Here is a 57,671-nt window from a genome sequence, read left to right as displayed (position 1 = left end):
GTTCAGCTGCTTGAAATGCACCCTCAAACTGACCATGTGCTGCGAGCGCTGGGGTTTAAGCCCAAGCATTCCAATCCTCTGATTTACTGGAAAAGCTGATGTTTAAGTCGATTTGGAGCAAGTTCAAGGCGGTCGATGTACAAGTCGATGGGGGGGAGTCTGCCTTGGTCGCTCCCGCTTATGACGAGCATGGTTTGTCTTACGCCATTGACCAATTGGAGAGTAACGCACCCTGGCAACAAACATCTTATTTGGAGCAGCTTGAAGAAGAGGACTTTGTTACCCGACTGAATGAATGCTGGCTATTGCCATGGGATTCCCTCTATCAATTGCAGTCAGACGAGGAACACGCGGCAAGTGTGGGTTTGCTGGGAGTGATGCCTTTTGCCAGTCTTCAACCTCAGTTAGCAAGCCATGGAAGCCTGGCTGAGGATTCATTTCGCATTTTCATTAAAAGCTGGTTGCAAGAAGATGGGCGTGAACTGCATCAGCTGGATAGGCGTGGACCTGTCGTAGAGTTGGATAAAGGCGCCAAGCTATTGCAGCAGGAGACTTGGCAGCTGTTATGCGCCTTGAAAGATTTGGCGAGGGAGCAGCACGAATCTCCTGGTATGGCGACCAATCAGCTCGGTTGGGCCAAGGTGCGCAAGCTGGCGAAAAAGTGCAATGCAGGAATGGATGAATTCCTGGAGAAGACAGTCGTTTTAAAGCCAGAGCGCTTGAAGCTGGGGCTGTCGAAGCGCTTGGTTGGTGGTACGCCTGTGATTGAGCTGCATCCAACCTTTGAGGAGGAGCCAACGGGGTGGACTGATCACTTTGATGGCTATCAGGCTGTGCAAAACACCTACCGCATTGCGGGTGATGATGGTTCGATCACGCATGTGGTGATCCCGCCAGAGGTCAAGGAAGTGCTGGAGCGGGTCAGACTCTTGCCAGGGCGTCGTGTGGCTGCAGATGATGCTCTGTCCTTTATACGTAACCCCTATACAGTGATTGGTGAGGCCGCAGATCAGGTGGTTGACGAAGTGGAGTATCAGCAAGAGCGAGAAAAGGCTGGCATTTACTTTCATCGCTTTCAAGTCATTCCACAACTTGCAGGCGAGGGGGCTTTGTTGACAGCCGTTCGTCTTGTGCTGGAGCCTATCTCCCCTGTGCCTATGGAGGCAGTTGAGATTCTGCTGACGCATGCAGGGGAGCTTGCTGGCTTTGTGCGAGAGCTGGAAGTGAAGCTGGCAGCGGGGCTGCCAGCAGGTTTGTGGCAGGGGTATGAGCTGGAGTTGAGTGATTTTGACTTGCACCAGTTTCAAGGCCTTAAGGAGTTACTTGACTGCTGGAAAGCGGCGGAGGCCGGCCAGCAGTTCAAGCAGGTTTTGGACCTTTCTGCCTACGGGGCGCGTGTCATAGGCATTGGTGAGGCGGAGCGCATTACCTCTCCCTTTTTGGTGAAAGATCAAACGGAAAATTGGCTCCCCGAGGCTATCAATCCAGACAAAGGTGGGCAGTCTATGGAGGCTTCAGGCTGGGAGCCTCGAAGCCAGGAGCAGTTCGATGCGTTTGAGCATGTTCTGGACCAAGCGCAAGCGGCGGCGGAGCCAACGGTTGTGCTGCCCTGGTCTGGTGAGATGCTGTCTATTGCGCAAGCGCAGGAGCTTTACAACTCTTGGAAAAAGCGCCTGAAGCAGACGAAAGAGGTTACCGATGCTGGTGACGGCAAAGATGCCGCTGGCAAGGATAAGCGGGCTGTATTGCAGATTGAGCTCAATATTGATGATGCCAACTATGCGACGGCGCGAAATTCAGCACTTTTAGGTGCTCATAAGGCGAAAGCGGATCTGCCCATTTTGCTGAGGCCAGAGATTGAGTTGCGTGAACATCAGCTCAAGGGTGTGAGTTGGATGCAGCACCTGTTTCAACTTTCACCACAACATGTGGGTGGCTGCTTGCTGGCTGACGACATGGGGCTGGGGAAGACGATTCAGCTTTTGACTTTCATGGTTCGGTACTTAGAGCTAAACCCTGATGGCCCACCGGTGCTGGTGGTAGCTCCGGTGTCGTTGCTGGACAACTGGGAGCGTGAACTTCAGAGATTTTTCTACGCCGATGAGCTCAAGGTGCTGAAGCTGTATGGGACTGCGCTTGCTGCGGTGAAATACCGTAAAGAGGAAATTCCGCAGGATGTGCGTGCCCAGGGCATTAGCAACTTGCTGCGGCCTGACTGGATTGGGCAAAACCGTGTTGTGTTGACGACCTATGAAACGCTGCGCGATCAGGAGTTTTCATTGGCCCGTAAACAATGGGCCATCATGGTTTGTGACGAGGCACAGAAAATCAAGAATCCCGCCGCCATGATTACGCAGGCCGCGAAGGCGATTCCTACGCGTTTTCGGGTTGCTTGTACGGGAACCCCCGTAGAAAACACGCTCATGGATTTATGGAGTCTTTTTGACTTCATTCAGCCGGGGCTCTTGGGGGCGCTGAATCACTTTGGGAAAACCTACCAGCGTCCCATTGAGGCTCACGAGAAGCGTGACGACAAGGCTTTAAGTCAATTGAGAAGACTGATTGAGCCCCAGACATTGCGCAGAACGAAGCAGGATGTCGCGAAGGACTTGCCTCAAAAACTGGAAGATCAGGGTTGCAGATCTTTAAAAATGGAGAGTTTGCAGCGTAGTTTGTATGTCGCATCCATCAATGAATACCGAGAGCGTTGCCAGATTCAGGCTCAGATGGAGCAGCGTGAAAATGGCATGCTGACGTTGCTGCATCGCCTGAAGATGCTGTGCGCGCATCCGTATGGTGTGCAGCCAGATATTCGCTTGAAAGACAGCTCCCCCAAAATGATTTGGCTCTTGGAGCAGTTGCAAAAAATAAGTACGCATGGTGACAAAGTGATTGTGTTCACTGAGCTGAGGGAGGTGCAGCGTGAAATTCAACATTCCATTGAACAGCGCTTCGGATTTAAGCCGACAGTGATCAATGGCGACACGAGCACCAATGGCCAAAGTGCAAATAGTCGTCAGCGCTTGATTGATCGCTTTCAAGAAGCTTCTGGCTTTTCCGTGATCATTCTTTCCACAGTCGCGGTGGGGTTTGGGGTGAATGTGCAGGCCGCTAACCATGTGATTCATTTCACACGCTGCTGGAACCCAGCCAAAGAAGATCAGGCTACAGACCGGGCGTATCGAATTGGGCAGGAAAAGGACGTCTACGTGTACTACCCGACCATTCGGGATGCAGAAATGGTCACCTTTGAATCGACCCTTGATGATCTCTTGTCCAAGCGTCGATCTTTGGCTAGAGACATGTTGCATGGCTCGTCAGACATATCAGCTTCGGACTTTGCATCGATGACGAGGTCGGCGGGATAGGTAGTTCAGTCGGCTGGCCTGTTAAGTTCAGAACCTAAAAAAACCTCACCTTGCGATCCGTAGCACTGATGTATTCCGTCCCGTGCCACCCATTGCGTGGGAGGCGCCATCACCGTAGTAGCACCATTTTCCATTGCAATGGTCATTCTGGTTGGCGGCTCTGCCGCGCTGGCCACCAGTAGCGTGACCTAATAAAACCTTAACCACAACCGCCCAACTCAGGCGGCTTTTTTATGCCTTATGCGGCCTGACCTGTTCATAAAAGCTAACCTGCGCGCCTGATAAAACCTGAGATATAAACCTCACAAAACCTCATATGCGACTAGATTAATTTGATATGGCGGAGGCTGCAAAAGCTGGTCAGATCGCACACGACCGCTTAGCGAAACTTAGCCTGAGTGGCTTGCTGGGCGCGGACTTTCGGAACAGTACGTACATGCGAGACTGGAATTGCGGGGGGATTGCCAAATGATGTCACGAATACGCGCGTGTGAGCGAGGCAGAGCTGATGTAATGTCGAGCACTTCAGAAAACTTCAGGGCTGGCGCCCCAGAGCTTCTGTTATCAAAAGTTATGGCTTGTGGAGGTTGTATGGCTTCAGAAATTCCAAGTAGATGGCACGACGGGGCATTAGGCGAGCTATTTGAGCCAATGGAACCCAAGTTCATGATTGAAGACTTGGATCCTCAGCCTTCTGATCTGGTGAGGGCCAGTCCGCATCTCATGAGTTGTCTGACATATGGGATGAAGGTTGAAGAGGCTGAACGGCAGGCCCAACGTGCATTTGCGCTTGGTGAAGCATTCGCGTTTATCCCTTGGCATGCAGAGCGAGCGGCTAAGGATCCCGACGATTGGATTCACCTGTACGGCAGTCGGATCAATTGGTAGGGGTCTAATTTGGCTGTCGCTCGCTTGCGAAGTTGCGTTCTAGAAGTTGCTGGAGCGGTACGCGCGCGTGCGCGAGACCTTGATGCCTGCACGGCATCTGTCTATCTCTATTTTCGGGTTCTGAAACCTGTGACATTTGATGATGTCTCGCCGCAAACGCACCTGAAATACAGCTGTGACACCAAAAGCAGCAGGAGCCGAAAGTGAAACGAGGACGGCAGCGCCAGCAGGTGCACAAAGCGCGAAAACTATGTACTGGTGGCTACGCAGTGGCTACACGGTGCAAAAAAGAAGAAAGCCCGCTATCTTTTGAATAGCGGGCTTTCCTTTGTTTACTTGGTGCCGGAGAGATGAATCGAACACCCGACCTTCTCATTACGAATGAGCTGCTCTACCGACTGAGCTACACCGGCATTAAGCTATAGATTATAGCGCTTTTTCATCGGCCTCGAGGTGGTAGCTGGTCACGCGTTCCACTTCGTTCTTGGAGCCGAGGACGACGCTCACGCGCTCGTGCAATTGCGTTGGCTGAATGTCCAGGATGCGCTGACGGCCGTTGGTGGCCATGCCGCCGGCCTGCTCGACCAGCCAGCTCATGGGATTGGCTTCGTACATCAGGCGCAGCTTGCCGGCCTTTTGTGGCTCGCGCTTGTCCCAGGGGTACATGAAGATGCCGCCGCGGCACAGAATGCGGTGGACGTCGGCCACCATGGCCGCGACCCAGCGCATGTTGAAATTCTTGCCGCGCGGGCCGTCTGCACCAGCCAGACATTCGTCCACGTAGCGCTGCACGGGGGCATCCCAGTGGCGCATATTGGACATGTTGATGGCGAACTCCTTGGTGTCTTCGGGGATCTTGACGTTTTCCTCGATGAGCACGAACGAGCCTTGCTCGCGGTCCAGCGTGAACATGGAGACGCCGTCGCCCACGGTCAGCACCAGGGTGGTCTGGGGGCCGTAGATGCAGTAGCCGGCAGCCACTTGCTGGGTGCCGGGCTGCATGAAGTCGCTGTCGTGCACGCCAGGGTGGCCTTCGGGCTTCTTGAGCACGCTGAAGATGGTGCCGATGGACATGTTGATGTCGATGTTGGACGAGCCATCCAGGGGGTCGAACATCAGCAGGTACTCGCCCTGGGGATAGCGGTTGGGCACCACATAGATGCCTTCCATTTCTTCCGAAGCCATGGCCGCCAAGTGGCCGCCCCACTCATTGGCTTCGATCAGGGTTTCGTTGGCGATGATGTCCAGCTTCTTTTGCACTTCGCCCTGCACGTTCTCGCTGCCGGCTGTGCCCATGACGTCGCCGAGCTCGCCCTTGTTCACGGCAAAGCTGATGCGCTTGCAGGCGCGGGCCACCACTTCCAGCAGCAGGCGCAGCTGGCCGGGGATGAGCCCGTCCACACGTTGCTGCTCGACTAGATAGCGGGTCAGGCTGATGTTTTTCTTCATGTTTCAACTCCTTGAAATTCGATGCAAATCTGAAATGGACAGAGAGCAGGGCTGGGCACGATCACTTGCCAGGACGCCCTGCATTGCGTTGTTCCAGTTCTGTCAGCAGCTCCCTGGCGCGGGTTTGCTGCTGGCTGTCTTTCTGGTTCAGCGCGTATTGTTCATAGCGGGCCAGCCATTGGCGGGCCTGCGGTTCCTGCTTTTGCTCATGGGCAAGGACCATGAGCTGGAAATAGCTGTCGTAGACGGTGGCATGGTCTTGCGCCGCCTGCGCAATCTGCAGACGCTCCTGAAGATAGGCGCCAGCCTGCTTCAGGTCGCCCAGCTCATAGCAATTTTGCGCAATATTGGTGAGCACACCGCGTATTTGCTGCAGCTTGCCCATGGCTTTGAGGCGCTCACGTGCCACGGGCAGCAGCCGCTCGTTGGCCTGTCTGGCCTCGCGAAATCGCCCCAGCTCATGCAGCAGATAGCCTTCGTCCTCATAGACGCCGAGAATCTGCATCTGGCTCGGAAAATCCAGAGCCCGTACAGGCTTCACGCTTTCATCCCAGCGCATCTCGGCGGGCAGGCCGGCAATCTGCGGCAACGGGTATTGAGCCTGAAAGGCTTTGACCCGCTTGAGTGCCGCTTCATGCTGCCCTGCCTCCGCCAGCCAGCGGATGCTTGAGTAGCGCAGGAAAAAATGAGCGTATGACAGCTCCGGCTCCTGGGTGCCGGACAAAGCCGTCAGTGCCGTCTGCGTTGCTTCGGCTGCCTCTTTGGGCATGCTGCGGCGGGCGTAGACGCTGGCCTGTGTGTAGTAGAGCCGGAAGATGTCGCGTGCAGCGAACCCCGGCTTTTTCAACAGCGGCTCCAGCGCCTGCAGATCGGCACTCATGGCGCGTCCGCTGAAGCTGCCGCCTTCGCTGAAGACAGTGGCATAGAGGGGTGCAAAACGGGCTTCGAATCCCACATCAGGCTTTGCAGCCTGAGTGCTCAGCGACATGCTTGCCGCAGCGACGGCAAGGGCCTTCACGCCCCGAGCCGCGTGTCGGGCAAGCATGCTCAGGCCCATCAGTCCGCCAGGGCGCGGGTGATGACCTCGCGCACGTCGTTGGACAGATCGGGCTTGGCAGCCACACGGGCGATGGCTTCGCGGGCTGCAGAGCGGTAGGGCTCGGCCAGCTTTTTCCAGCGATCCATCACCCGGGCCAGACGGGATGCCACCTGAGGGTTGATGCCGTCGATCTCGATCACGCGATCGGCCCAGAACACATAGCCCGCCGCATCGGCGCGGTGGAAGGCGCCGGCATTGTTGCAGTAGCTGAAGATCAGGCTGCGTGCGCGGTTGGGGTTCTTGATCTGGAAGTCGGCATGCTTCATCAGCGCCTTGACGGCGGGCAGCACGTCACCGCCGCGGTCGCTGGCGGCAGCCTGCAGCGCAAACCATTTGTCCAGCACCAGCGCATCTTGCTTGAACAGCGCGTGAAAGCGCTGCAGTGCCTGCTCGGCCAGGGGGCTGGCGCTGTAGATCAGGGCGGAGAGGGCGGCCATGCGGTCCGTCATATTGCCTGCGTCCTTGCAGCGCTGGTAGGCCTTGCCGGGCCAGACCGTGTCGCCAGTTTGAGCGGCATGCAGGCACAGCATGGACAGGGCGCGGCCGGCCAGCGCGCGGCGGCCGGCGCTGACATGGTCGGGGCGATAGGCGCCGGTGTCGCGGTTGGCCTCCCAGGCGGCTTCCCACTCGGGCTGCAGGGCGGTCGCCAGTTGCAAGATCATGGCTTCGCGCACGGCATGAACGCGCTGCGGATCGACCTCGGCCAACTGCTCGGCGATATAGCTCTCGGACGGCAGTGTGAGCACCAGGTCCTTGAACGCCGCGTCCAGCTTGTCGTCGCGCAGCACGCGGCGCATGGCTTCGATGAAGTCCGCCGGCAGGATTTCGGCACTGGCTTCGCCGCTGGCAGCGATCGCCTTCAGTGCGTAACGCAGCCCCAGACGCTGGCTGGCTTCCCATTGGTTGAACGGGTCGCTGTCATGGGCCAGCAGGGTCAGCAGATCGGTATCGCTGAATTCATGCTCCAGCACCACGGGCGCGCTGAAGGTGCGCAGCAGCGAAGGCACGGGGGCTTCGCTCACATTGCTGAAGACAAAGCTCTGCTCGGCTTCGGTCAGCACCAGCATGCGGCTGGTGACTGCCTGGGCCGTCTCTTCACCTTGCAGTTGCAGGGCGATGGGCTGGCCGCTGGCGGTGAGCAGACCCATTTGCACGGGAATGACGAACGGCAGTTTTTCGGCCTGACCCACGGTGGGCGCGCAGCTTTGCGACAGCGTCAGCGTATAGGTCCGGGCGTCGGCATCGTACTGGCCCACGGCCTTGAGCACAGGCGTGCCGGCCTGGCTGTACCAGCGGCGGAATTGCTGCAGATGCTGGGCCAGAGCAGAGCCCGGGTTGGCGTCGGCAATGGCTTGCGAGAAGTCATCGCAGGTCACGGCCTGACCGTCATGACGCTCGAAGTACAGCTTCATGCCCTTGGCAAAGCCTTCGCGGCCGACCAGGTTGTGCTGCATGCGTACGACTTCCGCGCCTTTTTCGTAGATCGTGACCGTGTAGAAGTTGTTGATCTCGATATAGCTGTCGGGGCGCACGGGGTGAGCCATGGGGCCGGCATCCTCGGGAAACTGCACGGTGCGCAGCACGCGCACATCGTCGATGCGCTTGACGGCACGGGCCGAAGCCGTGCCCGCCATGTCCATGCTGAACTCCTGATCGCGGAACACCGTCAGGCCTTCCTTGAGGCTGAGCTGGAACCAGTCACGGCATGTGACGCGGTCACCCGTCCAGTTATGGAAGTATTCGTGTCCGACGACGGACTCGATATTGGCGTAATCGGTGTCGGTGGCCGTGGCCTGGCTGGCCAGAACATACTTGGTATTGAAGATGTTCAGGCCCTTGTTCTCCATGGCGCCCATGTTGAAGTCGCTGGTGGCGACGATCATGAAGCGGTCCAGGTCCAGGCTCAGGCCAAAGCGTGCCTCGTCCCATGCAACGGAGTGCATGAGGGAGTTCATGGCGTGCTCGGTCTTTTCGAGGTCGCCGGGGCGCACAAAGACCTGCAGCAGGTGGTCGCGGCCGGCACGGCTCTTGATCTTCTGCTCGCGGGCCACCAGATTGCCGGCCACCAGCGCAAACAGATAGCTGGGCTTTTTGTGCGGATCGACCCACTTGGCAAAGTGGCGGCCGTCTTCTAGGTCACCGGACTCCACCAGATTGCCGTTGGACAGCAGCACCGGATACTGGGCCTTGCTGGCGCGCAGCGTGACGGTGTACATGGCCATCACGTCGGGGCGGTCCAGGAAGTAGGTGATGCGGCGGAAACCTTCTGCCTCGCACTGCGTGAAGAATGTGTCCTCGCTCACATACAAGCCCATGAGCTTGGTGTTCTTGATGGGGGCGCAGGTGGTGAAGATCTCCAGCTCCACGGGCTCGTTGCCCTCGGGCAGGTTCTCCAGCACCAGCTGGTCGCCGTCCATCTTGAAGGAGGTACCTCCGCCGTTGACCATCACCCGCGCCAGATTCAGCTCGTCGCCGTCCAGGCGCAGCGCCTGTGCCGGCACCTCGGGGTTGCGGCGCACGCGCATCTTGCTGAGTACGCGCGTCTTGGCCGGGTCCAGATCAAAAGTCAGATCCACCGTGTCGATCCACCAGGCCGGAGCCTCGTAGTCGGCACGGTAAATGGCGGCGGCCGGGGCTTGCCCGTCACGCAGTTGCAGCATATCGATTCCTTTCTAGGATCAGAGGCCTTGCTTGAGCGAGGCTTCGATAAACACATCCAGATCGCCGTCCAGCACCTTCTGGGTGGCCGAGACTTCGACGTTGGTGCGCAAGTCCTTGATGCGGCTGTTGTCCAGCACATAGGAGCGGATCTGGTGACCCCAGCCCACATCGGTCTTGGTGTCCTCGAGCTTTTGCTGTTCTTCCATGCGCTTGCGCATCTCGAAGTCGTACAGCCTGGAGCGCAGGCGCTGCCATGCCACGTCACGGTTGCTATGCTGCGAGCGACCGTCCTGGCACTGCACCACGATGCCCGTGGGGATGTGGGTCAGGCGCACGGCAGAGTCGGTCTTGTTGATGTGCTGACCACCCGCGCCGGAAGCGCGATAGGTGTCCGTACGCACGTCGGACGGATTGATGTTGATCTCGATGGAGTCATCGATCTCGGGGTAGACGAATAGCGAGGAAAAGCTGGTGTGACGGCCGCCCGAGCTGTCGAAGGGCGACTTGCGCACCAGGCGGTGCACGCCGGTTTCGGTGCGCAGCAGGCCATAGGCATACTCGCCTTCGACCTTGATGGTTGCGCTCTTGATGCCGGCTACGTCGCCCGGAGTCTCTTCTTCCACGGTGGCCTTGAAGCCCTTGCGTTCGGCGTACTTCAGGTACTGGCGCAGCAGCATGCTGGCCCAGTCGCAGGCTTCGGTGCCGCCGGCGCCGGCCTGGATGTCGATGAAGCAGTTGAGCGGATCGGCTTCGCCGCCGAACATGCGGCGGAACTCGAGCTCCTCGATCAGCGGCTTGAGCTTGGCGGTTTCGGCTTCGATGGTTTCAAGGCCGGCATCATCGCCTTCTTCCTTGCTCATCTCGAACAGCTCGGAGTTGTCGGCCAGCTCGGTGGTGAGCTTCTCCAGAGTCAGCACGACAGAGTCGAGCGACTTCTTTTCCTTGCCCAGCTCCTGTGCCTTCTTGGGGTCGTTCCAGACGGCAGGGTCTTCCAGCGAGGCGTTTACCGTGCGCAGGCGTTCGTACTTGGCATCGTAGTCAAAGATACCTCCGGAGATCTGCCGTGCGCTCGGCCAGATCTTGGAGGGTGTTGCCGATAGAGTTGACGCGTTCTGCTTCCATGGTGAATCCGTTTGTTCTTGCTGATAAATAAGGGCTGATTTTCTCATGCCGGACGGCCGTAAGGATGCAATGGCCTTCGACAGGGTTTTTGAGTGCTTCATCAGGGTGTCTTTTTGAGCCCAGCTATGCCCCTGATGCCCCCATCGGTTTTATTCATGGATGCCGTTACTCGAAGTAACAAATACTGCATAGAATTCGCAGGCGCGCGCAGTGTGTACGCGCTTTTCAGGCTGTTTCCCCTATCCCCCATCTCGCAGGTGCCAGACCTTGCAGGTCGCCCAGGCGCCCAATTCCCCCATGAACTTCTTTCGCAACCTCAAGCTGGCTAACAAGCTGCTGGTGTCTTTTGTGCTGATCCTGCTGATCAGTGCGGTATCGGGCCTGTACGGCCTGGTCCAGATGGAGCGTGTCAATGCCACGGCCACCGATCTGGCGCGCCAGTGGCTGCCGGCGGCCCGAAACCTGCAGGACATGCGTTACCAGCTGCAGCGCTATCGCTCGCAGACCATGCAGCATGTGATGGCCCAGTCGTCCGAGGAAATGGCGGTCTATGACAAGAGCATGCCCAAGCTCTGGGACGAGCTGGTCCAGAACCAGCAGTCGTATGCCAAGTACGTGAGAACCGACAAGGAACGAGCCATGCTGGCAGAAATCGGCGAGGAGCTCAAGGCCTATGCCGTGCAGACGGCCAAGGTGGTGGATCTGTCGCACCAGCTGCTCAACGATGACGCCAGCGAAATCTTGCGCGGCGACTCTCTCAAGATCAGCCGCAGCATCAACACACGTCTGGATGCGCTCAGCGAGATCAACCATCAGGCAACCGAGGAAACCAACCAGGCCGGCGACGACCTGTATGCCGCTGCCCGCTGGTGGGTGATGGCGCTGCTGCTGGGCTCCATCGTCATCGGCGTGGCGCTGGCGGTGCTGATCGCACGCTCCATCTCGCGTCCTTTGCAGTCGGCCGTTCAACTGGCGCAGTCCGTGGCTGCTGGCGATCTGAGTGCCAGCATCACCGTGCAAAGCCGTGATGAGGTGGGCCAGCTGCTGCAGGCGCTCAGGGACATGAACACAAGCTTGCAGCGCATCGTGGGTCAGGTGCGCCAGGGCACGGACTCGATTGCCTCGGCCAGCAGCCAGATTGCCAGCGGCAACCAGGATCTGTCCTCGCGCACCGAAGAGCAGGCCAGCTCGCTGGAACAAACGGCAGCCTCCATGGAGGAGCTGACGGCCACCGTGCAGCAGAACGCCGGCAATGCCCAACAGGCCAATCAGATGGCCTCTGCCGCGTCTCAGGTAGCCGTGCGCGGTGGTGCCACGGTGGCCCAGGTGGTGCAGACCATGTCGGCCATCAACGAGTCCTCGCGCAAGATCGTGGACATCATCGGCGTGATCGACTCCATCGCCTTCCAGACCAATATTCTGGCCCTCAACGCGGCGGTGGAAGCGGCCCGTGCGGGCGACCAAGGCCGTGGCTTTGCCGTGGTGGCCTCCGAAGTGCGCACCCTGGCCCAGCGCTCGGCCGAGGCGGCCAAGCAGATCAAGCAGCTGATCGACGACTCCGTGAGCAAGGTGCAGGAAGGCAGCACCCAGGTCGATGAGGCCGGCAAGACCATGGAAGAGATCGTGATGAGCGTGCGCCGCGTCACCGACATCATGGGCGAGATCTCGGTGGCCAGCCACCAGCAGACATCGGGCATCGAGCAGGTCACACAGGCCGTGACGCAGATGGATCAGATGACCCAGCAGAACGCGGCTCTGGTGGAGGAGGCCGCAGCGGCGACCGACGCGCTGCGCGGCCAGGCCGCTGCGCTGGCCGAGACGGTGAGCTTCTTCAAGCTTGCCGCCCAGTCCGGCCTGCAGGCCGCGCCGGCCCTGGCGCCAGCCACGTTCAAGCCCGCGCCTGCCAGGGCCGCCATCAAGGTCTCGGCTCCGGTCAGGGCCCAGTCGACTGCGCTCAAGCGCCCCGCAATGTCGGCTGCGGGCAAGCATCCGGTGCTGAGCCCGGCGAAAAGCGCAGCAGCGCCCCAGCCGCAAAAGGCCGCGACGGCAGACGATGGCGAGTGGGAGAGTTTCTAAGCCCGGTACGGGCGCGCGGTGCCGGGCCCGGTGCCGCTAGCCATGATGCTATTGATTGGGAAGCGCTTATCGCTTGTATTCATTGAATTTCAATATGTTTTGTATCTGAAATCGTTTTATATAGGGCGTTATAAGCTTCTTTTTTAATAGTAGATAATAAATCTGCCTTCGAAGCAAAAACACCCCGCAGCCGTGGCTGACGGGGTGTTTTTGTTTCCGGGCAGCAGCAGCGGCGCGATGTGCTACCGCTGACCCACATCAGCCGCCGCGCGTGATGGGCACTTCGGCGTTCTTGCCGTAGCTGCCGTATTTGCCCAGCTCCCACTTGGCAATCGCGTTGCGGTGCACCTCGTCGGGGCCGTCGGCAAAGCGCAGCGTGCGTGCTGCGGCATAGGCATAGGCCAGCGGGAAGTCATCGCACATGCCGCCGCCGCCATGCACCTGCATGGCCCAGTCGATGACCTGACAGGCCATGCTGGGGGCCACGACCTTGATCATTGCGATCTCGGTCCTGGCCACCTTGTTGCCGGCCACGTCCATCAGCCAGGCGGCCTTGAGCGTGAGCAGGCGCGCCATGTCGATCTTGCAGCGCGCTTCGGCAATGCGCTCCTGCGTCACGGTCTGCTGGGCCACGCTCTTGCCGAAGGCCACGCGGCTGCTGGCGCGCTTGCACATCAGCTCCAACGCACGCTCGGCTAGGCCGATCAGGCGCATGCAGTGGTGAATGCGGCCCGGGCCGAGGCGGCCCTGGGCGATCTCGAAGCCGCGCCCTTCGCCCAGCAAGATATTGCCGACGGGAACGCGCACGTTCTCGAAATACATCTCCATATGGCCGTGGGGTGCATCGTCATAGCCCATCACATTCAGCGGACGCGCGATGCGGATGCCCTTGGCATCGGCCGGGATGATGATCATGCTCTGCTGCGAATGCTTGGCCGCTTCCGGGTCGGTCTTGCCCATGGTGATGAAGACCTGGCAGCGAGGATCGCCTGCACCCGAGATCCACCACTTGTGGCCGTTGATCACGTATTCGTCGCCCTGGCGCTCGATACGGGTGCAGATATTGGTGGCGTCGGAGGAGGCGACTTCGGGCTCGGTCATGGCGAAGGCCGAGCGGATCTTGCCTTCCAGCAGGGGTTTGAGCCAGCGCTGCTTGAGCTCGGCACTGCCGTAGCGGGCAATGGTCTCCATATTGCCGGTATCCGGCGCGGAGCAGTTGAAGACTTCGGAAGCCCATGGCACGCGGCCCATGATCTCGGCCAGCGGTGCGTATTCCTGATTGGTTAGGCCCGCGCCGTGGTAGCCCGAGGCTTCGGCGCTGTCCACGGGCAGGAACAGATTCCACAGGCCCGCGGCCTGGGCCTTGGGCTTGAGCTTTTCAATGGTTTGCAGCGGCGTCCAGCGCTTGCCGGCGGCCGTGTTGGCCTGCATCTCCTCGGCATATTCTTTTTCTGCCGGGTAGATGTGTTCGTCCATGAACTTGAGCAGGCGTTGCTGCAGGTCCTTGGTTTTGGGCGAGTAGTCGAAGTCCATGAGTGCTCCTTTTGTTGTGGGACGGTCTGATTGCGTGGTGGTGGATGAAAGTCAGGCGCGCTGAGCGAAGGACCAGGCCAGCTCGGCCATGGGGCGGGCGGTGTCGCCCGAGGCCTTGGCCTGGGCGCTGGAGGCCGTGCCGGCCTCGACACGCTTGGCAATGCCTTGCAGGATGGCCGCGATGCGGAACATGTTGTAGGCCAGGTAGAAGTTCCAGTCGCGCTGCAGCGTGGCCACATCGGCAATGCCGGTGCGCTGGCAGTAGCGCTGCATGTAATCGTGCTCGGCAGGGATGCCCAGGCCTGCGATGTCCAGGCCCGCAATGCCGCGGCCCAGCTCGGCCGGGATATGCCAGCTCATGCAGTGGTAGCTGAAGTCGGCCAGCGGGTGGCCCAGCGTGGACAGCTCCCAGTCCAGCACGGCAATCACGCGCGGCTCGGTGGGGTGGAACATCAGGTTGTCCAGGCGGTAGTCGCCATGCACGATGGAGACACGTCCCTCGTCGCGTGCACTGGCCGGCATATGGGCGGGAAGCCACTCCATCAGCCGGTCCATCTCGGGGATGGGCTGGGTCACGGAGGCCACATACTGCTTGCTCCAGCGGCCGATCTGGCGCTCGAAGTAATTGCCGCTCTTGCCGTAGTCGGCCAGGCCGCGTTCGGCAAACTTCACGCTGTGCAGAGCTGCGATCACGCGGTTCATCTCGTCGTAGATCTGGCCGCGCTCGGCGGGCGTCATGCCGGGCAGGGACTGGTCCCAGAGCACGCGGCCTTCCATGAACTCCATGATGTAGAAAGCGCGGCCGATGACGGATTCATCCTCGCAAAGCGCATACATATGCGGCACGGGCACATCGGTGCCGGCCAGGCCCTTCATGACGCGGTACTCGCGCTCGATCGCATGGGCCGAAGGCAGCAGCTTGGCCACAGGGCCGGGCTTGGCGCGCATCACATAGCTTTTGCCGGGCGTGATCAGCTTGTAGGTGGGGTTGGACTGGCCGCCCTTGAACATCTCCACCTGCAGCGGACCTTCAAAGCCCTGGACATGCCGGCCCATCCAGTCGGTCATGGCATCGATATCAAACGCATGCTGATCGGAAACCGCGCGGGTGCCGACGAAATGCTCATAAGTGCTCATACTGTCTCAGTCCTGTGTTCGATTTGTGATGGGCAAGGCGCAGCCCGCCGCACCACACCAGAGGTGCGGCAAGCGAATGCGTGAAATGGGGGAGCTGCCGCAGAACGCGGCGAAGATGCAAGAAAGCGTGAACGCTGAGGGCGGCCAAAGCTAGCCGCCTCGAAAACAGGCACAGCCCAAGAGTGAGACATCAAGCAAGGGCCGCCCCGCAGCGAAGATGTCGTCCCCCCTTGGGGGGAAGCCGCAAAGCGGCCCAGGGGGGTTAATGGTCGGTGTCTGCAATGCGCAGCAGCGTCACCCGGTCGCGCACGATGAGGCCACCCGGCTCGATGCGAATGACTTCCTCGCGCTCCATGGACTTGAGTTCCTGGTTCACACGCTGGCGCGAGGCGCCCAGCAATTGCGCCAGCTCTTCCTGCGCCAGATGCAGGCCGATGCGGATCTCGTTGCTGTCCGACAGACTCATCACGCCATAGCTGCGCGTCAGGTGCAGCAGCTGCTTGGCCAGGCGCGCTCGCAGCGGCAAGGTGTTGAGGTCTTCCACCAGACCGTAGAGCTGACGTACTCGGCGTGCGTTGAGGCGCAAGATCGCTTCGGAAAACTCCACATGCTCTGCCAGAATGCGCTTGAAGTCCGCCTTGGATACGCACAGCAGCGTGGTCTCGCCATGTGCATAGGCGTCGTGCGTGCGCTTGTCGCCATCCAGAATCGCGACATCCCCGAACCAGATGCCCGGCTCCACGTAGGTCAGCGTGATCTGCTTGCCGGTGATGGAGGTGGAGCTGACTCGCACCGCGCCACGTGCACAGGCAATCCACTCCTCGGGCGGTTCGCCGCGAGCGCAGATGAGCATGCCATCTTTGTATCGTTTGACGTAAGCGCATCGAAGAATGTCGTGCCGCAAAGAGGGCGAAAGGGATGAAAACCAGCGACCAGAGTTGATCGCCTCACGTTCTTCCATACTAAGAATTGGCTCGTCCATGTTCTGTCTTATGCGTGACTGGTAACCGCCCCATTGTCGCGTGTGGGACCGGCTGTGCCGCAACTGCGGGACTCAGGGTTGTCACCTGTGTGTCCGCTTTTACCGCGAAGAGGGCTTGCGCCAATCAAGAAAACCCAGTGGCCATGCGGCCTGCGCAGCGGCGCTCCATAAAAAATGCCCGCTGGCTGCGGGCATTCGAGCTTGTTATTTCCGGTGTTTCCTGTGCCAGGCAGACCTGGCTCGGTTGGCGTCTTGAATCTCTCAATGAAAATAGCCGCCGGCGCCTGTGTATCAAGCGCTGGCGGCCATTGAATGGGAAGTCGATGCGCTTCGAGGCGCTCAAGCAGCAGCCTGCATGCGCTGCAGCAGATGCTGGGCGGCGGCTTCCGGATCGGGTGCATTGACCAGGGCGCGCACCACGGCAACCGAGCCCACGCCCGTGGCACGCACGGCGGGGAACAGGTCCTCGGAAATGCCGCCAATCGCCACCAGCGGGTACTGCTGCATCAGCCGCACATAGGCCGCCAGACGCGCCAGTCCTTGCGGAGCTGTCGCCATCTTCTTGAGCGTGGTGGGAAAGACCGCGCCCAGGGCGATATAGCTGGGCTGCACGGCATGGGCGCGCACCATCTCTGCGTAGCCATGGGTGGAGACGCCCAGGCGGGTGCCCGAGCTGCGGATGGTCTGCAGATCACGCTGGCCGATCACGTCCAGATCTTCCTGGCCCACATGGATGCCGTAGGCGCCTGCGTCCAGCGCGGCCTGCCAGTGGTCGTTGATGAACAGGCGTGCCTGCGTGCCCTTGACGGCTTCAACAGCGGCCTTGATCTCTTGTGCCACGGCGGCCTTGTCGCTGGACTTGAAACGCAGCTGCACCGTGGGCACACCCGCGCGGGCCATGCGGCCCACCCATTCGGCCGTAGGCAGCACTCCATACAGGCCCAGCTCGCGCGGGCAATGGGCAAAGGCGAGGGCCGGGTCCGCCTTGCCGAGACCGAAGTCGCGTGGGTCGTCGGGCCAGTGGGTGACATCGAATTGGTCGGTGCGCTCGCTTTGGCGCTGCCAGGCCTGGGCCAGGGTCTGCGCATCCACGGCAATAAAGCCCAGCTCGCTGCAGGCCTCAAGCGCAGCCAGATAGGCCGGGTCCTGGCGCAGCGCGGGCGGTACGGGCTGGGGCGTCAGCTCGACCGAGTTGGCATCGTGGTGCAGCTGGGCGCCAAAGTTGGCGCTGTGCTGGTGGATGATGGCTTGCGCAAGGGCCTTGATTTCAGCGGAGTCCATGGGACGGCCTTTATTCCTGATGCCAGAAAGGGGTGCCCAGCACGGGCGTGCTGGGCTGGGCGGCGTTCTGCTCGGCCATGGCACCTGCGCGCCAGGCGGCGTGACCGGCATTGACGGCATCGGAGAAGGCGCCGGCCATGGCCACGGGATCTTCGGACAGGGCCACGGCGGTGTTCAGCAGCACGGCGTCATAACCCCATTCCATCACCGTGCAGGCGTGGGATGGACGGCCCAGGCCGGCATCCACGATCAGCGGCACCTTCAGGCGCTCGCGCAGCATCTGCATGGCATAGGGGTTGACGGGGCCACGGCCCGTGCCGATGGGCGCAGCCCAGGGCATGACGGCCTGGCAGCCCACGTCGACGAGCTTCTGGCACAGCACCAGGTCGTAGGTGGTGTAGGGCAGGACCTGGAAGCCGTCCTTGATGAGGATGGAGGCTGCTTCCACCAGATTGAGCGTATCGGGCTGCAGCGTGTAGTCGTCACCGATCAGCTCCAGCTTGATCCAGGGGGTGTCGAAGACTTCGCGTGCCATCTGGGCTGTGGTCACGGCCTCCTGGATGGTCATGCAGCCTGCCGTGTTGGGCAGCACGGGCACATTGAGCTTGCGCAGCAGCTCCCAGAAGCTGGCACCGGTCTCGGCGGCATTGCTGCCCTGGCGGCGCAGCGAGGCCGTGACCATGGCGGGCCTGGCGCGCTCCACGGCGGCTTCGAGAATCGCCGGCGAGGGATAGCGCGAGGTGCCCAGCAGCAAGCGGCTTTCAAAACGCTGGCCGTAGAGAACCAGGGCGTCGTCGGTAGTTTTGGTATTCATGATTTATCTATATCTCCTGTCTTTGTACTGCAATGCGCGTGAGGCCCAATGAGCCTCAAACAGGCATGTGCCAAGTCAGTGACACCGAGCAAGAGCCGCCTCGCCGCGAGGGTGTCGTCCCCTGGGGGAAGGCGCGAAGCGACTCAGGGGGATTCATTTCTAGCCACCAGTCACCGGAGAGATGACTTCCATCCTGTCGCCCTCATTGAGCGGATGGTCGGCGTACTGCGTCTTGGGCACGAACACCGTGTTGACCGCCACGGCAAACGGGGGCCTGGCCTGCATCTGCGCCAGCGCATCGGCCACGGTGGCATGGGCTGGCAGCTCGGCGGCTTGCTGGTTGAGAGTGATCTTCATGGCATGGAAACGGAAAATAAAGCGGGAGCTAAGTTAAACCTCTGCACGGTGGTGCTTGCGTGCGCCGGGGGTGCAAGTGCTGTGCGCCAAAGTTCGGGCTCGCAGTTCAGCCGCGATGCACGACGACATCGAACTCGCGCGCCAGCGGCGAGTCGTTGTGGTCCACCAGCTCCAGCACCACGTCCAGCATGGCGGGCGAGATCATGAAGCCGTGACGGTAGAGGCCGTTGACTTCCATGACGCGCGGGGTCAGCAGGCGCACGGCGGGCAGATTATCGGGCAGGGTGGGGCGGCACTGGGTGGCGATCTCCACAATGCGGCCTTCGGCAAAGCCGGAGTGCACGGTATAGGCCGCGCTCAGCAGCTCCAGCGTGGAGCGCACGCTGGCCGGCGACATATCGTCGGACTCGATCTCGGTGGCGCCAATCACGAACAGATGATCTTCCTTGGGCGCGATATAGATGGGGTAGCGCGGATGGATCAGGCGTGTGGGGCGCTGCAGCGTGACTTCAGGCGCGTGGATGCGCACCACCTCGCCGCGAATGCCGCGCAGCTGCTTCCACTGGGTGCGTGCACCCAGGCCCCGGCAGTCGAACACGAAGTCGGGCTGGCCGCTGTCGCCATGGGTTTCGCCGGGGCGGAAGTCGCTGACCTCGCGCGGGCTCTCCCAGTGCAGCCGCACGCCCAGGGCGCTGAGCTTGTCGAGCAGCGCCGTCAGCAGCTGGCGGTTGTCGAGCTGGCCTTCGCCGGGCAGATAGACGGCCTGGTTGAAGCGCCCCTGCAGCGCGGGCTCGCAGTCGTGCAGCGCCGCGCCGGTCTTCTCCTGCATGGCCGGCAGGCTGGGGTTGATGCGGCGGTTTTTCTCCAGCAGACCGAAAAAGCGCGCCGCATCGCCCTGGTCCTGACGGTGCCAGAGGATCAGCGTGCCGTTTTGCTGCAGAAACACATGCTGCTCGAGCTGGGCTATCAGCTCGGGCCAGCGCCTGAGCCCATGCTGGCCCATGCGCACCACGCCAGGCTCGGTAATGGCCGACTCGGCCAGCGGCGCCAGCATGGCGGCCGCCACGCGCGCCGCAGCGCCATCGCCTTGCGGGCCGTGCGCGTCATAGAGGTCGATGGCGTGACCGCGCTGGGCCAGGGCCAGCGACAGCAGACGGCCCATGAGGCCGCCGCCGAGAATTGCGATCTTTGAAGAAGCTTGTAGCAATGACATGTGCAAATCGTTTTCCATCCGGACACAGGAACAGGGCCATGTGCAGGACAAAACGCGGCATGCCTTGCGGCTTGTGAAACTCCCCACGCCAGCATGACCTGGATCGGGTGCAGGGGGCACAGGGCACGGATGGTGCTCTGGTGCGCAGCCGGTGGCTGGCGCTGCCCCAGGGTGTTTCTCAGTCCACGCAGGCTGCTTGCCTGCGGGACACCCCTGTTTCGTCCGTTGGACATTACAGCACAACCGCAAACAGCACGCATTGACCATGCGCATGGGCGATAATTTTTACCATGACAGTGATTGCTTCATCCTCCATCTCCGGCGCCGCAAAAAAGCGCTATGCGCGCGTGCTCTCCATTGCCGGCTCGGACAGCGGCGGTGGTGCCGGCATCCAGGCCGACCTCAAGACCTGCGCGGCACTGGGCTGCTACGGCATGACGGCGATCACGGCCATCACCGTGCAGAACACGCTGGGCGTGACGGGTATTCACGGCATTCCGCTCGATACCGTGCGTGGCCAGATCGATGCAGTTGTGCAGGACATAGGCGTCGATGCCGTCAAGATCGGCATGCTGGCAACCCCCGATGTGGTGAGCGTGGTGGCGGATGCGATCCGTCGCCACCGGATCAGGAACGTGGTGCTGGATCCTGTGATGGTGGCCACCAGTGGCGATCGCCTGATCGTTCCCGAGACGGCACAGGCGCTGGTCAGCGAGCTGTTTCCGCTGGCGACGGTGATTACCCCCAATCTGGATGAAGCAGCTTTGCTGCTGGGTCGCAGCATCGACGGCATTGGAGCGCTGGATGCGGCCGTGGCCGATCTGCTGGCCATGGGGGCGCCGGCGGTGTTGCTCAAGGGCGGGCATCTGAGCGGCGATCTGGTCATGGATGTGCTGGGCCGGCAAGGCCAGCAGGCCGGCGACTATCTGCGCCTGCAGTCGCAGCGCATCATCACCCATAACGGTCACGGCACGGGTTGCACGCTGTCGTCGGCGATTGCATCTTTCCTGGCCCAGGGTCTGGCGCTGGAGGCGGCAGTGACTGAGGCGCGGCGCTATATTCTGGGCGCCATCGAAGCGGGCGCCGAGGTCTATACCGGCCAGGGTCACGGTCCGCTCAATCATGGCTATGCGCCGCGCGCGCAGCTGATCGTCGAAGGCTGATTTCCGGCTCCCACAAAAAAGGCCTGCTGCTGCAGGCCTTTGCTTTTTGGGGTGTTTTGGGGTGTGCTTGTTGCCGGGCTTACCAGCCCCAGACCAGATTCTTGGCTACCCAGCCGCTTTGGCCATTGCTGCGCTGGACCTGGGCCCAGCTGCCTTGCTTTTTCAGCGTCTGCAGCACCTCATGCTGCTCCAGCTTGCCTACCCGGTTGTGCTTCTGGCCGGGGCCGGAGCGCAGATTGGCCGTGCGTGCCGTCACCACCATATGTGGGCTCTTGCTGGTCAGCGGGGCGTGGACCCAGCCCAGCGTGGACTCATAGTCCTTCACGCGCAGCCACTGGCCCTTGCGCTGGGTGACTTGCAGCGGGTAGCCCTTGCTCAGTTCCCAGAGGGTCGCGGAGCGGGTGTTGGGCTGCTCGCGCACATTCACGGTCTTGCCCTTGATGCTGACAAATTCCTGGGCTTGTGCGAGGGCCGGCAGCAGGCCGGCGGTGAGCGCACCCAGCGCGATCAGGCTTGAAGTGGCGGCGGTGCGGATCCAGCGGTTACAAGGCACGGGGCAGATTCTCCTTTTATCGATTGAAAACAGGCTGTAACCCTCATCGGACTTGCGTGGCTAGCTATAGTTCCTGTAGAAAGCTGACAGGGGCTGAACGCCCGACAGCCATAAAGGAATGCCATGAACCAGCCAGCCAGCGCCCATGGGAGCGCCTCGTTGACCACCCGATTGACGCTTGCGATGACGGCTCTGGCCGCAGCGACGCTGCTGACCGCCTGCCAGAGTAGGGCGTCGGCGAATGCTCCGGCTGCAGAACCTGCCGCCGCTGTGGCAAAAGCCGGGGACCTGCAGATGCTGGGCCAGCAATTGCTGGCCGCTGCCGCGCAGGGCGATACCGTGGCGGTGCGCAATCTGCTGGCCGGCAACGCGCCTGTCGACGTGCAGGACGCCCGGGGCAATACCCCGCTGCTGCTGGCCACGGCGGCCAACCATATCGAGGTGGCGCGATCGCTGCTGATGCACGGCGCCAGCCCCAATATCCAGAACCAGATGCAAGACAGCGCCTATCTTCTGGCCGGTGCGCAGGGCCGGCTGGAGATTGTGCGCATGACGATTTCCTACGGCGCCGATCTCAAGAGCACCAACCGCTATGGCGGCACGGCCCTGATTCCGGCCTGCGAGCGCGGCCATCTGGAAACGGCCCAGGCGCTGATCGCCGCCGGTGTGAATGTGAACCATGTCAACCGGCTGGGCTGGACCTGCCTGATGGAAGCCGTGGTGCTCAGCGACGGCGGGCCGCGCCATCAGGCCATCATCCAGGCCTTGATCGACGCGAAAGCGGATCTGAATCTGCCCGACAAGGATGGGGTGACGGCCCTGGCCCATGCACGCCAGCGCGGGCAGCAGGCCGTGGTGCAACTGTTGCAGGCGGCGGGCGCCAGGTAGAAGATAAGGAAGAAGGCTGAAACGCCCTTTTGGAGGGTGTTGGTTGCTATTGAATTCGATTCTTGCTCAGGCGGCAACGGAGCGCGGCTGCAGCTGGCGTGTGGCCAGAGCCACCACAAAAGTCAGCGCCAGCGTGGGCAGGGCCGAGCCCAGGGCCGTGCTGACATAGGGCAGCAGGTGGTAGAAGGCAATGCCCAGCACCCAGATGGCCACGGCATCCCAGCGCACGGCGGGCGCTTTTTGCATCAGCTGCACGGCATCGGTGCCAAAGGCCAGGCGACCCAGCATCACGCCGAACAGCGGCACAAAGCAGGAGCTGAGCAGCAGCAGAAACGGCTCCAGACTGTGCATGGGCAGCACCATGGCCAGTGCCGTGCACAGGGACGCGATCAGCAGGCCCCAGTGGCGAATGCTCCAGCCCGGTTGCAGGCTGTGGGCCGACATGGCGCCCGAGTACGCATCGCCATAGGCGTTGTCCACCTCGTCGATCAGAATCAGCGACAGGGCAATCAGCCCGCCCTGGGCCAGCAGCAGGGCCGTGACCAGGTCTTCGCTGGGCAGTGTCAGGGCCACCAGCACGCCCAGGGAGTAGCACCAGATATTGGCCAGGGCAAAGCCGGTCCAGGCACCCGTCAGCGCGGACTTGCCGCTTTTGCCGTGGCGCGCATAGTCGGCCACCAGCGGCAGCCAGCTGATGGGCATGGCGATCACCAGATCGACGGCGCCCAGCATGCTCATGCCGCCTGCCCCTTCGCGGGCCAGCAAGGTCCCGAGGCCGGTGGCGCCCGCCATTTTCAGGAATTGCCAGCTCAGCCACAGCAGCGAGGCAATCACCAGCGGCAAGGCCACGCGCGAGATGATGCGGCGCACCAGCATGGTCATGGAGCCGCTCATCAGCAGCAGGATCACGCCACCCCAGAGCAACGTGGCCAGCCAGGGCCAGTAGGCAGCGCCCATGATGCCGCTTTGCTTGCCCAGCGCCACGGTGGCGTCGCGCATCACCACCAGCTCGAAACTACCCCAGCCCAGCAGCTGGATGATGTTGAGCACGATAGGCAGCCGTGCGAAATGGCGGCCGTAGACGCTGTGCATCAGCCCGGCGCTGGACAGGCCGCTGTCGCAGCCCAGCTTGCCTACCCAGCCCAGCAGACCTGCGCCGATCAGCGATCCTATGCCGATCGCGATCAGCGCATGCAGCGGGCTGAGCGCGGGCAGCAGATAGGCCCCCATCTGCATGACCAGCAGGCCCACGCCCAGGCTGAACCACAGCGAGGCATGGTCGCGCCAGGCAAAGACGCGCTCCTGCGCCGTCACCGGGGCCAGGGCCCGATTGGCCGATATGGAAGAAGATGAATTCATGAATGCTCCGCCAGAAAAACGAAGCAGGGGCCGCATGGTTTGCGCGGCAGGCCAGCAAAGACATGGCCAGTCGCGGCATGACACCTTGAACAGCTTCCCTGCGCGAGGATGATCTCGGGCAAGCGGTCTTCAGGACACCGCTTGCGCAATCAGGTTCAAAGGGACTCTCTCAGCCCTGACCGGTCATGGTCAGGACACCCCCAGCATGGCTGCCTGCCTTGGGCTGCAGCGAGCGCGATTGTGCCAGACATGCCGGGCCGGGGCAGGGCTGCGGCGCGAAGCGGTGTTGCAGATGGTGTTGCAAATGCTTGCAAATTGGAGGGCCGGTCTTGACCCCGTCAGCTCTGCTGCTGCGTTTCAGCCTCCGACAAGTTTGTTTCACGCCGCTGTGGCTGTACTTTGAGGAGGCCTTGTCCATGTTGTCTGTCCGTATCGATCCCCCGGTTCCTGGTTTCTTGCTGTCGCGCGGCCGTTTGCTGCGCGCTTCTTTGCTCTGCGCTGCCGCGATGGTGGCCGCTGCGCCGGCGTCGGCCTGGACGCGCGGCAACCACAAGCTGGCCCAGGTCAGCATCGTCGAACGCGCCACGGGGCGGGTACTGCCCCAGTACAGCCACGAGGGGGAGCTGTGGGTGGTGGGCCGCCCCGGTGCCAACTATGCGGTGCGCATCCGCAACCTCGAGAGCCGCCGCATCATGGCCGTTATCAGCGTCGACGGGGTCAACGCCATCAACGGCCGCACGGCGAGCTCCCGCGCCGAAGGCGGCTATGTGCTGGATGCGGGCGACAGCTATGACGTGAGGGGCTGGCGCAAGAGCAATGACAACGTGGCTGCGTTCTATTTCTCCGAAAGCGATATGTCCTATGCCGCCAGAACAGGCCGGCCGCAGGATGTGGGTGTGATCGGGGTTGCGCTGTACCGTGAAAAGCTCCCCGAGCCTGCCGCCTACCAGGGGCCGCTCCATGAGCCGCAAGCGCAGGCCAGTGCCTCGGCGGCTGAATCTGCAGCGGCGGATGTCGCCGTGCCGCAGGCCGCCAGCAAGAGCCGCAGCGCCGAGCGCCGTGCGCCACAGGCCTCGCCGGCCCCCTCGCTGGGCACGGGCCATGGCGCGGTGGAGCGCTCGCAAGTCACCCAGGTGGACTTCGAGGCCGATACCGACCAGCCCCGGCAGATGGTGCGCATCCGTTACGACAGCTATGCCAATCTGGTCGCCAGAGGCGTGATTCGCGAGCCTCGTCCACGGCCGTCCCTGCCGCGCGCCCCCAATCCTTTTCCCGGGGACAACGGCTTTGTGCCGGACCCGCCCCGCAACTGAGTTGGTTGCGCTGTCGCCGGAGTTTGCATAATCGCGGGCATGCTTGCACCGCCGCTTGCCCAACCCCAACCCGCCGATGAAGCCCTGATGTGCAGCTATGCCGCAGGGCAGGCCACGGCGTTCGAGACGCTTTATGCCCGGCACAGCCTGCGTATGTGGCGCTATTTCTATCGCAACACGGGCGATGCGGCGCTGGCCGACGATCTGGCGCAAGACCTCTGGTTTGCCGTGGTGGACAGCGCCTGCCGCTATGAGGTGCGCAGCAGGTTCACGACCTGGCTGTTCACCATGGCGCATCACCGGCTCGTAGACCACTGGCGCAGGCAGCGGCCGGGCATCAGCCTGTCGGCAGACACGCAAGAGTCCATGCGGCTGGCCGAAAGCCTGTTTGCGGCCTCGGGCTTCGAGCCCGAGCAGCAGCTCGATCGCCAACTCATGGCACAGGCCATTCTGGCAGCGCTGGCCCGGCTCCCGGCCGAGCAGCGCGAGTGCTTTTTGCTGCAGGTCGAGGCTGATCTGACACTGGCCGAAATTGCCCAGACCACCGGCGTTGCCGAGGAAACGGCTAAGAGTCGCTTGCGCTATGCGCGTGCCAAACTGCGCGCCGCGCTGGAGGAGCTGGCATGAATATGCACCCTGAAACCCCGTCCAGCGACGACAAGCCCGATGCGCTGCGCGAGCTCTACCACGAAGCCGTGGCAGAGGACCGTGGCCCCAGTGCGCAAAGCAGCGCCGCTGTTCTGGATCGCGCGCGCCAGCGCGCGGCAGGCGTGGGGCAGCAGTCCTCGGAGCCGATGGACAAGCCTGCCGCCAACGACCGCTTCTGGCAGCGCCATGCGCTGGGCGGACTGGCGGCCGTCGGACTGGTGGGCTGGCTGATGCTGCAGCATGGTGCCTGGTGGAGCGGGCCGGACGCCGGATCCGGCTCCAGCTCCAGCTCCGAAGTCGTGGCCGAGCCTGCCCAGCCTGCGGATATCGACCCGGCTGCACAGGCGTCTGCACAGGCGTCTGCACCGGCGCCTGCAATCGCTTCTGCTCCGGCGGTTGCAGATGCCAGCGCAGCCCGTTCGGCTCAGCTGGCTGAGAAATCCAGGCAGAGCCGGGCTCCAGCAAAGGCGCAGCAGGCGCCGCATACCCAGGATGTGCAGGCGTCGGCCCCCGCGCCGCAATCCGAGGCTGCGCAGGCCTCCAGCGCGGCAGCGCCTGCAAGCAGAGCACCGGCAGCCAAGGCGCTTTCCCGGAGCACGGACGCTGCGCAGCCTGTTGCCCCGGCGGCCGATGCCCCGGCGGCCGATGCGATGGCACCACAAAACTCTCGTTTGTCTGCGCAATTGCCGCTGTGTCCCTTGCAGACCGAGGAAGAGGCCCGTCGGCAAGCCGCAACAGAGGGGGCGGATAAGGGCTCGGGCACGGCACGCGAATCCCCGCATTGCCGTCCACGAAAGCCCGAGCAATTGCCGCCAGTCAAGTCTGAGTCTGGTCAAGATGCTGCGGAAGATGTAGCAACACCGCAGCGATGAGACAAAAAAAGCCCGCTTGACGCGGGCTTGGGTGATGGTCTGGCCAGTCCTTTTCAGGTCTGGCGTAAGAGCATGTTACTGGATTTTTGCGCTTTTGCGCAGCTGATCCTGGAATTGCTGCAGCTTTTGCTGTTGCAGCTGCTGAGTGATCTGGGGCTTGACGTCCTCGAACTTGGGCATTTCAGCCTGGCGCTCGTCATCCATGCGGATGATGTGCCAGCCAAACTGGCTCTTGACGGGGGCGTCGGTCATCTCGCCCTTCTTGAGCTTGATCAGTGCTTCGGTGAACTCGGGCACGTAGTTGTTGGGGTTGGCCCAGTCCAGGTCGCCGCCGCGGGCACCCGATCCGGGGTCCTTGGACTCCTTCTTGGCGATGTCTTCGAACTTCTTGCCGGCCTTCACTTCGGCGATGATGGCCTTGGCGCGGTCTTCGGATTCCACGAGGATGTGGCTGGCCTTGTATTCCTTGCCACCATTGGCCTCGACGAACTTGTCGTATTCGGCCTTGGCTTCGGCATCGGTCACGGGGTTCTTCTTCTGGAAGTCTTCGAACAGTGCACGGATCAGCACGGTCTGGCGGGCCATGTCCATCTGTTGCTTGTAGGCCTCGGAAGCTGCCAGACCGCGGCGGTTGGCTTCCTGCATGAAGACTTCACGGGCGATGACCTCGTCCTTGATCATCTTGTCCATCTCAGGGGCCACGGGCTGGCCGCTGGCTTCGATCTGTGCCTTCAGGGCGTTGACGCGGGCCAGGGGCACGGCCTTGCCATTGACGATGGCCACATTCTGGGCCGAGGCGGACAGGGCGGCTGCGCCCAGAACAGCGGCGGCCACGATACGGGCCAGTTGCTTTTGTTTCATGCTCATTCGAGTTGAGATTGAGAAAAGTAAGTGAAGTTCAGTCCATACGCAACAGGCTCCCGTCAAGGAGCCTGTGGTCAGAACAGTGCGTTCTCAAAGTACTTCAATGGCGATGGCATGAACACCCTGGTCAATGAAGTCTTGCAGTGCATCATACACAAGGCGGTGGCGTGCCAAGCGGGTTTTTCCATCAAAGGCCGGAGCAGCGATGCGCACGCGAAAATGCGTGCCCACACCGCTGTCGTTGGCACCGGCATGACCGGCATGTTGATAGCTCTCGTCGATGACTTCGAGTCGGGTCGGGGCCAGACGCTGGCGCAGGGCGGCGTCCATGGCCTGGGCGCTGATGCTCACGCTCATGGCTGCTTGTCCTTGGGTTCGGTCGTGCTGGGCACGCCGTCCTGGGGCAGGTAGCGGCTCATGTAGATGGCTTGTGCAATCACAAACACCACCATCAGGCCCATGCCGCCAAACAGCTTGAAGTTGACCCAGGTGTCGGTGTCGAAGTTATAGGCCACCCAGATGTTGAGCGCGCCCATGGTGGCGAAGAATGCAGTCCAGGCCCAGTTGAGTTTGAGCCATATGGCGTCGGGCAGTTGCAGTTGCGCGCCCATGACGGAGCGCAGCAGGTTCTTCTTGAACACCAACTGGCCGATCAGCAGCGCGCCGCCCATGAGCCAGTACAGCACCGTGGGCTTCCATTTGATGAAGTTGTCGTCATGGGCCAGCAAGGTGGCGCCGCCAAACAGCACGATGACACCCAGGCTCATCCATTGCATGGGTTCGATCTTGCCGGTCTTCAAGCGCAGATAGGCGATCTGCGCCACGGTGGCGACAATGGCCACGGCTGTGGCGGTATAGATGCCCCAGACCTTGAAGGCCACGAAAAACAGGATGATGGGGAAGAAATCAATCAGCAGCTTCATGCGCGAAATGGTAGTCGTTCTGGAATTCAGACTGCGCAGCACCGGCAAGGTTCCCGGCGCAGCGAGCAAAGCCGCATCATGCACCATAGCCAGGGCCTTACCGTGGGCAAAGCCTTGTGCGCCGGACGGATTCAGCTATCAAAGCTGATGTGCAAGGCCAGCGCAGCGGGCCCGGCCCGAAGTCGCGCGGCCCTTGCTGCTCAAGCCTTGCCAGCTCTTATTTTTGGGGGTCGTTCTGGAAATCCAGCGAGGCCGAGTTCATGCAGTAGCGCAGGCCGGTATCGGTGGGGCCGTCAGGAAAGACATGGCCCAGATGGGCTCCGCAGTTGCTGCACACGGTTTCGGTGCGCACCATGCCGTGGCTGCGATCCACGATATTGGTGATGGCGCCGGGCACGGCCTGGTCGAAACTGGGCCAGCCGCAGCCGGCATCGAACTTGGTGTGCGAGTCGAACAGCTTGTTGCCGCAGCAGACGCAGTGGTAGCTGCCGTCGGCCCAGAACTGCTCGTATTTGCCGGTGAACGGCCGCTCAGTGGCAGCGTGGCGCGTGACCTGGAAGGCCGCGGCTTCGGCGCCCTTGTCCTGCAACAGGGCTTGCCATTCTTGGTCGGATTTCTGGACAGGGAAGCTCATGATGAACAGCTGATCTCAATCGAGGAAGCCCATTCGGGCGGGAAGCCGGCCCAGTCAGCGTGGTCCGGGTGCGATTCATAAGGCGCTTGCAGCACGGCCAGCATTTGCTGCACAGGCGCAAAGTCGCCGGACTGGGCGGCACGAATCACGGTCTCGCCCAGATGGTTGCGCAGCACAAAGCGCGGATTGGATTTTTGCATCAAATCGACGGCTTGCGCTTGATCCACTTGCGCCAGTTGAGCTGAATAGCTGAGTGACCAGGCATCGAAGCTGGCGCGATCCAGAATGATGTCACGCAGCGGCTCAAAGTCGATTTTCGCTCGCTGCCCCTGTGCAACGGCATCGGTCAGGCGGCTGAAGAAGATGGTGTAGTCCACCTTGCTGTCGGCCAGGATCTGCAGCAGCGGGTTGACCAGCAGGGCAAAGCGGCCTTCGGTGGCGGGTGTGCCGGCTTCGTTCTCGGGCAGGCCCAGCTTGGCCAGCATCTGGCGTGCATAGGCTGCGGGAAAGACGGTCTTGTACGACTCCAGCGCCGCAATCGTCAGCTCTTCGTCGCCGATCAGCGGCAGCAGGGCCTGGCCCAGGCAATACAGATTCCAGTAGGCCACCTGGGGCTGGCGGTTAAAGGCATAGCGGCCCTGGCTGTCGCTGTGGTTGCAGATATGGCCGGGGTCGAAGGCGTCGAGAAACTGGAAGGGGCCGTAATCGATGGTCAAGCCCAGAATGCTCATATTGTCGGTATTCATCACACCATGACAAAAGCCCACGCCTTGCCACTGGGCCAGCAATCTGGCCGTGCGCTCGCTCACGGCCTGCAGAAAGTTGGCATAGGGATTGCCGTTCAGTGCAGCGGCTGTGCGGCACTGGGGGTAGTGCTGGTCTATGACCAGATCGGCCAGGGCTTTAAGTTCGGCCTGCATGTCGCGTGCGGCGAAATGCTCGAAATGGCCGAAGCGGATGAAACTCTCGGCCACACGGGTCACGACGGCGGCGGTTTCCATGGTCTCGCGCGCCACGGGCAGGGGCGAGCCCGTCAGCGCCAGCGCGCGCGTGGTGGGAATGCCCAGGGCTGTCATGGCTTCGCTGCAGAGAAATTCGCGAATCGACGAGCGCAGCACGGCCCGGCCGTCGCCCATGCGTGAATAGGGGGTGCGGCCTGCGCCCTTGAGCTGGACTTCAAAGCCCTGCTCCGTCTCGCCCAGCAGGATGGCACGGCCGTCGCCGAGTTGGCCGGCCCAGACGCCGAACTGGTGACCGCTATAGACAGTAGCCAGCGGCTTGCTGCCGCCGTTGCCATGGTCGGAGACGGGATTGCCGCTGAGTATCTGCAGTGCTTCGGCGCTGTGCAGCCATTCGGGGTTCAGACCCATCCAGCGGGCCGTGCTGACGCTGGTGGCAATCCAGTGCGGCTCGGGCACTGGCGTGGGTTGAAGATAGGTGAAAAAAGCAGGGCCCAGGGATTCGAAGCGGCCGGGCTTGCGCCATTGCGGGGCAGAGGATTCGCTCATGCAGGCATTGTGCTTGAGCGGCATCAGGGACTGGGCTTGCAGGGTTGTTGAGCCGGTTGAAGCTGGAGGGCGGCCTAGGTTTTTCCCTGAGTGCGCGCATATCGTTCAGAGGGAGGATGCAGACAAAGGTCGCCAAGGTTACGCATTGGTGACAGTCCTCAGATGACGGCTTGGAAGCCCGCGCTAGGATGCTTCCCGATCTTCACAACGATATCCAGGAGACTGCCAATGTTGGGTCTGATGCAAAGCCAGCCGCTGTTGATTTCTTCCCTGATCGAGTTTGCCGCACGCAACCATGCCGATGGAGAGATAGTCTCCCGCCGTGTGGAGGGGGATATCCACCGCTACACCTACAAGGATCTGGCGGCCCGCTCGCGCCAGCTGGCCAACAAGCTCGACTCCCTGGGACTGGCCCAGGGCGAGCGCGTGGCCAGCCTGGCCTGGAACGGCTATCGCCATATGGAGATGTATTTCGGCGTCAGCGGCTCGGGCCGGGTGCTGCACACCATCAACCCGCGCCTGCACCCCGAGCAGATTGCCTGGATCGTCAACCACGCCGAAGACAAGGTGCTGTGCTTTGACCTGACTTTTTTGCCCATCATCCAGGCCGTGCATGCCAAATGCCCCGAGGTGCAGCAATGGGTGGTGCTCTGCGATGCAGACCGGCTGCCGGCGGACAGCGGCATTCCCGGCCTTGTCAGCTACGAGAGCTGGATTGCGGGCCAGTCCGATCAATACCGCTGGCCGCAGTTCGACGAGAACACCGCTTCCAGCATGTGCTATACCAGCGGCACCACGGGCAATCCCAAGGCCGTGCTCTACAGCCACCGCTCCAGCACCTTGCACGCCTATGCAGCCGCGCTGCCGGACGTGATGTGCCTGTCGGCCCGTGATTCTGTGCTGCCCGTGGTGCCCATGTTCCACGTCAATGCCTGGGGCCTGCCATATTCGGCGGCGCTCACGGGCTGCAAGATGGTCTTCCCGGGCCCGGCGCTCGATGGCAAGTCGGTCTACGAACTCATCGAGTCGGAAGGCGTGACCTTTGCTGCCGGCGTGCCCACGGTCTGGCAGATGCTGCTTGGCTATATGAAGCCGGGCGGCCTGCGTTTTTCCAAGCTCAAGCGCACGGTGATCGGCGGCTCCGCCTGCCCACCGGCCATGATCACGGCCTTCCAGGACGACTATGGCGTGGAGGTGCTGCACGCCTGGGGCATGACGGAGATGAGCCCGCTGGGTACGCTGTGTACGCTCAAGAACAAGCATCTGGATCTGCCCAAGGAAGAGCAGATGAAGATCCGGCAGAAGCAGGGGCGCGCAATCTATGGTGTGGAGATGAAGATCGTCAATGACGCCGGCGACGAGCAGCCCTGGGATGGCAGGAGCTATGGCGACCTGCTGGTGCGCGGCCCCTGGATCGTCGACAGCTACTACAAAGGCAGCGGCAATCCCCTGGTGCGCGGCGCTGATGGCCACGGTTGGTTTCCGACGGGGGATGTGGCGACGATAGACCCCGACGGCTATATGCAGATCACCGATCGCAGCAAGGATGTGATCAAGTCCGGTGGCGAATGGATCAGCTCCATCGATATAGAAAACATCGCCATGGCCAACCCTGCCGTGGCCATGGCTGCCTGCATAGGCATGCCGCATCCCAAGTGGGACGAGCGCCCCATCGTGGCCGTGGTCAAGAAGCCCGGCGCCGAAATCACGCGCGAGGAGCTGCTGAAGTTCTACGAGGGCAAGACGGCCAAGTGGCAGATTCCCGATGATGTGGTGTTTGTGGAGGCCATTCCGATCGGTGCCACGGGCAAGATGCTCAAGACCCGTCTGCGCGAGGAACTCAAGGACTACAAGCTGCCTTCGGCTGCCTGATCGCCCCCGGCCCGGCTGGAGCAAAGCCATCATCGTGAGATGATGGCTTTTTTGCCTGTGCCTCTTCTGGTGCCATTGTTTGACATCCATGCCTTCAGCTCCTGGTTTTTGCGATTGCTCGCCACCCTCGGCACCGGATGGTGATCGCTCCCAAGACTTGCCGCGACGCCAGCTTCTCGCAGCCGCCTTGCTGGGCGGGCTCGGTGCATGGAGCCTTCCTGCAGCGGCCTGCGGGCCAGAGGTTGCCGCCCCGGCCGCACCTCGCAATGTGTGTCTGGAGTGTCTGGCACGCCGGGCGCAGCAGCGCTCGGCCTTTGTGAACAAGGAGCTGCCATGAGCACGCTGCCTGCCTGGCAGGAAACAAGGCCTGCGCGCAGGATCTGGCCCCAGCGCTGGTCGCAGCTGCATCCAGGCGGGCGCTCCACGGGCCGGCCCATGCAGCTGTATCTGCTGCTGGATGCGGCGCAAAACCGCGAGCTGCTGGCGCTGGCCCCGCAAAGCGGTGCCGAGGCCTTGTTTGCTTTTGCGCGCTCCAGCAAGCAGGGCCAGCTCAGCCCCTGGCTGGTGCACCTGGGCAGCAGTGCTCAGGCCTTGAGAAAGCCGCAGCAGGATTTTCTCGATGCCGTGCTCGATGTGGTGCAGGCCAGTCCCTGCGCCAGCCTGCTGGCCAGCGAGTGCGAGATGCCGGCGCTGCTGGCCCATCTGCGCCTGGCCATGGACCCTGTGCTGCCCGAGGGCAACAGCAGTTATCTGGCCTTATGGGACCCCGCCGTGCTCGCGGCCTTGCTGGGGCAAAGTGATCCGGATACGCAAAGCGTCATCGATCCCGTACTGCGACCCGCACAGTGCCGGGCCTTGCTGGGGCCTGTCGTGCACTGGTGGTGCTGGAGCCGATCGGGCCGGTTGCATGAATATGCAGTGTCCGATTTTTCCGGGCCCGTGCAAGCCCTGCCGCTGCAGCTTGGCGCGGCTGAGGTCGCTGCGCTGGTACAGGGCAATGTGCCCGATCTGCTGATCTACTACCTCAATCTGAATCAGACCCATCTGCGCGACAAATTGCCGCCGCTGGCCATGCACTGGTTTGTGCGTCAGCAACTGGTGTTTGCGCGCCGCCAGGGGCTATCGGGCACACGTGACCTGCTCAACTATCTGTGCCTGGCGCTGATGGCGGGCGCGCGCTTTGATCAGTTGCCTGGCGTGAAGGAGCTTTTGGCCCGTGTCAAGGCCGGCAGGCTGAGCTTCGACCAATTGATGCACGAGATAGGCCCGCTTCTGGATGGCAGGGAGTTGCCCGAGCCTCAGGTGCTGAGCAGCGCCAGCGGCCTGCCGCTGACGGAAAGCCAGTTGCCTCTCTAGACGGTCACAGTCCAAAGTGACTCTAGCCCTTTATGGTTGGGCGAAGCCAGCTATGGTTTTGGAGGTCGTGGCTTGAGGTAAACCCTGCAGTCACCAATGTGATATGCGCTAGGGCAACCCCCAAGCCGCAGGCGCTGGCTTGCCCTTTAGGCTGGGCGTCGCTCATAAACACCAACGGAGACGCTCTATGAAGTTTGCAATCAAGGCTTTGACAGCATCGGTGATCCTGGCGTGCGCGGGGAGTGCGATGGCCCAGAAGGGAGAGACCGTCAAGGTCGCCTGGATTGACCCGCTCTCGGGCCTGATGGCAGCACTGGGATCCAACCAGCTCAAAAGCCTGCAGTACGTGGCAGAGGAACTCAACAAGAGCAATGCTTCGGGGGTGAAGTTCGAGATCATCGGCATCGACAACAAGCTCAGCCCGCAGGAGACCACGGCCGCGCTGCGCTCGGCCATGGATCAGGGCGTGCGCTATGTGTTCCAGGGCAATGGCTCGGGCCCGGCGCTGGCCATCATGGATGCGCTGGAAAAGCACAATGCGCGCAACAAGGGCAAGGAGGTCGTGTTCCTCAACTATGCAGCCGTGGACCCTGACCTGACCAACAGCAAGTGCAGCTACTGGCATTTCCGCCTCGATGCCGATACCTCCATGAAGATGGAGGCCTTGACCACGTATATGAAGGACGTACCTGAGATCAAGAAGGTCTATCTGATCAATCAGAACTACTCACATGGCCAGCAGGTGTCCAAGTACGCCAAGGAGATGCTCAAGCGCAAGCGCCCCGATGTGGAAATCGTGGGTGACGACTTCTCGCCGCTGGCCCAGGTGCGCGACTTCGCGCCCTATGTGGCCAAGATCAAGCAGTCGGGCGCAGACACGGTGATCACGGGCAACTGGGGCTCGGACCTGGCGCTGCTGATCAAGGCCGCCAACGATGCGGGCCTGAACAACGTCAAGTTCTACACCTATTACGCCATTGCCACGGGGGCTCCCACGGCCATGGGTGCGGCGGCGGCCGGCAAGGTCTATATGGTGGGCTACGGCCACCTGAACATGCCCGGTGCCATGGACAAGATCGTCAAGGGCTTCAAGGCCAAGGTCAACGAGGACATGTACACCGGCACCGTGTACACGGGGCTGAACATGCTCGATCAGGCTTTTGCCAAGGCCAAGACCACTGACCCGGTCAAGGTCGCGGCGACCATGGAGGGCATGAAGTTCCAGAACTACAACGGCGAGGTCGAGATGCGCAAGAGCGATCACCAGCTGCAGCAGGGTCTGTACATCGCGCGCTGGGAAAAGGCCGGCGGCAAATACCCCATGGACTCCGAGAACACGGGCTATACCTTTGCACCCGTGAAGTATTTCGAACCCTATGTGGCCAGCACTCCCACCAGCTGCCAGATGAAGCGTCCATCCTGAGGCGATGGGAGAGAAGCGGATTTCGGGGCGCCCTGGTGGCGTCCTTTTTTATTCCCGGATTTCATTCGTCTGCAAGTGCGAGCAGCTGTCGCGCAAGTGTCGCCAACTGCCGCGAATCGGCCCTGCAAGTCGCATGCGTGATAGTTCCTAAGGCTTTCCCCAGCGGGAAAAAGTCTACCGGCCGGTAGATTGGCGTCAGTCGCTAGCAAAAATGGTGAAAGGAGACAAGTATGAAATGGGTTATGCGAGCAGTGGCCGTCTCGGCCATGGCCGTGAGTGCCGGTGGAGCCTGGGCTCAGAAGGGTGAAACCGTCAAGATCGCCTGGATTGATCCCTTGTCGGGTCTGATGGCTGCCGTGGGAACGAATCAGCTCAAGACCTTTCAGCTGCTGGCGGAGGAGTTCAACAAGAAAAATGCCTCGGGGGTGAAGTTCGAGATCGTGGCGCTGGACAACAAGCTCAGCCCGCAGGAAACCACGGCCGCGCTGCGCTCGGCCATGGATCAGGGCGTGCGCTATGTGACGCAGGGCAATGGCTCGGGCCCGGCGCTGGCGATCATGGATGCGCTGGAAAAGCACAACAGCCGCAACAAGGGCAAGGAGCTGCTCTATCTCAACTACGCGGCCGTGGATCCCGACCTGACCAACAGCAAGTGCAGCTACTGGCATTTCCGACTCGATGCCGATACCTCCATGAAGATGGAGGCGCTGACCACCTTCATGAAGGACGATGCCGAGGTCAAGAAGGTCTATCTGATCAACCAGAACTACGGGCACGGCCAGCAGGTGTCCAAGTTCGCCAAGGAATTGCTCAAGAGAAAGCGTCCCGATGTGCAGATCGTGGGCGATGACTTTTCTCCGCTGGCCCAGGTGCGCGACTTCGCGCCCTATGTGGCCAAGATCAAGCAGTCGGGAGCCGATACCGTGATCACCGGCAACTGGGGCGCGGATCTGTCGCTGCTGCTCAAGGCGGCCAACGACGCGGGCCTGAACAACGTCAAGTTCTATACCTATTACGCGTTTGGCGCCGGCGCTCCCACGGCCATGGGCGCGGCCTCCGACGGCAAGGTCTATACCGTGACCTACGGGCACTACAACATGGGCGCGCCGATTCAGGCCAGCATGGACAGCTTCAAGAAGAAGTTCAATGACGACCTGACGCAAAGCTCGATCTACCATGTCTTCGCCTTGCTCGATGCAGCCTTTGTCAAGACAGGCTCCACCGACCCCGTCAAGGTGGCGGCGGCTCTCGAGGGCATGAAGCTGAAAAGCTTCAATGGCGAAGTCGAAATGCGCAAGAGCGACCACCAGTTGCAGCAGGGGCTGTACATCTCGAAGTGGCAGAAGGCGGGAGGTAAGTTCCCCTATGACGCGGAAAACACCGGCTACACCTTCGCGCCCGTGAAGTACTACGAGCCCTATGTGGCCAGCACGCCCACCAGCTGCCAGATGAAGCGTCCGTCCTGAGCCGGGCCCGAATACTCTCGCTCTCCCTCGTGCTGCAGCATCCGCACCCACAAGAACGCATAACAGGTGCAATGCTGCAGCGGTCTTTTTGCTCATGAGAACAAGGCAAGTCGATGACGCCTGAATTTTTCACCATATCCATGCTCAACGGCGTGAGCTACGGGCTGCTGCTCTTTATGCTCAGCTCGGGCCTGACGCTGATCTTCAGCATGATGGGCGTGCTGAATTTCGCCCACACCAGCTTCTACATGCTGGGCGCGTATTTCGCATACACGCTCAGCGGCATCATCGGGTTCTGGCCCGCGCTCATCGTCAGCCCGCTGCTGGTGGGCGTGCTGGGAGCGCTGTTCGAGCGCTACAGCCTGCGCCGCGTGCACAAATACGGCCATGTGCCCGAGCTGCTGGTGACCTTCGGCCTGTCCTATCTGATTCTGGAAGTGGTGCAGCTCGTCTGGGGGCGCGGCACCGTGCCCTATGCGCTGCCATCGGCGCTGCAGGGGCCGCTGTTTACCTTGTATGGCACACAGTTCCCCAAGTCGCGCTCCTTTGTGATGCTGGTGGCGCTGCTGATGCTGGTGGCTGTCTGGCTGTTGCTGACGCGCACACGCATCGGCCTGGTGATTCAGGCCGCGCTCAAGAACCCCGAGATGGTGGAGGCGCTGGGCCACAACGTGCCGCGCGTGTTCATGCTGGTGTTTGGCGGAGGCTGCGCGCTGGCCGGTCTGGCCGGCGTGATCGGTGGCAACACCTATGTGACCGAGCCCGCCATGGCGGCCTCTGTGGGCTCCATCATTTTCGTGGTGGTGGTGGTCGGCGGCATGGGCTCGCTGGCCGGGGCATTCGTGGCCTCGCTGCTGATCGGTGTGGTGCAGACCTTTGCCGTGGCGCTGGACTGGTCGCTGGCCGGCCTGTTCGCCTCCATGGGTCATCAGGTCAATGAGTCCACCTTCGGCTGGCCCGTGCTGCGGCTGACGCTGTCGCAGGTTGCGCCGATCCTGCCTTACCTGTTCCTGGTGCTGATTCTGATCTTCCGCCCCAAGGGCTTGCTGGGTACCAGAGGGGATTGAGCCATGTCTTCGATTGCAAAAACATCCATGAATTCTTCCGCTGCAGACAAAGCCCGGGCTCAGGCGCATTACCGCTTCAAGCCCCTGAACATAGGGCGAATTCTGATATGGGGCCTGTTTGCGCTGGCACTGATCGTGGCACCGCTGATCTTCACCAGCTCGCTGGCGCTGACCATGCTCAGCCAGATCGGCTATCTGATCATCATCTGCCTGTCCTACAACATCCTGCTGGGGCAGGGCGGCATGCTGAGCTTCGGGCATGCGGTCTATACCGGCCTGGGCTCGTTCCTGGCCATTCATGCCATGAACAAGGCCGCTGCAGGCGAGATGGCCATTCCGCTGGTGCTGATCCCGATTGTGGGTGGCCTGGCGGGCATGTTCTTCGCCGCGCTCTTTGGCTATGTGACGACCAAGAAGTCGGGCACCACCTTTGCCATGATCACCATGGGTCTGGGAGAGCTGGTGGCGTCTATGGCGCTGATGTTTCCCGAGTTCTTCGGCGGCGAGGGTGGCATCACCACGGACCGGGTCTACAGCAAGTTCTTCGGGCTCGACTTCGGCTCGGGCCTGCAGGTCTATTACCTGATTGCCGTGTATTGCTTTGTCTGCACTGCTGCCATGTTTGCCTTCACCGGCACGCCGCTGGGGCGCATGCTCAACGCCGTGCGCGACAACCCCGAGCGTGTCGAGTTCGTGGGCTACAACACCCAGCGCGTGCGCTACTTCGCCTTCATCATTGCAGGCTTTTTCGCCGGCATCGGCGGTGGGCTGACGGCCATCAATTTCGAGATCATCACGGCCATGGACAGCGTCAGCGTGGTTCGCTCGGGAGGCTATCTGCTGTTCACCTTCCTGGGCGGTGCCACCTTCTTCTTCGGCCCCATCATCGGTGCCGTGCTGCTGGTGCTGGCATCGGTGCTGCTGTCCGAGCTGACCAAGGCCTGGCTGCTGTACCTGGGCCTGGTGTTCCTGCTCATGGTCATGTATGCCCCCGGCGGTGTGGCCAGCCTGATCATGATGAATCTGCGCGTAGCCAAGTTCGGCCATTTCAAGCGCCTGCTCATGCCTTATCTGGGCATTCTGGCGGCAGGCATCGTGACGGTGATCGGTGCCGCGTCGCTGATCGAGATGATCTATCACATGCAGCTCAATGCGGCTCTGGGCCCCAAGGTGCCATTCATGGGAGCCGAGCTGGACACCGGTGCTGCTGCCACCTGGACCGTGGCGATTGTGGTGTTTGTGGTGGGCCTGGGCCTGCTGGAGGGCGTGCGCCGACTGACGGCCCGTCGCTGGGGCCGCATACAGGAAGCGATTGAAGAAAGCATCAAGAAAGGGGAGGGCTGAACCATGTCCAGCATCGCCATCCATCAACCGGCTGCGCAAGTGGCGCAGCAGTCAGGCCATGCACTGGAGCTGCGCGATCTGCGCAAGAGCTTCGGCAAGACCGAAATCATCCGCGGCGCCAATCTGGCGGTCAATGCCGGCGAGCGTATCGCCATCATCGGCCCCAACGGTGCGGGCAAGAGCACGTTGTTCAATCTCATCAGCGGTCGCTTCGAGCCCAGCAGCGGCGAGGTGCTGTTGCACGGCCAGCGCATCAACGGCAAAAAGCCGTTCGAGATCAACCGCATGGGGCTGTCGCGCAGCTTTCAGATCACGAATATCTTTCCCAAGCTTTCGGTGTTTGAGAACCTGCGCTGCAGCGTGCTCTGGAGCCTGGGCTATCGCTACAGCTTCTGGCGCTTTCTCTCCAATCTGCATGACGCCAACGCACGCGCCAACGAGCTCATGGAGATGATCGGCCTGCACCGCAAGCGCGACACGCTGGCGGTGAACCTGACCTATGCCGAGCAGCGCGCGCTGGAGATCGGCATCACCATCGGTGGCGGTGCCAGCGTCATCCTGCTGGACGAACCCACGGCCGGTATGAGCAACAGCGAAACCGCGCATTTCATACAGCTGATCAAGAAGGTTACCGAAGGCAAGACGCTGCTGACCGTGGAACACGACATGGGCGTGGTCTTTGGGCTCGCGGACAAGATTGCCGTGGTGGTCTATGGCGAGGTCATTGCCTATGACACGCCCGAAGCAGTGCGTGCCAACGCCAGAGTGCAAGAAGCATATCTGGGATCTTCCGTCGCAGACCAACAGGCAGGAGCGCATTGAGATGCTGAAGATCAACGATTTGCATGCCTACTACGGCAAAAGCCATGTGCTGCATGGTGTGGACTTCGAGGTCCATGCGGGCGAGATCGTGGCCTTGCTGGGGCGCAACGGCTCGGGCCGTTCCACCACGGCCAAGGCCATCATGGGACTGGTGCACTGGGAGGGAGCACTGGACTGGAAAGGCAAGAACCTGAATGGCAAAAAAGCCTATGAGGTGGCCCATCTGGGTATCGGCTATGTGCCCGAAAGCCGCGATGTGTTCCCCAACCTGACCGTGCATCAGAACCTGATGCTGGGCCAGAAAGGCAAGGGCAAAAGCAGCCGCTGGGGCTTTGACGACATGTATGCCATGTTTCCGCGCCTCAAGGAGCGTCAGCACACCGAGGCCGGCGTGATGTCGGGCGGCGAGCAGCAGATGCTCACGCTCTGCCGCACGCTGATGGGCGACCCGGATCTCATCATCATCGACGAACCCACGGAAGGGCTGGCACCCAAGATCGTGGAGCTGGTGGGCGAATACCTCAAGAAGATCAAGGATCGCGGCGTGTCCGTGCTGCTGATCGAGCAAAAGCTGACCATTGCCATGAATATCTCGGATCGGGCGCTGGTCATGGGTCATGGACATATCGTGTTTGACGGCACTCCCGAGACCCTCAGGGCGAACGAAAAGGTGCGCAAGGAGTGGCTGGAGGTTTGAGCTGACACACCCCTTGAGCGGCTTTGCCGCTTCCCCCTCTCTCACTTTGAGGGAGGGGGACGACATCCTTGCTGCGGGGCGGTGGGGCCGCCCAGGCCCTTGCTTGATGTCTCTGACTTGAGGTGTGCTTATTCTGTGAGCTGTCTCGCTCAGGACAAGCATCAGTTGCGCAACGCAGCAAAACTCGGAAAATAAAAAACGCACGACCGTTCTTTTCTATTTATTGAACAGGGGACAACAGCATGACTGCTGAATACAAAGTGGACGGAGCCATCGCCGTCATTACCTTGAACAACCCGCCGGTCAACGGCCTGGGTCTGGCCACCAGACGCGGTGTGGTCGAGGGTTTGCGCCAGGCTCTGGCAGATGATGCCGTCAAGGCCGTTGTGATCACCGGGGCCGGCAAGGCTTTCTCGGGCGGAGCCGATATCACCGAGTTCGGCAAGGAAGATGCCTACCGCGAGCCGCACCTGATCTCGGTCATCCAGCAGCTGGATCTGTCGACCAAGCCTGTGATTGCTGCGATTCACAGCGTCTGCATGGGGGGCGGGCTGGAGCTGGCGCTGGGCTGCCATTACCGCATTGCGGCTCCCGGCACGGCCGTGGCGCTGCCCGAGGTCAAGCTGGGTCTGCTGCCGGGCGCCGGCGGCACGCAGCGCCTGCCGCGCGTACTGGGTGTGGAGGCCGCTCTTAACATGATCGTCAGCGGCGAGACCGTGATGAGCGAAATGCTGGCCATGCTGCCCGGCCAGAAGCTGTTCAACAAGATGTCTGCATCGGCCGAGACGCTGCTGGCGGAGGCCAAGGCCTTGGCACTGGAGGTCGCCGATGTCCGCCCGCTGCCGCGTGTGCGCGACCTGTCCAGCAAGCATCCCCAGGGCGAGGCCTACTTCGAGTTTGCCGCCACCATGGTGCAGGGCATGTCCAAGAACTTCCCTGCGCCCATGCGCTGCCTGGAAGCAGTCAAGAACGCCACGACCAAGAAATTCGACGACGGCATGGTGGCCGAGCGCGAAGCCTTCATGCAGCTGATGATGACGCCCGAGTCGCGTTCGCTGCGCCATCTGTTCATGGCCGAGCGTGCCGCCTCCAAGATCCCTGACGTGCCCGGCGATACACCGGTGCGCGAGATCCGCACCGTGGGCGTGATCGGCGCCGGAACCATGGGCGGCGGCATCTCCATGAATTTCCTGAATGCGGGCATTCCCGTCACGATTCTGGAGACCAAGCAGGAAGCCCTGGATCGCGGCGTGGCGACCATCCGCAAGAACTACGAAGCCCAGGTCAAGAAGGGCAAGCTCTCCGAGCAGAAGTACGAGCAGCGCATGGGTCTGTTGTCCACCACGCTCAACTATGGCGATCTGAAGAATGCCGACCTCATCATCGAGGCCGTGTTCGAGGAGCTGGGCGTGAAGGAGCAGGTCTTCAAGCAGCTCGATGAAGTGGCCAAGCCCGGCGCAATTCTGGCATCCAACACTTCCACGCTCGATGTGGACAAGATTGCCGCTTTCACCAAGCGTCCCCAGGACGTGGTGGGCATGCATTTCTTCAGTCCCGCCAATGTGATGAAGCTGCTGGAAGTGGTGCGCGGCAAGGCCACAGCCAAGGATGTGCTGGCCACCGTGATGAAGGTGGCCAAGAAGATCAAGAAGACGGCCGTGGTCTCCGGCGTCTGCGACGGCTTCATCGGCAATCGCATGATCGAGCAGTACTCGCGCCAGGCCGGCTTCCTGCTGGACGAAGGCGCATCGCCACAGCAGGTGGACAAGGCCATCGAGAAGTTCGGCTTTGCCATGGGCCCGTTCCGCATGGGCGATCTGGCTGGCAACGACATCGGCTGGGCGATTCGCAAGCGCCGTTATGTCGAGAAGCCTGATATGAAGTACAGCGCCAGTGCGGACCGCCTGTGCGAGCTGGGCCGCTTTGGCCAGAAGACCGGTGCGGGCTGGTATGACTATGTGCCTGGCAAGCGGGATGCCATCCCTTCGGAGGTGGTGGCCAAGATGATCGACGAGCACCGAAAGAGCCTGGGCATCACGCCGCGCAAGATCTCCGACGAGGAAATCGTGCAGCGCCTGGTCTTTGCGCTGGTCAACGAAGGCGCGCACATTCTGGAGGACGGCATTGCCAGCAAGTCCGGCGATATCGACATGGTGTATCTGACCGGCTACGGCTTTCCGCTGTGGCGCGGCGGCCCCATGCACTATGCGGGCGAAGTCGGCCTGTTCAATGTGGTCCAGGCCATGGGCCGCTTTGCCCAGAACCCCAACGACGATGCCAAGTTCTGGCAGCCCGCACCGCTGCTGGCCAAGCTGGCCGCCGAAGGCAAGCAGTTCAGCTAGGCGCCGCGCACACAGACCTTGAGACGTCGTTGCGAAGCCTTGTCGTACGGCTCGTACTGCCTGCGGCTTCGCACCTCGTCTCCAACGCAAATCTTCGATTTGCTGGCCTGTGTGAACGGCGATCTGCCACGAAACACCCAGAATCAAAGGACAGAACATGACATCCGCAGTGATTGTTTCTACCGCGCGCACTCCGCTGGCCAAGAGCTGGAAGGGCGCTTTCAACATGACTTATGGCCCCACCCTGGGTGCCCACGCCGTCAAGGCGGCTGTGGAGCGCGCAGGCATTGAGGGCGCCGAGGTCGAGGACGTGATCATGGGCATGTCCCTGCCCGAAGGCACGACCGGCGGCAACGTCGCCCGTCTGATTGCCATGCGTGCAGGTTTGCCGGTCACGACATCGGGTCTGACCATCAACCGCTTCTGCTCCTCGGGCCTGCAGGCGATTGCGCTGGCTGCCCAGCGCATCATCGCGGGCGAGAACGATGTGCTGGTGGCCGGCGGTCTGGAGAGCATCTCCTGCGTGCAGCCCCATCTGAACCCGCACATGGCCTTCGATCCCGAGCTGACAGCCATGAAGCCCGAGATCTACTGGAGCATGCTGCAGACTGCCGAGCAGGTGGCCAAGCGCTACAACATCAGCCGCGATGCCCAGGATGAGTACGGTGCCTCCAGCCAGCAAAAAGCCGCTGCGGCACAGGCTGCCGGCCTGTTCGAAGCCGAGATCGCTCCCATGAAGACCGTCATGGGTGTGGTGGACAAGGTGCGCGGCATGGTCACCAAGGAGGTGATCGTGAGCAAGGATGAGGGCATTCGCGAGGGCACGACCAAGGAAGGCATCAGCGGTCTGCGCAGCGCGCTGCCCGGCGGGGTGATTACCGCCGGCAATGCGAGCCAGTTCTCTGACGGGGCCGGTGCCTGCGCCGTGGTCAGCGAGGAATACGCCTCGCGCAAGGGCCTCAAGCCCCTGGGTCGCTTCCTGGGCTTTGCCGTGGCCGGTTGCGAGCCTGACGAAATGGGTATCGGCCCCATCTATGCCATTCCCAAGGTGCTCAAGAAGCTGGGTCTGTCGATCAACGATATCGACCTGTGGGAGCTCAACGAAGCCTTTGCCGTGCAGGTCATCTACTGCCGCGACAAGCTGGGCATTCCGGCCGACAGGCTCAACGTCAACGGCGGCGCGATTGCCATGGGTCACCCCTATGGCGTCTCGGGTCAGCGCCTGACGGGTCATGCACTGATCGAGGGCAAGCGCCGTGGCGCCAAGCGTGTCTGCGTGACCATGTGCATCGGCGGCGGCATGGGCGCGGCAGGCGTGTTTGAAGTCCTGTAAGCAGGACTTGGGTCAAGCCGTCTTCTGGCCACCTTGGGGTTGGGGCTGGAGGCGGCTTTTTTCTTCTTTGGATATGTGCACGGCTTACGCAAAACAGGTTCAGGCAAGACGACTGCCTCAGGAAGCAGGCCATTGCTGCATTCTTGCTTGCGTAAGCCCTAATATAAATTGATAGCTTCTTTCGCTTTGCCAGTAAGCGATTGAGTCTGTTTCTATGGGTAATCTATGCGCCTGCGTTCCACCATTGACTTTCTGCTCTACGACTGGCTGCAGGCCGAAGGGCTGACCAGCCGTCCCCGCTTTGCCGATCATTCGCGCGACACTTTCGATGCGGTGATGGACACCTGCGAGCGCATTGCGCGCGAGAAATACGCGCCCTTCAACCGCACGGTGGATCTGCAGGAGCCGCAGTTCGATGGCGAAAAAGTCATCCTGCCCCAATGCACCTACGAAGCCCGCGAGGCCTATGCCGAATCGGGCATGCTCAGCGCGGCCCAGGATTACGAGATGGGCGGCATGCAGCTGCCCTATACCGTGGAGGCGGCGGCCAACTGCTTTTTCGCAGCGGCCTCGATCAGCATTGGCTCGAACATGCTGACCTCGGGCAATGCCAACGCCATCATGGCCCATGGCACCGAGCGGCAGAAAAAAGTCTTTGCCGCCAATGAGTTCAATGGCCGCTGGGCCGGCACCATGGCCTTGTCGGAGCCGCAGGCGGGCTCGTCGCTGTCGGACATCGCTACGCGCGCCGAGCCCGATGGCCTCGAGTACGAGAGCGACGCGCTGGGGCCGCGCTATCGGCTCAAGGGCAACAAGATGTGGATCAGCTCGGGCGACCACGAGATGACCGAGAACATCGTGCATCTGGTACTGGCCAAGATTCCGGGCGCCGATGGCAAGACGATTGCCGGCGTGAAGGGCATTTCTCTGTTCATCGTGCCCAAGAAGCTGGTCGATGCCGAGGGGCGGCTGACCGGAGAGCGCAACGACGTGGCCCTGGCGGGCCTCAACCACAAGCTGGGCTGGCGCGGAACGACCAATACCTTGCTCAATTTCGGCGAAGGCAAATACCCGGTGCGCGGCCAGCATGGCGGGGGCCTGGACGGCCGCGGTGCGGGCGCCATAGGCTATCTGGTCGGCAAGCCCGGCGAGGGCCTCAAATGCATGTTCCACATGATGAATGAGGCGCGTATCTCCATCGGCATGGCGGCCTCCATGCTGGGCATGGCGGGCTATCACGCCAGCCTCGAATATGCGCAAAGCCGCCCACAGGGCAGGCCCATAGGCGAGGGCGGCAAGGATGCGAGCCGGCCGCAGTCGCGCATCATCGAGCATGCCGACGTCAAGCGCATGCTGCTGGCGCAGAAGGCCTATTGCGAAGGTGCGCTGGCCCTGAACCTGCTGTGCGCCAGATTGGTGGACGAGCAGTACACCGGCCAGAGCCAGGAGGCGGCAGAAGCCAGGCTGCTGCTGGAGGTGCTGACGCCGGTGGCCAAGAGCTGGCCCAGCGAGTTCTGTCTGGAGGCCAATTCGCTGGCCATCCAGATCCATGGTGGCTATGGCTATACGCGCGACTTCGCGGTCGAGCAGTACTGGCGCGACAACCGCCTGAACATGATTCACGAGGGCACACATGGCATTCAGGCCATGGACCTGCTGGGCCGCAAGGTCGTCATGGACGGCGGCAAGGGCCTGCAGCTGCTGGCGGCCCGCATCAACGTGACCATCCAGAGAGCCATGCAGCATGAGAAGCTGGGCACCTATGCCAACCAGCTGGCGCGTGCGCTGGCCGATGTTGGATCAACCACCAAGGCGGCCTGGGCCACGGGCAATCCGCAGGAGGCACTGGCCAATGCCGTGCCCTATATGCAGGCCTTCGGTCATCTGGTGCTGGCCTGGATCTGGCTGGATGTGGCGCTGGCCGTGCTGGCCATGGACAAGGATCTGGCAATTGCGGCTCATCGCGGCAGCATGGCCGCGCAGCGCTACTTCTTCCATTACGAGCTGCCGCGCATCGGCGCCTGGCTACAGGTGGTCAAGGCGCGCGACATGACCTGTGCAGGGATGGAGGAAGAGGCGTTCTGAGCCCCACCGCGCAACAAAAAGGCCCGCATCAGCGGGCCTTTTTGTTGGGGCAGGTTCAGCTCAGGGCTTTTCGCAGTTGCCGCTCATGCCCACCATGCCGGAGAGCTTTTGAAGGCTGGAGCGCTGCTTCAGGCAGTCCTGATAGCTGGCTTCGGCGGCTTTTTGCTGCGCCACCTGGGTGGCCTTGGCGCGTTCGGCGCGCAGCTGGGCGATGCGTTCGCGAATCTGCGGCATCAGCGCCGTGGCAGCCTTCTCGCCTTCCACAATCGCATGGCTGCGCTGTGCGAAGTCGGCCGGGCCGATGTCCAGCACCTTGGGGCGGATGATGATGTCGGCGCGTGCCAGCTCGGCCTGGCCCAGTTTCTGGCCCATGATGGCAATCGACTGGTTGAGCGCGCCCAGCATATTGGCCGGGGTCTTGCCGCTGGCCTTGTTGGAGATGTCCACGGCGATCACGATGTCGGCCCCCAGGTTGCGCACGGCATCCACGGGCACGGGGCTGACAATGCCGCCGTCCACATAGTGGTACTTGCCGATGGTGACGGGCTGGAACACGCCCGGCACGCTGCTGGAGGCTCGCACGGCCTGGCCCACATTGCCACGTGCAAACACCGTGCGTTCGCCGTCTTCCAGGCGCGTGGAGATGGCGACAAAGGGCTTGGCCATCTGCTCCAGCGGTTTGCGGTGGACTTGTTCATTCACATAGTCTTCGAGCTTCTGGCCCAGCACCAGACCGCCAGCGGACAGCTGCAGGTCGCGAATCTTGGCTTCGTCCAGCGCCACGGCTTTTTCCTGCAGCTCGAAGGCGTTCATGCCGCTTGCATAGAGCGCACCCACCACGCTGCCGGCGCTGGTGCCGGCCACGAACGAGGGCGTGAGGCCATTGGCCTCGAGCATCTTGATGACGCCGATATGGGCAAAGCCCTTGGCAGCACCGCCTCCCAGCGCCAGGCCGATCTTGATCGGGGGGGCTGATGTAGTCGCGGTGGGCGGCTCGGGTGTCGCTGCAGGGCTGGGGGGATTGCTGCCGCAGGCGGCAAGGCCAAGCAGACTCAAACAGACCAAGGGGCGCAAAAAAACGTTCAGGCGCATGCCGGGAAATCCTGCTGTCATTAGGGCGCAAAGTATAGCGATGGGTGTTTGAGTCGTTGATGTACTGGTTTTGATCGTCAAAAAGCATAGCTTCCTGTGCTTGATAGCAAATAGTTTGGGGCATGTATCCTTTGTTTGGCCTATGCGTGCCGATGCGGCGGTGCAGACAATGCACTCATCACAAGCAAGTGGCTGGCACGCGCTGGCGTCGCGACAGGACGAACGCCTGTCCGCGCTCTGTCCCTGTCGCAGGCCCGGCCCGATCAAGAGGCAGCAAATGTCGCAAGGCAATACATGGCAGGCAGAAGTCGCAACGGCGCAGGCCGCAGTCTGGTGGGTGGGCTTCGGCCTGGTAGTGGGAGTGCTGGGGGCGGCGCTGATCAGCCCGCTTTATGCGCTCTACCAGCAAGCCTGGCAGTTGCGACCCAGCGACATCTCGCTGATCTATGTGCTCTATATGTGCGGCGGGCTGTGCGCCCTGCTGTTTCTGGGGCGTCTGCCTGACCGCATCGGCTTTCAGCGCGTGATGCTGTGTTTCCTGTGTCTGACGCTGGCGGGCACCCTGATCTCCATGCTGGCCTGGAATCTGCCCAGTCTGATCGTCGGGCGCTTCATGGTGGGGGTGTCATCAAGCCTCATCACCATCAGCGCCACCACGGGGCTGACACTGCTGGCTGCCAGCGGAGGTACAGGTCTGCAGCCTCAGCGTGTGGCCATGGTGGCTAGCTTCCTCAATGTGCTGGGCTTTGGTCTGGGGCCCTTGATCGGTGGCATGGCGGGGCAGTGGCTGCCTCAGCCCTTGACGACGGCCTATCTGGTGCCGCTGGTGCTGGGCTGCATCGGTGTGGCGGGCGTTGTCACGCTCAGGCTGCCGGAGTCGGTGCAGCGGGATGCGGGCCAACTGGGACAGGCCCCCGGACGACTGCACTGGCGGGACTGCCTGCCGCGGCTGACCTTACCTGTGCGCGAGGATTTCCTGGCTTTTGCACTGACCTGCGGCTATCCGTTCGTGGCGTTCGGCATATTCGGGCTGTATGCCTCCATGGCGCCGCTGTTTCTGCAGCAGATGATTCCCTGGAGCGGTCCTGTGGTCAGCGGTACGGCCATTGCGGTGATTTTGCTCGTCTCTGCGGGCATTCAGCTGGTGGCTGCCAGCCTGCCGCTGCACCGCTGCGGTTTTGTCGGCATGGCGCTGCTGGTGCTGAGCAACGGCATGCTGTTGCTGAATCTGCAGACGCGCTCGACGCTGCTGTTCATCTTGGGCGTGGGCTTGACGGCACTGGGGCATGGCATGAGCATGTTGGCTGGCATGACCATGGTGGGCCGTCTTGCCAGGCCCGACAACCGGGCCGGCCTGCTGTCCACCTATCAGACCATCGGTCTGCTCGGCTCCATGCTGCCCATGTTGGCCGTGGGCTGGATTGCCGACCGCTGGAGCATCACGCTGGCCGTGAGCCTGTTTGCCGGTTTCGTCATGCTGTTGGCTACCCTGTTGGGACTGGCATTCGCGCGCCATCCGCGCATGCGGGAGGCTGCGGACTGAGTGCAAGCTTGCAGGTCGTTTCTGTAAATTACAGAAGAGAACGCTTATTAATCAAATGTCACAAATTCGGACAAATTTGTCCTACATGGATGCGGGAAAAGTTCGTATCCGAGCCAAAATGGTGGTTCGTTACAGTTGACCGTCATGTTTTTGCAAGCATTAAGGGAGAAATCGATATGACCACTATGTTCAAGCGTTCCGCTCAAGTTCTGGCCATTACCGCCTTGGCCTTTGGCTTGGCTGCCTGCGGCAAGTCCGACGACAACAAGACCGCAGGCCAGAAGCTCGATTCCGCCATTTCCCAGACCGAGAAGGCTGCGGAAAATGCTGGCAGCAAGATTGAAGAAGGTACGGCCAAGGCCGGCGATGCAGCTGCCGATGCACTGGCCAAGGCTGGTGAAGCTACCGGTGCCGCCATGGAAAAGGCTGGCAACAAGATGGAGGAAGGCGCTGCCAAGGCGGGAGCTGCCCTCGATGACGCTGGCATCACCGCTGCCGTCAAGACCGATTTGATCAAGGCCCCGGAGATCAGCGCTCTGCAGATCAATGTGGACACCAAGGGCGGCGCAGTGACCTTGACCGGCACCGTGCCCAACGAAGCCGTCAAGACCCAGGCCGGCGAGATTGCCAAGGCTGCCAAGGGTGTGACCTCGGTCAACAACAATCTGACCGTGAAGGCTGGCTGATAGCCCTCAGCCCTCGCCCGGTACGAAGCCAGAGCGCGCAAGCCCTCTGGCTTTTTTGTGCCTGCATGGCACTAAGATCAGGGCATGACCCAAGCCGACCACAAGCTTTCCACCCATCTGATCCACCATCCCTACAAGCCACCCACGGACTTCGAAGGCCCGCAGCCGGCCGTGCACAAGGCCTCGACCGTGTACTTCGAGAACGTGCAGGCCATGCGCGAACGCCGTTGGCTGGACAAGAGCAGCTACACCTACGGCCTGCATGGCACGCCCACGACCTACGCTCTGGAAGAGCGTCTGGCCTCGCTGGAGGGCGGTCTGCAATGCCTGCTGGTGCCCAGCGGCCTGGCTGCGATTGCCACGGTGTCGCTGGCGCTGCTCAGGACGGGTGACGAGGTGCTGGTGCCCGATAACGTATACGGTCCCAACAAGACGCTGACCGAGGGCGAACTTGCCCATTTCGGCATTCGCCATCAGTACTACGACCCCATGAGCGTCGAAGACCTGGCGGCCAAGATCACGCCAGCAACCAAGCTGGTCTGGCTGGAGGCTCCGGGCTCGGTAACCATGGAGTTCCCGAATCTCGTCGAGCAGGTGCGCCTGTGCCGGGCCAGGGGCGTGACCATGGTGCTGGACAACACCTGGGGCGCAGGTCTGGCTTTTCGCCCCTTCGACCTGCTGGGCGATGGCAGCCTGGGCGTCGATGTCACGGCCCATGCACTGACCAAGTACCCCAGCGGCGGCGGCGATGTGCTGATGGGCAGCATCATCACGCGCAACCAGCCCCTGCATATGCGCATCAAGCTCGCGCACATGCGCCTGGGTTTGGGCGTGAGCGGCAACGACGCCGAAGCCGTGTTGCGCAGCCTGCCCAGCATTGGCCTGCGCTATCACGCACAGGATCGCTCGGCACGCCAGCTGGCGCAGTGGCTGGCCACGCATGGCGCCGTGGCGCAGGTGCTGCACCCGGCGCTGCCTGACGCCCCGGGCCACGCCTACTGGAAGCAGCTGTGCGGACAAGGGCAGGGCCAGGATGGCGTGGCCGCCGGTCTGTTCAGCGTGGTCATCGACGAGCGCTTTGACCAGGCGGCCGTGGATCGCTTCTGCGACAGCTTGCGCCTGTTCAAGCTGGGCTATAGCTGGGGCGGGCCCGTGAGCCTGGTCGTGCCCTATGAGCTGCCCGAGATGCGCAGCCGTGCCACACCCCATATCAAGGCTGGGACCGTGGTGCGCTTTGCCATCGGCCTCGAGGATGCGAGCGATCTGCAGGCCGATCTGGCCCAGGCGTTGCTCAAGGCCTTTGGTTGATGCTATAAATTTAAGAGCTGTTAACGCTGATGATTAAATGATTTCAATGTTGTTATTGGCTGAAATAGAGAATGGATAGGCGCTATAAGCTCTTGTTTTCATAGTGGGGCATGGGGCTGGCATGCGGGCTTTCCGCAATGCAGATTCAAGTCTGAGCGGGTAACTTGTGCTGATCAGATGCTGTCACTCAGGTGCGGCACGGGCGACAAGGAGGGTCTCGCATGCAAGCTTCCCCTGTTTCCGAGGTCAAGGCCGAGTCCGGCAATCTGCAGATTCTGCAGCTGCGCTGGAGCGAGCCCTGGCAATGGCTGCTGCTCGGGCTTGGCGATGTGCGGCGCGCACCAATGATTGCGCTGTTCTACGGCCTGTGTTTCTGGGGCATGGCGCGTCTGATGGCCTGGGTGTTTCGCTCCAGCCCCGAATATGTGATGTCCATGGCCAGTGGCTGTCTGCTGGTCGGCCCCTTCATGGCCATGGGCCTGTACTACGTCAGCAAGCAGCTGGAGCAGGGCAAGCCCGTGCTGCTGTCGCAGTCGTTGACCTGCTGGGACAAGCATCTGGCCAGCATGGGCATGCTGGTCATGGTGCTGATGGTGCTGGAGATGCTCTGGGGGCGCGCCGCCATGGTGGTGTTCGCCATCTCGTTCGACACCGGCATGCCCAGTACGGCAACCCTGCTGCAGACCCTGCTGCGGCCCGAGAACTGGGAGTTCCTGCTGGGCTACACCGCGGTTGGCGGGATATTTGCGGCCTTGGTGTTTGCCAGCATGGTGGTGTCCCTGCCCACGATTCTCGATCTCGATACCGATGCCTTGACGGCCTGCATCACCAGCATGCGCGTGGTGGGGGCCAACACGGGTGTGATGCTGCTGTGGGGGCTGATCATCACCGTGTTGATCGCGGTCTCGCTGCTCTTCTACAGTACAGGTCTGATCGTCATCGGGCCGCTGCTGGGTTGCGCCAGCTGGCATGCCTATAAAGCCAGCGTCCGCGCCGAAAGCAAGGAGGACCCTGCTTGAGGCGCAATGAGGGGGATGTCATGGAGTTCTGGAACTGGTTGAAAAAAGTCTTTGCGCCCCAGCCAGGCGCTTCGGGCCACAGCACCGATTCGCAGCTGGCCTGGACTTCGGCGAGCAGCCGCGAAGACGGCAGCGACGTCTTCAACGACAGCTATTTTTGCGGCTCGGGCAGCGGCGAAGGTGCCTGCAGCTCGGACGGCAGCGACTCCGGCAGTGATGGCGGAGGCGGCGGCGACTGAGGCCGCGCGGCCGACGCTTATTTCAGCAGCGGCCTGAGCTTGGGCCAGACATTGGCCAGCATCTGGGGCTGGGCTTGGGCATTGGGGTGAATGCGGTCGCTCTGAAACCATTGCTCGGCATCCGCCGCATCGCCGATGCCCGACAGCAAAAACGGCACCAGCGGCAGCTTTTGCGTATCGGCAATCTGCTTGAACATGCCGGCAAACTGCTCGGTGTAGGCCGCTCCATAGTTGGGAGGCACCTGCATGCCCACCAGCAGCACCTGGGCTCCGGCCTCTTTGGCTGCCTTGATCATGACTTCCAGATTCTGCTGTGTGCTCTGCAGCGCCAGGCCGCGCAAGGCATCGTTGCCGCCCAGCTCCAGAATCACGATGCCGGGTTCATGCTGCCCGAGCAGCGACGCCAGGCGCGCTCTGCCGCCGGCCGTAGTCTCGCCGCTGATGCTGGCATTGACCACCTTGCGCGGATTTTTTTCGTCATTCATGCGCTGCTGCAGCAGCTGCACCCATCCCTTGCCGCGTGTCAGGCCGTATTCTGCGCTCAGAGAATCGCCAAGCACCAGCACCGGGCCGGGTTTCGCGCCGGGAGCAGCCTTGGCCGGCTCCTTGCTCCTGGCAGGCGATGAGGCCGCTGCCGCGCCGCAAGCCCCTGAAATGGCGAGCGTCAGAGCAACAGCGATACAGTGACGGCGCTGCAGCGCAAAGTGCTGGCTGCGACTCTTGACGTTTTTGCTATCCAATTGATTCATGTCCACAACTCTTGCCATTCCTTTGATTGCCGTTGAGCAACTGTCCAAATCGGTGAGCGATTCCACAGGCGTGCTGGATATTTTGCGGGAAATCAATCTGAGTTTCACGGCCGGCGAAACCGTTGCCATTGTGGGGGCCTCCGGCTCGGGTAAGAGCACTTTGCTGTCGATTCTGGCCGGCCTCGATACCCCCAGTCGCGGCACGGTCCGCTTGCTGGGCCAGGATCTGTTTGCACTCAGCGAGGACGACCGGGCGGCGGTGCGGGCACAGAAGATGGGCTTTGTCTTCCAGAGCTTTCAGTTGCTGGGCAATCTCACGGCGCTGGAAAACGTCATGCTGCCGCTGGAGCTGGCGGGTCAGCGCGATGCGAGGGCGCGCGCCGCGCAGATGCTGGAGCGCGTGGGCCTGGGCCAGCGCCTCAATCACTATCCCAGGCTGATGTCGGGTGGCGAGCAGCAGCGCGTGGCCCTGGCGCGTGCTTTTGTGGTGGAGCCGGCCGTGCTGCTGGCCGACGAGCCCACTGGGAGCCTGGACTTCGCCACGGGCCAGACCATCATGGAGCTGATGTTTGCACTCAACCGCGAGCGCGGCACGACTCTGATTCTGGTTACGCATGACCGCGAGATTGCGGCGCAATGTGATCGCAGCATCACCATAGAAGCCGGGCGCTCTGTCTGAAAAACTAGAAGGCCTGTGTGATTACAGGCCTTCAAGGGTCTTAGCGCTTATCAAATAAGCGCTTGCAGCTATTAAATCAGTAGTCTCTGCGCTCAAACCTCAGATGCGCGCGACTTCCAATCCGGCCCTGCGCTCTGCGGCGCGGCAGGCGGCTGCGGTAAACAGCACGTCGGTCGAGGAATTGAGGGCTGTCTCGGTCGAGTCCTGAATCACGCCGATGACATAGCCCACGCCAACTACCTGCATGGCCACATCGTTGGGGATGTTGAACAGGCTGCAGGCCAGCGGAATCAGCAGCAGCGAGCCGCCAGGAACGCCCGAGGCACCGCAGGCACAGACTGCGGAGACCACGCACAGCAATATGGCCGTGGGGATGTCCACGCTGATGCCCAGCGTATGGGCTGCGGCCAGCGTCAGCACGCTGATGGTCACGGCCGCACCGGCCATATTGATGGTGGCGCCCAGAGGAATCGAGATGCTGTAGGTGTTCTCGTCGAGCCTGAGCTTCTGGGCCAGGGCCAGATTGACGGGAATGTTGGCGCCCGAGCTGCGTGTGAAGAAGGCGGTCACTGCGCTTTCGCGCAGGCAGGTCAGCACCAGCGGGTAGGGATTGCGGCGAGTCTGTGTCCAGACAATGACCGGGTTGATCACCAGTGCCACAAACACCATGCAGCCGACCAGTACGGCCAGCAGATGGGCATAGTCCTTGAGTGCATCCAGTCCGCCCGAGGAGAAGGTGGCGACCACCAGTCCGAAGATGCCGAAGGGGGCCAGACGGATCACGCCCTGAATCACGCGGGTGATGGCGTCGCCGAAGTCCTCCACCATGGTGCGGGTGCTGGGGCTGGCGTGGCGCAGTGCAATGCCCAGTGCGATGGCCCAGGCCAGAATGCCGATGTAGTTGGCGTTCAGCAAGGCATTGACGGGGTTGTCGAACAGGCTCTGGACCACGGTGCTCAGCACCTGGCTGATCTCACCGGGCACGCTCTGGACTTTGGGTGCTTCACGAAAGTGAATCACCGAGGGGAATATGGCGCTGGCCGCCACGGCCACGCAGGCCGCAGCCAGTGTGCCGATAACGTAGAGCAGGAGCACGGGCTTGATATGGGTTTGCTGGCCCGGGCGGTGGCTGCTGATGGCCGCCATGACCAGCAGCAGCACCAGCACCGGGGCCACGGCCTTGAGGGCGGCAATGAACAAGCTGCCCAGCAAGGATGCGGGCTGGGCAGCAGCCGGCCATAGCCAGGCCACCAGGCCGCCCAGAATCAGGGCAATCACAATCTGCAGCACCAGGCTGGTGCGGTTGAACCAATCGAGCAAGGCTTTGAGCATGCTGGGTATTCGTTAGAGGATTGGAAGAGGATGCAAGCGCGTCAATCTCGTCATGCCGGGCATGAAGAGATCTTGTGCGCGAATGCCGGGGGAGCTGCAGGGCAAGCCTGCTGCCAGTCGTTCAGGGCGGCTGCGCAGCCTCATGTAAAGACTCGCACTCGGCACAAGCCATGCCGGTTCTGCCTGATGAGTGGGGGTGCCGCCCGTTGGGGGCGCAGTGTAGCGGCAATGAAAAACCTCAGCTGCCAGCCCAGACATGGCCCTGCGAGTCCCAGGTCTGCCGCAAACGCCGGGATAATACGGCCCCATGTCGTCCCCCAAAGTTCTTTTCGGCTTTCACGCCGTCGGCGTGCGTCTGAAGACCGCCCCTCAATCCATCATCGAAGTCTATTTCGAGGCTTCGCGCCGCGATGCGCGCATGCGCCAGTTTCTGGAACGCGCCAAGGAAGCCGGTGTGCGTCTGATCGAGGCTGATGCCCTGCGCATTGCCAAACTGGCTGGCTCTCACGGCCATCAGGGCGTGGCTGCACGCGTGGAAGAAGTCAAGGACACGCGCACGCTAGACGAGCTGCTCGACGACCTGGCGGAGGAGGGGGTGAAGGCCCCGCTGTTGCTGGTGCTCGACGGTGTGACCGATCCGCACAACCTGGGGGCCTGCCTGCGTGTAGCCGACGGCGCCGGCGTGCATGCCGTGATCGCTCCCAAGGATCACGCGGCCGGCATCAACGCCACCGTGGCCAAGGTGGCCAGTGGTGCGGCCGAGACCGTGCCTTACTTCATGGTCACCAATCTGGCGCGCACGCTCAAGGAACTCAAGGAGCGCGGCATCTGGATCATCGGTACCAGTGGCGATGCCGACAAACATCTCTACCAGATGGATCTGACCGGACCGACAGCGCTGGTGCTGGGGGCCGAGGGCGATGGCATGCGCCAGCTTACCCGCAAGACCTGCGATGCGCTGGTCAGCATCCCCATGCAGGGCGCGGTGGAGAGCCTGAATGTGTCCGTGGCCAGCGGTGTGTGTCTTTATGAGGCATTGCGCCAGCGCCTGGCCGCAGCCGTTGCGATCAAGGCCTGAGTCGGCTTTCCGGGTACTGAAGCAAGGCGTGGCTGCGAGAGCAGCCGCGCCTTTTTTGCAGGTCCGGCCGAGCCGTTCTCAGACGGCCGGCAGATCGGCAGGCGTCTTGCAGTCCGGATGCAGCATGCGCTGTACGGTGCGTGCCAGCTCACCAATCTCCATGGGCTTGCCGAGCACCACATAGCGGCATTCCTGAGCATGCGGCACTTCGGCCTCTTCGCTGCTGGTCATGAGGATGAGCGGAATGAGAACATGCTCCCGGGCCAGCTTTTCCTGCATTTTTGCGATGCTCAAAGCACCGGAAAACTCATCGGCGGCAATGATGAGATCCACCTTCATGCCGCTGTTGATATAGCGCAGCGCGACTTCGGGTAAATATGCGGTCACGACTTGATAACCAAGTCCGTAGAGCACCTGGGCCATGGCATTGCGCGTGGCCAGATCGGGCTCGATGAGCAAAATCGTTTCCCGCCGGCCCGCAGGGGCAGAGGCTTGCGGGCTCAGCGGCACGACCGGTTGTGCGCGCGGAAAGTACAGGCTCACGATGGTGCCCAGACCTGGAGTGCTTTCCACCTCGATCAGGCCCTGGACATGGTCCATGAAGTTCTTGACCATGGGCAGGCCCAGGCCCGCACCCTTGCCTTCGGGCTTGGTGGTGAAGAACATGTCGAAGATGCGGGCCTTGATCTCTTCACTCATGCCCATGCCGTTGTCGGCCACGCTGATCATTACGTAGTCGCCTGCATGGCTGGCACGCTTGAGCAGCACGTTCTCCGCTGTCAGCGTGATCTGGCCTTGCTCTTCGGTGGCATCACGCGCATTGATGCAGAGATTGATCAGCGAGTTCTCGAAATACAGCTTGTCCACGCTGATGGGCCAGATGCTGCTTGCCATATGCAGCTGCAGTTCAGCGTTGTGGCCGACGGCCTTGCTCAGCAGCGGCTCCAGGTCTTGCACCAGTGCACGGGGGTCGGCGGCAGCCAGCTGCATGGATTTGCGACTGCTGAACCCCGTCAGATGCGATGCCAGGCTGCCTGCTTTCTGAATGGTGTTGAGTATCACATCCACATGTTCGAGCTGCTCGGGCTCGCCCAGCTGCTTTTCCAGCATGCCGGCATGCAGGCCGGTGATGAAAAGCAGGTTCTTCATGTCATGTGCGACACCGGCAGACAGCTGGTTCACCATGCCCATCTTCTGGGCCTGCGCGAGGTAGGTCTCGGCCTGATCCAGCGCCTGCTGCTTGAGCCTCAGCTGGTGGCTCAGCGTGGTGATCTGGTCGCGCAACTGGTTCTCGGACTGGCGCATGCTGTCTATGCCCAGATTGGCGCCGACCCAGTAGAGAATCCTGCCCTGCGCATTCTTGACGGGCGACAGCGAAGAAAAAAACCAGTGGTACTGGCCGTCATGGCGCTTGATGCGCAGCCGGTATCCAGT

Annotated in this window: 49 protein-coding genes, 1 tRNA gene and 1 riboswitch (2 of these 51 running past the window's edge); of the genes, 27 read left to right on the top strand and 23 right to left on the bottom strand. The window is 61.8% G+C overall.

Annotated features, from left to right (window positions below):
• From zorC to P353_RS04630, 3 genes are all read left to right on the top strand, one after another.
• Positions 1–99 carry the final stretch of a type I Zorya anti-phage system protein ZorC gene (zorC, locus tag P353_RS04640; RefSeq protein WP_052084693.1) on the top strand. It extends 1,629 nt beyond the left edge of the window, so the window shows 99 of its 1,728 coding nt (coding positions 1,630–1,728); its start codon lies off the left edge, out of view; its stop codon occupies positions 97–99.
• Positions 99–3,368, top strand: coding sequence for a type I Zorya anti-phage system protein ZorD (gene zorD / locus P353_RS04635; protein WP_034365967.1), 3,270 nt, complete (start codon positions 99–101; stop codon positions 3,366–3,368). Before zorC ends, zorD begins: the two co-directional genes overlap by 1 nt.
• Before the next feature lie 591 nt (positions 3,369–3,959).
• On the top strand, positions 3,960–4,256 hold the full coding sequence (locus tag P353_RS04630) for a hypothetical protein (RefSeq protein ID WP_034365964.1): 297 nt from the start codon (positions 3,960–3,962) through the stop codon (positions 4,254–4,256).
• 337 nt (positions 4,257–4,593) lie between these two features.
• Here P353_RS04630 and P353_RS04625 read toward each other — a convergent pair.
• From P353_RS04625 to prfB, 5 genes are all read right to left on the bottom strand, one after another.
• Positions 4,594–4,669: transfer RNA gene (locus P353_RS04625), tRNA-Thr, on the bottom strand.
• Between the two features lie 13 nt (positions 4,670–4,682).
• A complete protein-coding gene (locus tag P353_RS04620; RefSeq protein ID WP_034365961.1) occupies positions 4,683–5,705 on the bottom strand; it encodes a class 1 fructose-bisphosphatase in 1,023 nt (340 codons plus the stop codon).
• Between the two features lie 61 nt (positions 5,706–5,766).
• Complete coding sequence (locus P353_RS04615; RefSeq protein WP_232776244.1) at positions 5,767–6,750, bottom strand: hypothetical protein; 984 nt, start codon at positions 6,748–6,750, stop codon at positions 5,767–5,769.
• An 11-nt stretch (positions 6,751–6,761) separates the two neighbouring features.
• Positions 6,762–9,464, bottom strand: coding sequence for an aminopeptidase N (gene pepN / locus P353_RS04610; RefSeq protein WP_034365955.1), 2,703 nt, complete (start codon positions 9,462–9,464; stop codon positions 6,762–6,764).
• Between the two features lie 18 nt (positions 9,465–9,482).
• Positions 9,483–10,587 (bottom strand): peptide chain release factor 2 gene (gene prfB / locus P353_RS04605; RefSeq protein ID WP_100086375.1). Its coding sequence is split into 2 segments (ribosomal slippage): positions 9,483–10,505 and positions 10,507–10,587, totalling 1,104 coding nucleotides; the frame shifts between segments, so codons are not numbered across the junction.
• 297 nt (positions 10,588–10,884) lie between these two features.
• Between prfB and P353_RS04600 the strand changes: the two genes are divergently transcribed.
• On the top strand, positions 10,885–12,663 hold the full coding sequence (locus P353_RS04600; RefSeq protein WP_034365952.1) for a methyl-accepting chemotaxis protein: 1,779 nt from the start codon (positions 10,885–10,887) through the stop codon (positions 12,661–12,663).
• A gap of 258 nt (positions 12,664–12,921) precedes the next feature.
• On the opposite strand, the gene P353_RS04595 is transcribed toward P353_RS04600, so the two are convergent.
• From P353_RS04595 to P353_RS04565, 7 genes are all read right to left on the bottom strand, one after another.
• A complete protein-coding gene (locus P353_RS04595; protein ID WP_034365950.1) occupies positions 12,922–14,196 on the bottom strand; it encodes an acyl-CoA dehydrogenase family protein in 1,275 nt (424 codons plus the stop codon).
• A gap of 51 nt (positions 14,197–14,247) precedes the next feature.
• Entirely contained in the window at positions 14,248–15,333 is a 1,086-nt protein-coding gene (locus P353_RS04590; RefSeq protein WP_034365947.1) for a phosphotransferase, read from the bottom strand.
• A gap of 262 nt (positions 15,334–15,595) precedes the next feature.
• Positions 15,596–16,315 (bottom strand): Crp/Fnr family transcriptional regulator, encoded by a 720-nt coding sequence (locus tag P353_RS04585; RefSeq protein ID WP_034349335.1) that lies wholly within the window; start codon positions 16,313–16,315, stop codon positions 15,596–15,598.
• A gap of 339 nt (positions 16,316–16,654) precedes the next feature.
• On the bottom strand, positions 16,655–17,596 hold the full coding sequence (gene thiE / locus P353_RS04580) for a thiamine phosphate synthase (protein WP_034365944.1): 942 nt from the start codon (positions 17,594–17,596) through the stop codon (positions 16,655–16,657).
• Positions 17,597–17,606: 10 nt separating this feature from the next.
• Positions 17,607–18,410: a thiazole synthase gene (locus tag P353_RS04575; RefSeq protein WP_034365942.1), complete on the bottom strand. Its 804-nt coding sequence runs from the start codon at positions 18,408–18,410 to the stop codon at positions 17,607–17,609.
• Positions 18,411–18,569: 159 nt separating this feature from the next.
• Positions 18,570–18,767, bottom strand: a complete 198-nt coding sequence (thiS, locus tag P353_RS04570) for a sulfur carrier protein ThiS (protein WP_034365940.1) — start codon at positions 18,765–18,767, stop codon at positions 18,570–18,572.
• Positions 18,768–18,873: 106 nt separating this feature from the next.
• Positions 18,874–19,980: an FAD-dependent oxidoreductase gene (locus P353_RS04565; protein WP_080750421.1), complete on the bottom strand. Its 1,107-nt coding sequence runs from the start codon at positions 19,978–19,980 to the stop codon at positions 18,874–18,876.
• 63 nt (positions 19,981–20,043) lie between these two features.
• Positions 20,044–20,205: riboswitch (TPP riboswitch) on the bottom strand.
• 65 nt (positions 20,206–20,270) lie between these two features.
• Between P353_RS04565 and thiD the strand changes: the two genes are divergently transcribed.
• Positions 20,271–21,143 carry a bifunctional hydroxymethylpyrimidine kinase/phosphomethylpyrimidine kinase gene (gene thiD / locus P353_RS04560; RefSeq protein ID WP_034365936.1) on the top strand — a complete coding sequence of 291 codons (873 nt, stop codon included), beginning with the start codon at positions 20,271–20,273 and terminating at the stop codon, positions 21,141–21,143.
• Positions 21,144–21,222: 79 nt separating this feature from the next.
• Here the strand turns inward: thiD and P353_RS04555 are convergent, their stop codons facing one another.
• A complete protein-coding gene (locus tag P353_RS04555) occupies positions 21,223–21,696 on the bottom strand; it encodes an SH3 domain-containing protein (RefSeq protein WP_003077863.1) in 474 nt (157 codons plus the stop codon).
• Between the two features lie 123 nt (positions 21,697–21,819).
• Between P353_RS04555 and P353_RS04550 the strand changes: the two genes are divergently transcribed.
• The gene (locus P353_RS04550) at positions 21,820–22,584 is read left to right on the top strand and encodes an ankyrin repeat domain-containing protein (RefSeq protein WP_034365933.1); all 765 of its coding nucleotides are present in this window, start codon (positions 21,820–21,822) and stop codon (positions 22,582–22,584) included.
• Between the two features lie 66 nt (positions 22,585–22,650).
• Here P353_RS04550 and P353_RS04545 read toward each other — a convergent pair whose 3' ends face one another.
• Entirely contained in the window at positions 22,651–23,943 is a 1,293-nt protein-coding gene (locus tag P353_RS04545; RefSeq protein ID WP_034365930.1) for a purine-cytosine permease family protein, read from the bottom strand.
• Between the two features lie 416 nt (positions 23,944–24,359).
• On the opposite strand from P353_RS04545, the gene P353_RS04535 reads away from it, so the two are divergent.
• From P353_RS04535 to P353_RS04525, 3 genes are read left to right on the top strand one after another with little or no spacing between them, the layout of a single operon-like run.
• Positions 24,360–25,256: a hypothetical protein gene (locus P353_RS04535; protein WP_034365925.1), complete on the top strand. Its 897-nt coding sequence runs from the start codon at positions 24,360–24,362 to the stop codon at positions 25,254–25,256.
• Positions 25,257–25,295: 39 nt separating this feature from the next.
• Complete coding sequence (locus tag P353_RS04530) at positions 25,296–25,883, top strand: sigma-70 family RNA polymerase sigma factor (protein WP_034365922.1); 588 nt, start codon at positions 25,296–25,298, stop codon at positions 25,881–25,883.
• Entirely contained in the window at positions 25,880–26,776 is an 897-nt protein-coding gene (locus tag P353_RS04525; RefSeq protein WP_034365919.1) for a hypothetical protein, read from the top strand. The genes P353_RS04530 and P353_RS04525 overlap by 4 nt, the downstream gene beginning before the upstream one ends.
• A 75-nt stretch (positions 26,777–26,851) precedes the next feature.
• Here P353_RS04525 and P353_RS04520 read toward each other — a convergent pair whose 3' ends face one another.
• The 5 genes from P353_RS04520 to P353_RS04500 form a co-directional block, all read right to left on the bottom strand.
• A complete protein-coding gene (locus P353_RS04520) occupies positions 26,852–27,643 on the bottom strand; it encodes a peptidylprolyl isomerase (RefSeq protein ID WP_420093360.1) in 792 nt (263 codons plus the stop codon).
• 87 nt (positions 27,644–27,730) lie between these two features.
• On the bottom strand, positions 27,731–27,997 hold the full coding sequence (locus P353_RS04515; RefSeq protein ID WP_034365915.1) for a BolA family protein: 267 nt from the start codon (positions 27,995–27,997) through the stop codon (positions 27,731–27,733).
• Positions 27,994–28,563, bottom strand: coding sequence for a septation protein A (locus tag P353_RS04510; protein WP_034365912.1), 570 nt, complete (start codon positions 28,561–28,563; stop codon positions 27,994–27,996). Before P353_RS04510 ends, P353_RS04515 begins: the two co-directional genes overlap by 4 nt.
• A gap of 217 nt (positions 28,564–28,780) precedes the next feature.
• A complete protein-coding gene (msrB, locus tag P353_RS04505; protein WP_034365909.1) occupies positions 28,781–29,197 on the bottom strand; it encodes a peptide-methionine (R)-S-oxide reductase MsrB in 417 nt (138 codons plus the stop codon).
• The gene (locus P353_RS04500; protein ID WP_052084706.1) at positions 29,194–30,705 is read right to left on the bottom strand and encodes a protein adenylyltransferase SelO; all 1,512 of its coding nucleotides are present in this window, start codon (positions 30,703–30,705) and stop codon (positions 29,194–29,196) included. The genes msrB and P353_RS04500 overlap by 4 nt, the downstream gene beginning before the upstream one ends.
• Positions 30,706–30,933: 228 nt before the next feature.
• Between P353_RS04500 and P353_RS04495 the strand changes: the two genes are divergently transcribed.
• The 11 genes from P353_RS04495 to P353_RS04445 all read left to right on the top strand — a co-directional run bounded on the left by P353_RS04495 (position 30,934) and on the right by P353_RS04445 (position 46,512).
• On the top strand, positions 30,934–32,577 hold the full coding sequence (locus P353_RS04495; protein WP_034365903.1) for a 3-(methylthio)propionyl-CoA ligase: 1,644 nt from the start codon (positions 30,934–30,936) through the stop codon (positions 32,575–32,577).
• Between the two features lie 333 nt (positions 32,578–32,910).
• Positions 32,911–33,933, top strand: coding sequence for a DUF4123 domain-containing protein (locus P353_RS04490; RefSeq protein ID WP_034365899.1), 1,023 nt, complete (start codon positions 32,911–32,913; stop codon positions 33,931–33,933).
• A gap of 187 nt (positions 33,934–34,120) precedes the next feature.
• On the top strand, positions 34,121–35,356 hold the full coding sequence (locus P353_RS04485; RefSeq protein WP_034365895.1) for a branched-chain amino acid ABC transporter substrate-binding protein: 1,236 nt from the start codon (positions 34,121–34,123) through the stop codon (positions 35,354–35,356).
• Positions 35,357–35,586: 230 nt separating this feature from the next.
• Complete coding sequence (locus P353_RS04480; protein WP_034365893.1) at positions 35,587–36,822, top strand: branched-chain amino acid ABC transporter substrate-binding protein; 1,236 nt, start codon at positions 35,587–35,589, stop codon at positions 36,820–36,822.
• A 113-nt stretch (positions 36,823–36,935) separates the two neighbouring features.
• Positions 36,936–37,889 (top strand): branched-chain amino acid ABC transporter permease, encoded by a 954-nt coding sequence (locus P353_RS04475; protein ID WP_034365890.1) that lies wholly within the window; start codon positions 36,936–36,938, stop codon positions 37,887–37,889.
• A 3-nt stretch (positions 37,890–37,892) separates the two neighbouring features.
• Positions 37,893–39,233 carry a branched-chain amino acid ABC transporter permease gene (locus tag P353_RS04470; protein WP_034365887.1) on the top strand — a complete coding sequence of 447 codons (1,341 nt, stop codon included), beginning with the start codon at positions 37,893–37,895 and terminating at the stop codon, positions 39,231–39,233.
• A 3-nt stretch (positions 39,234–39,236) separates the two neighbouring features.
• The gene (locus P353_RS04465; RefSeq protein ID WP_034365885.1) at positions 39,237–40,055 is read left to right on the top strand and encodes an ABC transporter ATP-binding protein; all 819 of its coding nucleotides are present in this window, start codon (positions 39,237–39,239) and stop codon (positions 40,053–40,055) included.
• A 1-nt stretch (position 40,056) separates the two neighbouring features.
• Positions 40,057–40,752, top strand: a complete 696-nt coding sequence (locus tag P353_RS04460) for an ABC transporter ATP-binding protein (RefSeq protein ID WP_003053748.1) — start codon at positions 40,057–40,059, stop codon at positions 40,750–40,752.
• A 242-nt stretch (positions 40,753–40,994) separates the two neighbouring features.
• A complete protein-coding gene (locus P353_RS04455) occupies positions 40,995–43,094 on the top strand; it encodes a 3-hydroxyacyl-CoA dehydrogenase NAD-binding domain-containing protein (RefSeq protein WP_034365884.1) in 2,100 nt (699 codons plus the stop codon).
• Between the two features lie 157 nt (positions 43,095–43,251).
• Positions 43,252–44,427: an acetyl-CoA C-acyltransferase gene (locus P353_RS04450; RefSeq protein ID WP_034365882.1), complete on the top strand. Its 1,176-nt coding sequence runs from the start codon at positions 43,252–43,254 to the stop codon at positions 44,425–44,427.
• A 225-nt stretch (positions 44,428–44,652) separates the two neighbouring features.
• The gene (locus P353_RS04445; protein WP_034365879.1) at positions 44,653–46,512 is read left to right on the top strand and encodes an acyl-CoA dehydrogenase; all 1,860 of its coding nucleotides are present in this window, start codon (positions 44,653–44,655) and stop codon (positions 46,510–46,512) included.
• Between the two features lie 60 nt (positions 46,513–46,572).
• On the opposite strand, the gene P353_RS04440 is transcribed toward P353_RS04445, so the two are convergent.
• A complete protein-coding gene (locus P353_RS04440) occupies positions 46,573–47,604 on the bottom strand; it encodes a patatin-like phospholipase family protein (protein WP_034366052.1) in 1,032 nt (343 codons plus the stop codon).
• 277 nt (positions 47,605–47,881) lie between these two features.
• On the opposite strand from P353_RS04440, the gene P353_RS04435 reads away from it, so the two are divergent.
• The 5 genes from P353_RS04435 (at position 47,882) to P353_RS04415 (ending at position 52,399) form a co-directional block, all read left to right on the top strand.
• Positions 47,882–49,147: an MFS transporter gene (locus P353_RS04435; RefSeq protein WP_052084692.1), complete on the top strand. Its 1,266-nt coding sequence runs from the start codon at positions 47,882–47,884 to the stop codon at positions 49,145–49,147.
• A 176-nt stretch (positions 49,148–49,323) separates the two neighbouring features.
• Entirely contained in the window at positions 49,324–49,833 is a 510-nt protein-coding gene (locus P353_RS04430) for a BON domain-containing protein (protein WP_034365876.1), read from the top strand.
• Positions 49,834–49,917: 84 nt separating this feature from the next.
• Positions 49,918–51,141, top strand: coding sequence for a PLP-dependent transferase (locus tag P353_RS04425; protein ID WP_034365874.1), 1,224 nt, complete (start codon positions 49,918–49,920; stop codon positions 51,139–51,141).
• A 221-nt stretch (positions 51,142–51,362) separates the two neighbouring features.
• The gene (locus tag P353_RS04420; protein ID WP_034365872.1) at positions 51,363–52,160 is read left to right on the top strand and encodes a DUF2189 domain-containing protein; all 798 of its coding nucleotides are present in this window, start codon (positions 51,363–51,365) and stop codon (positions 52,158–52,160) included.
• Between the two features lie 20 nt (positions 52,161–52,180).
• Positions 52,181–52,399, top strand: coding sequence for a hypothetical protein (locus tag P353_RS04415; RefSeq protein ID WP_034365869.1), 219 nt, complete (start codon positions 52,181–52,183; stop codon positions 52,397–52,399).
• Between the two features lie 17 nt (positions 52,400–52,416).
• Here P353_RS04415 and P353_RS04410 read toward each other — a convergent pair whose 3' ends face one another.
• Positions 52,417–53,148: an arylesterase gene (locus P353_RS04410; RefSeq protein WP_034365866.1), complete on the bottom strand. Its 732-nt coding sequence runs from the start codon at positions 53,146–53,148 to the stop codon at positions 52,417–52,419.
• On the opposite strand from P353_RS04410, the gene P353_RS04405 reads away from it, so the two are divergent.
• Positions 53,147–53,827, top strand: coding sequence for an ABC transporter ATP-binding protein (locus P353_RS04405; RefSeq protein WP_034365863.1), 681 nt, complete (start codon positions 53,147–53,149; stop codon positions 53,825–53,827). The two genes, P353_RS04410 and P353_RS04405, sit on opposite strands and share 2 nt — an antisense overlap.
• Positions 53,828–53,926: 99 nt before the next feature.
• Here the strand turns inward: P353_RS04405 and sstT are convergent, their stop codons facing one another.
• Positions 53,927–55,159 carry a serine/threonine transporter SstT gene (sstT, locus tag P353_RS04400; RefSeq protein WP_034365860.1) on the bottom strand — a complete coding sequence of 411 codons (1,233 nt, stop codon included), beginning with the start codon at positions 55,157–55,159 and terminating at the stop codon, positions 53,927–53,929.
• A 307-nt stretch (positions 55,160–55,466) separates the two neighbouring features.
• Between sstT and rlmB the strand changes: the two genes are divergently transcribed.
• Positions 55,467–56,237 carry a 23S rRNA (guanosine(2251)-2'-O)-methyltransferase RlmB gene (gene rlmB / locus P353_RS04395; protein ID WP_034365858.1) on the top strand — a complete coding sequence of 257 codons (771 nt, stop codon included), beginning with the start codon at positions 55,467–55,469 and terminating at the stop codon, positions 56,235–56,237.
• Between the two features lie 78 nt (positions 56,238–56,315).
• Here the strand turns inward: rlmB and P353_RS04390 are convergent, their stop codons facing one another.
• A protein-coding gene (locus tag P353_RS04390; RefSeq protein WP_232776243.1) for a hybrid sensor histidine kinase/response regulator crosses the window boundary here: on the bottom strand, positions 56,316–57,671 show its 3' portion. It continues 276 nt past the right edge of the window; only the last 1,356 of its 1,632 coding nucleotides appear in the window; the start codon falls outside the window, past its right edge — the gene reads right to left on this strand; the stop codon is at positions 56,316–56,318.

Origin of the sequence: Comamonas testosteroni (assembly GCF_000761245.1) — a bacterium.
GTDB lineage: Bacteria > Pseudomonadota > Gammaproteobacteria > Burkholderiales > Burkholderiaceae_C > Comamonas > Comamonas testosteroni_C.
The sequence above is the reverse complement of the archived record's forward strand: the minus strand, read 5'-3'. Positions and strand labels throughout refer to the sequence as shown.

Coding starts and splice junctions, on each gene's coding strand:
- P353_RS04465 (WP_034365885.1), top strand. CDS start 39,237: ATGTCCAGCATCGCCATCCATCAACCGGCTGCGCAAGTGGCGCAGCAG.
- P353_RS04470 (WP_034365887.1), top strand. CDS start 37,893: ATGTCTTCGATTGCAAAAACATCCATGAATTCTTCCGCTGCAGACAAA.
- P353_RS04620 (WP_034365961.1), bottom strand. CDS start 5,705: ATGAAGAAAAACATCAGCCTGACCCGCTATCTAGTCGAGCAGCAACGT.
- P353_RS04455 (WP_034365884.1), top strand. CDS start 40,995: ATGACTGCTGAATACAAAGTGGACGGAGCCATCGCCGTCATTACCTTG.
- P353_RS04530 (WP_034365922.1), top strand. CDS start 25,296: ATGCTTGCACCGCCGCTTGCCCAACCCCAACCCGCCGATGAAGCCCTG.
- P353_RS04460 (WP_003053748.1), top strand. CDS start 40,057: ATGCTGAAGATCAACGATTTGCATGCCTACTACGGCAAAAGCCATGTG.
- P353_RS04420 (WP_034365872.1), top strand. CDS start 51,363: ATGCAAGCTTCCCCTGTTTCCGAGGTCAAGGCCGAGTCCGGCAATCTG.
- msrB (WP_034365909.1), bottom strand. CDS start 29,197: ATGAGCTTCCCTGTCCAGAAATCCGACCAAGAATGGCAAGCCCTGTTG.
- P353_RS04410 (WP_034365866.1), bottom strand. CDS start 53,148: ATGAATCAATTGGATAGCAAAAACGTCAAGAGTCGCAGCCAGCACTTT.
- P353_RS04590 (WP_034365947.1), bottom strand. CDS start 15,333: ATGAGCACTTATGAGCATTTCGTCGGCACCCGCGCGGTTTCCGATCAG.
- thiD (WP_034365936.1), top strand. CDS start 20,271: ATGACAGTGATTGCTTCATCCTCCATCTCCGGCGCCGCAAAAAAGCGC.
- sstT (WP_034365860.1), bottom strand. CDS start 55,159: ATGCTCAAAGCCTTGCTCGATTGGTTCAACCGCACCAGCCTGGTGCTG.
- P353_RS04585 (WP_034349335.1), bottom strand. CDS start 16,315: ATGGACGAGCCAATTCTTAGTATGGAAGAACGTGAGGCGATCAACTCT.
- P353_RS04520 (WP_420093360.1), bottom strand. CDS start 27,643: ATGAGCATGAAACAAAAGCAACTGGCCCGTATCGTGGCCGCCGCTGTT.
- rlmB (WP_034365858.1), top strand. CDS start 55,467: ATGTCGTCCCCCAAAGTTCTTTTCGGCTTTCACGCCGTCGGCGTGCGT.
- P353_RS04415 (WP_034365869.1), top strand. CDS start 52,181: ATGGAGTTCTGGAACTGGTTGAAAAAAGTCTTTGCGCCCCAGCCAGGC.
- P353_RS04575 (WP_034365942.1), bottom strand. CDS start 18,410: ATGAATACCAAAACTACCGACGACGCCCTGGTTCTCTACGGCCAGCGT.
- P353_RS04630 (WP_034365964.1), top strand. CDS start 3,960: ATGGCTTCAGAAATTCCAAGTAGATGGCACGACGGGGCATTAGGCGAG.
- P353_RS04445 (WP_034365879.1), top strand. CDS start 44,653: ATGCGCCTGCGTTCCACCATTGACTTTCTGCTCTACGACTGGCTGCAG.
- P353_RS04545 (WP_034365930.1), bottom strand. CDS start 23,943: ATGAATTCATCTTCTTCCATATCGGCCAATCGGGCCCTGGCCCCGGTG.
- P353_RS04440 (WP_034366052.1), bottom strand. CDS start 47,604: ATGCGCCTGAACGTTTTTTTGCGCCCCTTGGTCTGTTTGAGTCTGCTT.
- P353_RS04525 (WP_034365919.1), top strand. CDS start 25,880: ATGAATATGCACCCTGAAACCCCGTCCAGCGACGACAAGCCCGATGCG.
- P353_RS04490 (WP_034365899.1), top strand. CDS start 32,911: ATGAGCACGCTGCCTGCCTGGCAGGAAACAAGGCCTGCGCGCAGGATC.
- pepN (WP_034365955.1), bottom strand. CDS start 9,464: ATGCTGCAACTGCGTGACGGGCAAGCCCCGGCCGCCGCCATTTACCGT.
- zorD (WP_034365967.1), top strand. CDS start 99: ATGTTTAAGTCGATTTGGAGCAAGTTCAAGGCGGTCGATGTACAAGTC.
- P353_RS04405 (WP_034365863.1), top strand. CDS start 53,147: ATGTCCACAACTCTTGCCATTCCTTTGATTGCCGTTGAGCAACTGTCC.
- P353_RS04600 (WP_034365952.1), top strand. CDS start 10,885: ATGAACTTCTTTCGCAACCTCAAGCTGGCTAACAAGCTGCTGGTGTCT.
- P353_RS04435 (WP_052084692.1), top strand. CDS start 47,882: ATGTCGCAAGGCAATACATGGCAGGCAGAAGTCGCAACGGCGCAGGCC.
- thiS (WP_034365940.1), bottom strand. CDS start 18,767: ATGAAGATCACTCTCAACCAGCAAGCCGCCGAGCTGCCAGCCCATGCC.
- P353_RS04535 (WP_034365925.1), top strand. CDS start 24,360: ATGTTGTCTGTCCGTATCGATCCCCCGGTTCCTGGTTTCTTGCTGTCG.
- P353_RS04550 (WP_034365933.1), top strand. CDS start 21,820: ATGAACCAGCCAGCCAGCGCCCATGGGAGCGCCTCGTTGACCACCCGA.
- P353_RS04485 (WP_034365895.1), top strand. CDS start 34,121: ATGAAGTTTGCAATCAAGGCTTTGACAGCATCGGTGATCCTGGCGTGC.
- P353_RS04475 (WP_034365890.1), top strand. CDS start 36,936: ATGACGCCTGAATTTTTCACCATATCCATGCTCAACGGCGTGAGCTAC.
- P353_RS04450 (WP_034365882.1), top strand. CDS start 43,252: ATGACATCCGCAGTGATTGTTTCTACCGCGCGCACTCCGCTGGCCAAG.
- P353_RS04565 (WP_080750421.1), bottom strand. CDS start 19,980: ATGTCATTGCTACAAGCTTCTTCAAAGATCGCAATTCTCGGCGGCGGC.
- thiE (WP_034365944.1), bottom strand. CDS start 17,596: ATGGACTCCGCTGAAATCAAGGCCCTTGCGCAAGCCATCATCCACCAG.
- P353_RS04515 (WP_034365915.1), bottom strand. CDS start 27,997: ATGAGCGTGAGCATCAGCGCCCAGGCCATGGACGCCGCCCTGCGCCAG.
- P353_RS04480 (WP_034365893.1), top strand. CDS start 35,587: ATGAAATGGGTTATGCGAGCAGTGGCCGTCTCGGCCATGGCCGTGAGT.
- P353_RS04510 (WP_034365912.1), bottom strand. CDS start 28,563: ATGAAGCTGCTGATTGATTTCTTCCCCATCATCCTGTTTTTCGTGGCC.
- P353_RS04495 (WP_034365903.1), top strand. CDS start 30,934: ATGTTGGGTCTGATGCAAAGCCAGCCGCTGTTGATTTCTTCCCTGATC.
- P353_RS04500 (WP_052084706.1), bottom strand. CDS start 30,705: ATGAGCGAATCCTCTGCCCCGCAATGGCGCAAGCCCGGCCGCTTCGAA.
- P353_RS04425 (WP_034365874.1), top strand. CDS start 49,918: ATGACCCAAGCCGACCACAAGCTTTCCACCCATCTGATCCACCATCCC.
- P353_RS04595 (WP_034365950.1), bottom strand. CDS start 14,196: ATGGACTTCGACTACTCGCCCAAAACCAAGGACCTGCAGCAACGCCTG.
- P353_RS04430 (WP_034365876.1), top strand. CDS start 49,324: ATGACCACTATGTTCAAGCGTTCCGCTCAAGTTCTGGCCATTACCGCC.
- P353_RS04615 (WP_232776244.1), bottom strand. CDS start 6,750: ATGCTTGCCCGACACGCGGCTCGGGGCGTGAAGGCCCTTGCCGTCGCT.